General features: G+C 61.7%; 55 protein-coding genes (2 of these 55 only partly in view). 35 read left to right on the forward strand and 20 right to left on the reverse strand.

What is annotated here, in order from left to right:
• The 4 genes from ACWPVA_RS02685 to ACWPVA_RS02700 form a co-directional block, all read right to left on the reverse strand.
• Positions 1-299 carry the 5' portion of a cytosine deaminase gene (locus ACWPVA_RS02685; protein ID WP_454286200.1) on the reverse strand. Its footprint begins 1,018 nt before the window's first position, so 299 of the gene's 1,317 nt are visible here — the first part of the coding sequence; its start codon is at positions 297-299; the stop codon falls past the left edge of the window.
• Complete coding sequence (locus ACWPVA_RS02690) at positions 299-1,132, reverse strand: ABC transporter permease (protein WP_454289510.1); 834 nt, start codon at positions 1,130-1,132, stop codon at positions 299-301. The genes ACWPVA_RS02685 and ACWPVA_RS02690 overlap by 1 nt, the downstream gene beginning before the upstream one ends.
• A 5-nt stretch (positions 1,133-1,137) precedes the next feature.
• Complete coding sequence (locus ACWPVA_RS02695) at positions 1,138-1,959, reverse strand: ABC transporter ATP-binding protein (protein ID WP_454286201.1); 822 nt, start codon at positions 1,957-1,959, stop codon at positions 1,138-1,140.
• A gap of 177 nt (positions 1,960-2,136) precedes the next feature.
• A complete protein-coding gene (locus ACWPVA_RS02700; protein WP_454286202.1) occupies positions 2,137-3,150 on the reverse strand; it encodes an ABC transporter substrate-binding protein in 1,014 nt (337 codons plus the stop codon).
• Between the two features lie 185 nt (positions 3,151-3,335).
• Between ACWPVA_RS02700 and ACWPVA_RS02705 the strand changes: the two genes are divergently transcribed.
• On the forward strand, positions 3,336-4,325 hold the full coding sequence (locus tag ACWPVA_RS02705; RefSeq protein ID WP_454286203.1) for a LysR family transcriptional regulator: 990 nt from the start codon (positions 3,336-3,338) through the stop codon (positions 4,323-4,325).
• Here the strand turns inward: ACWPVA_RS02705 and ACWPVA_RS02710 are convergent.
• Together ACWPVA_RS02710 and ACWPVA_RS02715 are read right to left on the reverse strand one after the other, a co-directional pair.
• Entirely contained in the window at positions 4,313-5,110 is a 798-nt protein-coding gene (locus ACWPVA_RS02710; protein ID WP_454286204.1) for a creatininase family protein, read from the reverse strand. The genes ACWPVA_RS02705 and ACWPVA_RS02710 overlap by 13 nt on opposite strands.
• A gap of 136 nt (positions 5,111-5,246) precedes the next feature.
• Positions 5,247-6,137 (reverse strand): DMT family transporter, encoded by an 891-nt coding sequence (locus ACWPVA_RS02715; RefSeq protein ID WP_454286205.1) that lies wholly within the window; start codon positions 6,135-6,137, stop codon positions 5,247-5,249.
• Positions 6,138-6,332: 195 nt separating this feature from the next.
• Here ACWPVA_RS02715 and ACWPVA_RS02720 point away from each other — a divergent pair, with 195 nt between their 5' ends.
• Positions 6,333-7,631, forward strand: a complete 1,299-nt coding sequence (locus ACWPVA_RS02720; RefSeq protein ID WP_454286206.1) for an adenylosuccinate synthase — start codon at positions 6,333-6,335, stop codon at positions 7,629-7,631.
• Between the two features lie 60 nt (positions 7,632-7,691).
• A complete protein-coding gene (locus tag ACWPVA_RS02725) occupies positions 7,692-10,073 on the forward strand; it encodes a hypothetical protein (protein ID WP_454286207.1) in 2,382 nt (793 codons plus the stop codon).
• A gap of 86 nt (positions 10,074-10,159) precedes the next feature.
• Here ACWPVA_RS02725 and rpoH read toward each other — a convergent pair whose 3' ends face one another.
• The gene (rpoH, locus tag ACWPVA_RS02730; protein WP_454286208.1) at positions 10,160-11,062 is read right to left on the reverse strand and encodes an RNA polymerase sigma factor RpoH; all 903 of its coding nucleotides are present in this window, start codon (positions 11,060-11,062) and stop codon (positions 10,160-10,162) included.
• Positions 11,063-11,369: 307 nt separating this feature from the next.
• Positions 11,370-12,410, reverse strand: a complete 1,041-nt coding sequence (locus ACWPVA_RS02735; RefSeq protein WP_454286209.1) for an RluA family pseudouridine synthase — start codon at positions 12,408-12,410, stop codon at positions 11,370-11,372.
• A gap of 179 nt (positions 12,411-12,589) precedes the next feature.
• Between ACWPVA_RS02735 and ACWPVA_RS02740 the strand changes: the two genes are divergently transcribed.
• Positions 12,590-12,976: a hypothetical protein gene (locus tag ACWPVA_RS02740; RefSeq protein ID WP_454286210.1), complete on the forward strand. Its 387-nt coding sequence runs from the start codon at positions 12,590-12,592 to the stop codon at positions 12,974-12,976.
• Positions 12,977-12,989: 13 nt separating this feature from the next.
• A complete protein-coding gene (locus ACWPVA_RS02745) occupies positions 12,990-13,826 on the forward strand; it encodes a TrmH family RNA methyltransferase (protein ID WP_454286211.1) in 837 nt (278 codons plus the stop codon).
• Positions 13,827-13,873: 47 nt separating this feature from the next.
• On the opposite strand, the gene ACWPVA_RS02750 is transcribed toward ACWPVA_RS02745, so the two are convergent.
• The gene (locus ACWPVA_RS02750) at positions 13,874-15,070 is read right to left on the reverse strand and encodes a hypothetical protein (protein ID WP_454286212.1); all 1,197 of its coding nucleotides are present in this window, start codon (positions 15,068-15,070) and stop codon (positions 13,874-13,876) included.
• Between the two features lie 149 nt (positions 15,071-15,219).
• Positions 15,220-15,756, reverse strand: coding sequence for a DUF1134 domain-containing protein (locus ACWPVA_RS02755; protein ID WP_454289511.1), 537 nt, complete (start codon positions 15,754-15,756; stop codon positions 15,220-15,222).
• A 240-nt stretch (positions 15,757-15,996) separates the two neighbouring features.
• Between ACWPVA_RS02755 and chpT the strand changes: the two genes are divergently transcribed.
• On the forward strand, positions 15,997-16,644 hold the full coding sequence (gene chpT, locus ACWPVA_RS02760) for a histidine phosphotransferase ChpT (protein ID WP_454286213.1): 648 nt from the start codon (positions 15,997-15,999) through the stop codon (positions 16,642-16,644).
• 175 nt (positions 16,645-16,819) lie between these two features.
• Positions 16,820-17,182 carry a response regulator gene (locus ACWPVA_RS02765; RefSeq protein WP_454286214.1) on the forward strand — a complete coding sequence of 121 codons (363 nt, stop codon included), beginning with the start codon at positions 16,820-16,822 and terminating at the stop codon, positions 17,180-17,182.
• 164 nt (positions 17,183-17,346) lie between these two features.
• On the opposite strand, the gene ctrA is transcribed toward ACWPVA_RS02765, so the two are convergent.
• Entirely contained in the window at positions 17,347-18,048 is a 702-nt protein-coding gene (ctrA, locus tag ACWPVA_RS02770) for a response regulator transcription factor CtrA (protein ID WP_454286215.1), read from the reverse strand.
• A gap of 444 nt (positions 18,049-18,492) precedes the next feature.
• Here ctrA and ACWPVA_RS02775 point away from each other — a divergent pair, with 444 nt between their 5' ends.
• Positions 18,493-18,843, forward strand: coding sequence for a flagellar export protein FliJ (locus ACWPVA_RS02775; RefSeq protein WP_454286216.1), 351 nt, complete (start codon positions 18,493-18,495; stop codon positions 18,841-18,843).
• A gap of 116 nt (positions 18,844-18,959) precedes the next feature.
• On the opposite strand, the gene ACWPVA_RS02780 is transcribed toward ACWPVA_RS02775, so the two are convergent.
• On the reverse strand, positions 18,960-19,247 hold the full coding sequence (locus tag ACWPVA_RS02780; protein ID WP_454286217.1) for a GNAT family N-acetyltransferase: 288 nt from the start codon (positions 19,245-19,247) through the stop codon (positions 18,960-18,962).
• Between the two features lie 116 nt (positions 19,248-19,363).
• Between ACWPVA_RS02780 and ACWPVA_RS02785 the strand changes: the two genes are divergently transcribed.
• Positions 19,364-19,825, forward strand: coding sequence for a paraquat-inducible protein A (locus ACWPVA_RS02785; RefSeq protein ID WP_454286218.1), 462 nt, complete (start codon positions 19,364-19,366; stop codon positions 19,823-19,825).
• A gap of 81 nt (positions 19,826-19,906) precedes the next feature.
• Here ACWPVA_RS02785 and sciP read toward each other — a convergent pair whose 3' ends face one another.
• Positions 19,907-20,182 (reverse strand): CtrA inhibitor SciP, encoded by a 276-nt coding sequence (gene sciP, locus ACWPVA_RS02790; RefSeq protein ID WP_006725852.1) that lies wholly within the window; start codon positions 20,180-20,182, stop codon positions 19,907-19,909.
• Positions 20,183-20,590: 408 nt separating this feature from the next.
• Between sciP and ACWPVA_RS02795 the strand changes: the two genes are divergently transcribed.
• Positions 20,591-21,331 (forward strand): helix-turn-helix transcriptional regulator, encoded by a 741-nt coding sequence (locus ACWPVA_RS02795; RefSeq protein ID WP_454286219.1) that lies wholly within the window; start codon positions 20,591-20,593, stop codon positions 21,329-21,331.
• A 76-nt stretch (positions 21,332-21,407) separates the two neighbouring features.
• Here ACWPVA_RS02795 and ACWPVA_RS02800 read toward each other — a convergent pair whose 3' ends face one another.
• A complete protein-coding gene (locus ACWPVA_RS02800; protein WP_454286220.1) occupies positions 21,408-22,433 on the reverse strand; it encodes a DUF2793 domain-containing protein in 1,026 nt (341 codons plus the stop codon).
• 594 nt (positions 22,434-23,027) lie between these two features.
• Here ACWPVA_RS02800 and ACWPVA_RS02805 point away from each other — a divergent pair.
• The 6 genes from ACWPVA_RS02805 to ACWPVA_RS02830 all read left to right on the forward strand — a co-directional run bounded on the left by ACWPVA_RS02805 (position 23,028) and on the right by ACWPVA_RS02830 (position 28,555).
• Entirely contained in the window at positions 23,028-23,930 is a 903-nt protein-coding gene (locus ACWPVA_RS02805) for a branched-chain amino acid ABC transporter permease (protein WP_454286221.1), read from the forward strand.
• Between the two features lie 4 nt (positions 23,931-23,934).
• Complete coding sequence (gene livM / locus ACWPVA_RS02810; protein WP_454286222.1) at positions 23,935-25,326, forward strand: high-affinity branched-chain amino acid ABC transporter permease LivM; 1,392 nt, start codon at positions 23,935-23,937, stop codon at positions 25,324-25,326.
• On the forward strand, positions 25,326-26,198 hold the full coding sequence (locus ACWPVA_RS02815; RefSeq protein ID WP_454286223.1) for an ABC transporter ATP-binding protein: 873 nt from the start codon (positions 25,326-25,328) through the stop codon (positions 26,196-26,198). The genes livM and ACWPVA_RS02815 overlap by 1 nt, the downstream gene beginning before the upstream one ends.
• Entirely contained in the window at positions 26,198-26,926 is a 729-nt protein-coding gene (locus tag ACWPVA_RS02820; RefSeq protein WP_454286224.1) for an ABC transporter ATP-binding protein, read from the forward strand. The genes ACWPVA_RS02815 and ACWPVA_RS02820 overlap by 1 nt, the downstream gene beginning before the upstream one ends.
• Before the next feature lie 19 nt (positions 26,927-26,945).
• Positions 26,946-27,299 carry a DUF6867 family protein gene (locus tag ACWPVA_RS02825; protein ID WP_454286225.1) on the forward strand — a complete coding sequence of 118 codons (354 nt, stop codon included), beginning with the start codon at positions 26,946-26,948 and terminating at the stop codon, positions 27,297-27,299.
• A 140-nt stretch (positions 27,300-27,439) separates the two neighbouring features.
• A complete protein-coding gene (locus ACWPVA_RS02830; RefSeq protein ID WP_454286226.1) occupies positions 27,440-28,555 on the forward strand; it encodes a branched-chain amino acid ABC transporter substrate-binding protein in 1,116 nt (371 codons plus the stop codon).
• Between the two features lie 222 nt (positions 28,556-28,777).
• On the opposite strand, the gene ACWPVA_RS02835 is transcribed toward ACWPVA_RS02830, so the two are convergent.
• The 3 genes from ACWPVA_RS02835 to ACWPVA_RS02845 all read right to left on the reverse strand — a co-directional run bounded on the left by ACWPVA_RS02835 (position 28,778) and on the right by ACWPVA_RS02845 (position 34,022).
• Positions 28,778-29,701, reverse strand: coding sequence for a response regulator (locus tag ACWPVA_RS02835; RefSeq protein ID WP_454286227.1), 924 nt, complete (start codon positions 29,699-29,701; stop codon positions 28,778-28,780).
• Positions 29,694-33,086, reverse strand: coding sequence for a hybrid sensor histidine kinase/response regulator (locus ACWPVA_RS02840; RefSeq protein WP_454286228.1), 3,393 nt, complete (start codon positions 33,084-33,086; stop codon positions 29,694-29,696). Before ACWPVA_RS02840 ends, ACWPVA_RS02835 begins: the two co-directional genes overlap by 8 nt.
• Before the next feature lie 318 nt (positions 33,087-33,404).
• Positions 33,405-34,022, reverse strand: a complete 618-nt coding sequence (locus ACWPVA_RS02845) for a helix-turn-helix transcriptional regulator (RefSeq protein WP_454286229.1) — start codon at positions 34,020-34,022, stop codon at positions 33,405-33,407.
• Between the two features lie 275 nt (positions 34,023-34,297).
• Here ACWPVA_RS02845 and ACWPVA_RS02850 point away from each other — a divergent pair, with 275 nt between their 5' ends.
• The 19 genes from ACWPVA_RS02850 (at position 34,298) to ureG (ending at position 51,574) form a co-directional block, all read left to right on the forward strand.
• Positions 34,298-35,107 carry a c-type cytochrome gene (locus ACWPVA_RS02850; protein ID WP_454286230.1) on the forward strand — a complete coding sequence of 270 codons (810 nt, stop codon included), beginning with the start codon at positions 34,298-34,300 and terminating at the stop codon, positions 35,105-35,107.
• A 316-nt stretch (positions 35,108-35,423) separates the two neighbouring features.
• Complete coding sequence (gene urtA, locus ACWPVA_RS02855) at positions 35,424-36,713, forward strand: urea ABC transporter substrate-binding protein (protein WP_454286231.1); 1,290 nt, start codon at positions 35,424-35,426, stop codon at positions 36,711-36,713.
• A 219-nt stretch (positions 36,714-36,932) separates the two neighbouring features.
• The gene (urtB, locus tag ACWPVA_RS02860) at positions 36,933-38,537 is read left to right on the forward strand and encodes an urea ABC transporter permease subunit UrtB (protein ID WP_454286232.1); all 1,605 of its coding nucleotides are present in this window, start codon (positions 36,933-36,935) and stop codon (positions 38,535-38,537) included.
• Complete coding sequence (gene urtC, locus ACWPVA_RS02865) at positions 38,534-39,706, forward strand: urea ABC transporter permease subunit UrtC (RefSeq protein WP_454286233.1); 1,173 nt, start codon at positions 38,534-38,536, stop codon at positions 39,704-39,706. The genes urtB and urtC overlap by 4 nt, the downstream gene beginning before the upstream one ends.
• A 5-nt stretch (positions 39,707-39,711) precedes the next feature.
• Positions 39,712-40,464: an urea ABC transporter ATP-binding protein UrtD gene (gene urtD, locus ACWPVA_RS02870; RefSeq protein ID WP_454286234.1), complete on the forward strand. Its 753-nt coding sequence runs from the start codon at positions 39,712-39,714 to the stop codon at positions 40,462-40,464.
• A gap of 2 nt (positions 40,465-40,466) precedes the next feature.
• Positions 40,467-41,537, forward strand: a complete 1,071-nt coding sequence (locus ACWPVA_RS02875) for an alpha/beta fold hydrolase (protein WP_454286235.1) — start codon at positions 40,467-40,469, stop codon at positions 41,535-41,537.
• A complete protein-coding gene (gene urtE, locus ACWPVA_RS02880) occupies positions 41,534-42,235 on the forward strand; it encodes an urea ABC transporter ATP-binding subunit UrtE (protein ID WP_454286236.1) in 702 nt (233 codons plus the stop codon). Before ACWPVA_RS02875 ends, urtE begins: the two co-directional genes overlap by 4 nt.
• Before the next feature lie 96 nt (positions 42,236-42,331).
• Positions 42,332-43,477: an alpha/beta hydrolase family esterase gene (locus tag ACWPVA_RS02885; protein ID WP_454286237.1), complete on the forward strand. Its 1,146-nt coding sequence runs from the start codon at positions 42,332-42,334 to the stop codon at positions 43,475-43,477.
• Positions 43,420-44,238, forward strand: coding sequence for an urease accessory protein UreD (locus tag ACWPVA_RS02890; protein WP_454286238.1), 819 nt, complete (start codon positions 43,420-43,422; stop codon positions 44,236-44,238). Before ACWPVA_RS02885 ends, ACWPVA_RS02890 begins: the two co-directional genes overlap by 58 nt.
• A gap of 25 nt (positions 44,239-44,263) precedes the next feature.
• Positions 44,264-44,566, forward strand: a complete 303-nt coding sequence (locus ACWPVA_RS02895; protein ID WP_115669576.1) for an urease subunit gamma — start codon at positions 44,264-44,266, stop codon at positions 44,564-44,566.
• A 17-nt stretch (positions 44,567-44,583) separates the two neighbouring features.
• Positions 44,584-44,889: an urease subunit beta gene (locus tag ACWPVA_RS02900; protein ID WP_454286239.1), complete on the forward strand. Its 306-nt coding sequence runs from the start codon at positions 44,584-44,586 to the stop codon at positions 44,887-44,889.
• A gap of 17 nt (positions 44,890-44,906) precedes the next feature.
• Positions 44,907-45,320: a lysozyme inhibitor LprI family protein gene (locus ACWPVA_RS02905; protein WP_454286240.1), complete on the forward strand. Its 414-nt coding sequence runs from the start codon at positions 44,907-44,909 to the stop codon at positions 45,318-45,320.
• A gap of 13 nt (positions 45,321-45,333) precedes the next feature.
• Complete coding sequence (locus ACWPVA_RS02910) at positions 45,334-45,987, forward strand: Urease operon accessory protein (RefSeq protein WP_454286241.1); 654 nt, start codon at positions 45,334-45,336, stop codon at positions 45,985-45,987.
• A gap of 5 nt (positions 45,988-45,992) precedes the next feature.
• Positions 45,993-47,705 (forward strand): urease subunit alpha, encoded by a 1,713-nt coding sequence (ureC, locus tag ACWPVA_RS02915; protein WP_454286242.1) that lies wholly within the window; start codon positions 45,993-45,995, stop codon positions 47,703-47,705.
• 212 nt (positions 47,706-47,917) lie between these two features.
• The gene (locus tag ACWPVA_RS02920; RefSeq protein ID WP_454289512.1) at positions 47,918-48,454 is read left to right on the forward strand and encodes a redoxin family protein; all 537 of its coding nucleotides are present in this window, start codon (positions 47,918-47,920) and stop codon (positions 48,452-48,454) included.
• A gap of 391 nt (positions 48,455-48,845) precedes the next feature.
• A complete protein-coding gene (locus ACWPVA_RS02925) occupies positions 48,846-49,715 on the forward strand; it encodes a GGDEF domain-containing protein (protein WP_454286243.1) in 870 nt (289 codons plus the stop codon).
• 65 nt (positions 49,716-49,780) lie between these two features.
• The gene (gene ureE, locus ACWPVA_RS02930) at positions 49,781-50,251 is read left to right on the forward strand and encodes an urease accessory protein UreE (protein ID WP_454286244.1); all 471 of its coding nucleotides are present in this window, start codon (positions 49,781-49,783) and stop codon (positions 50,249-50,251) included.
• Positions 50,244-50,927, forward strand: coding sequence for an urease accessory protein UreF (locus ACWPVA_RS02935; protein WP_454289513.1), 684 nt, complete (start codon positions 50,244-50,246; stop codon positions 50,925-50,927). The genes ureE and ACWPVA_RS02935 overlap by 8 nt, the downstream gene beginning before the upstream one ends.
• Positions 50,928-50,962: 35 nt before the next feature.
• Entirely contained in the window at positions 50,963-51,574 is a 612-nt protein-coding gene (ureG, locus tag ACWPVA_RS02940) for an urease accessory protein UreG (protein ID WP_454286245.1), read from the forward strand.
• 39 nt (positions 51,575-51,613) lie between these two features.
• Here ureG and ACWPVA_RS02945 read toward each other — a convergent pair whose 3' ends face one another.
• The 3 genes from ACWPVA_RS02945 to ACWPVA_RS02955 all read right to left on the reverse strand — a co-directional run.
• The gene (locus tag ACWPVA_RS02945) at positions 51,614-52,237 is read right to left on the reverse strand and encodes a Crp/Fnr family transcriptional regulator (protein ID WP_454289514.1); all 624 of its coding nucleotides are present in this window, start codon (positions 52,235-52,237) and stop codon (positions 51,614-51,616) included.
• Between the two features lie 445 nt (positions 52,238-52,682).
• Entirely contained in the window at positions 52,683-56,009 is a 3,327-nt protein-coding gene (locus ACWPVA_RS02950) for an efflux RND transporter permease subunit (RefSeq protein WP_454286246.1), read from the reverse strand.
• 13 nt (positions 56,010-56,022) lie between these two features.
• Positions 56,023-56,042 carry the 3' portion of an efflux RND transporter periplasmic adaptor subunit gene (locus tag ACWPVA_RS02955; protein ID WP_454286247.1) on the reverse strand. The gene runs 1,168 nt beyond the window's last position, so the window shows 20 of its 1,188 coding nt (coding positions 1,169-1,188); its start codon lies beyond the right edge, outside the window; its stop codon occupies positions 56,023-56,025.

A 56,042-nucleotide genomic window follows, 5' to 3' on the forward strand; every position in this document is an offset into this window, starting at 1 on the left:
AAATCGCCGGTCGGGTTGGGTCGGCGGTCCCAGATATGGCCCTTGTCGAGATGGGTGTGCATGTCGGCGAAGCACGGCCAGACCATGCCGCCGTCGAGGTCGGCGACCGGCAGATCCTTCGGGGCGGTGCCGGCGGGCAGGACGGCTTCGATCGTGCCGCGGGCGATGACGATATCCGCATCGATCAGCCCCTCGCGCCCGTTCGGTCCGGCGAAACCATCGACAGCGATCGCCGGGAGAGTGGCGTTCGTCAGAACATAACGGTCGGCGGCGGGAAGGGAGACGGCGGGAGCGGGCATCAGTTTTCTCTCTTGAGGCTGCTTTCATGCCAGCGATGCAGGGCGAGCCATGACAGGAAGGAGGTAATCGCAAAGATCAAGACGCCGAGGCAGGACAGCAGGAAGAGGGCGGCGAAGAGGCGGGGGATGTTCAGACGATATTGTGCCTCAAGCAGGCGGAAGGCGAGGCCCGAGCCGGCGCCAGCCGAGCCCGCGGCAAATTCGGCGACCACGGCAGCGATCAAGGCAAGACCGCCGCCGATGCGAAGCCCTGTCATGAAATAGGGAAGCGAAGCGGGAAGCTTCAGGTAAAGCAGTGTCTGGAGCCGCGTCGCGCCGTAGAGGTCGAAGAGGTTCAAGAGGTTGTGGTCGACGCTCTTGAGGCCCTGTACCATGTTCGACAGGATGGGGAAGAACGCGACGAGGAAGGCGCAGATCAGGAGCGCGACCTGGGTGGATGGCGCGTAGATCAGGATCAGCGGAGCGATCGCGACGATCGGCGTCACCTGCAGGATGACGGTGATGGGATAGAAGGCGAGTTCGATCCAGCGTGACTGGACGAGGAAGATGGCGATGCCCACGCCGCCGATCAGCGCCAGCGCCAGCGAGGCAAGCGTGATCTTGGTGGTCACCCAGAGTGCCGGCGCCAGTGTTCCCCAGTCATTGATCAGGGCGGCGCCCGCGGCAATCGGGCTGGGCAGGATATATTGCGGAACGCCGGACAGAACGACGCCGATCTGCCAGGCGGACAGAAGCGTGAAGACCACGATAATCGGCACGATGATCTTCAACAGCGTGTCGCGCGAATGGGAGGCTGTGACGGGTTTGGCGGCGGTCGGGGAGGAGGGGCTCATGACCATCAGTGTGCGTCCTCCCCGTCCATAGCTTCCAGCAGTGTTTCTGACACAGTCTCGCAGGCCTGGCGATATTCTTCCGAGGTACGGTAGTGTGCGTCCCGCTCCAGGCTGGTGCGCAACGCAAAGTCGGCATGAACCCGGCCGGGCCGCGACTTCATTACGACGATTCGGCTCGACAGATAGGCGCTTTCGAAGACGGAATGGGTGACGAAGACGACGGTAATGCCGGTCGCCTTCCACAGGCGCAGGACGTCGTCGTTGAGCTTCTGCCGGGTGATTTCGTCAAGCGCCGCGAAGGGTTCGTCCATCAGAAGCAGCTTCGGTTTGGTGACCAGCGCGCGGGCGATCGAGACGCGCATCTTCATGCCGCCGGAGAGTTCCCGCGGATAAGCGTCGGCGAAATCCTCAAGACCGACGGTCGCAAGCGTCGCCATGATCTCGTCGCGGGCGGCGGCCTTGGAAATGCCCTTGAGCTTGAGGGGCAGGTGGACATTGCCGAACACCGTCTGCCACGGCATCAGGGTCGGTTCCTGGAAGACGAAAGAAATGTCGCCCTCCGGCAGGCCCTTGGAATTGATGCGCGAACTCGGCCAGTCGATCATCCCGGTCGACACATCGCCGAGCCCGGCGATGATCCGGAGCGCGGTCGACTTGCCGCAACCGGAGGGCCCGAGCAGGCTGACGAACTCGCCGCCGTTGACGGTGAGCGACATGTCGGAGAGGGCCACCGTGCCGCTGGAGAACACTTTCGTCACCTGGTCCATGACGACGAGCGGCCGGCGCTGTTCGCGGGGAGACAGGGCGGCGGAGTTGGGCAAAGTCATTCGACACTCGAATTAAAGGGGACACTTCCGGCAAATCACTGCAGGGGGACAAGGCCCCCTCTGGCCTGCCGGCCATCTCCCCCACAAGGGAGGAGAGACCATGTGGCGTCGCCGGCAGCCCGACGTTAAGCCCCTCCCCCTTGTGGGGCGGGGTTGGGGAGGAGTGTCCTGCCCCTGCTACTTCTTCAGCGCCATCCCGACGCCCTTGCAGACGTACTGGGTGGTGAAGGCCTTGGTGTAGTCGAGGTCGGCGGTCTGCACGCCGATCGAGACCATGTCGTCGAAGAACATCTTATAGCGCTCCTCGGTCATGCAGCCGATGCCCTTGTCGAGCGCTTCGCCGGATTCGACGATGCCGTATTCCTTCATCTTGGCGACGGAGTATTCGAGCTGGCCATCCGTCATTTCCGGATTGTCTTTCTTGATCAGATCGTTGGCGGGCTTGTTGTCGCCGTGGAGATAATTGTACCAACCCTCGATCGAGGCATCGACGAAGCGTTGGACGACGTCGGACTTGGTCTCGACCATGGTGGCGGTGGTGGTGATCATCGTTGAATAGGGATTGTAGCCGTTGTCGGCGAGCAGGAATACCTTCGGCGCCCAGCCGGCCTGCTTCTCGATCTCATAGGGCTCCGAGGTCAGATAGCCCTGCTGGGCCGACTTCGGATCGGCGATGAACGGAGCCGGGTTGAAGGTGTAGGGCTTGTACTGCTCGTCCTTGAAGCCCGGATAGTTCTTCTTCATCCACTCGAAATAGGTGACATAGCCATCCTTGCCCATGAAGATCGCATCAAGCTTGGCGAGGTCGGCGAAGGTTTCGGTCCCCTGGTCGGGATGGGCGAGCAGAACCTGCGGATCCTTCTGGAAGATCGCGGCGACATCGACCAGCGGAATGCCCTGCTTGACGGCATCCATCTCGCCGAGCGGGCTGCCCATGTAGAAATCGACCTTGCCGGCAATCAGCAGCGCGCGATTGGCGGCGTTTGGGCCGCCCTGGACGATGGTGACCTTGAGGCCGTACTTTTCATAGGTGCCGTCGGCAACGGCCTGATAGAAACCACCATGCTCGGCCTGGGCGAGCCAGTTGGTGCCGTAGCTGACCTCGTCGAGGGCATAGGCCTGCGAGGCCGAAAGCGCCGTTCCGAGCCCGAGAAGGGCGAGGAAGGTGGTCTTGCTGAGAGTGTCGCGCATGTCGATCGAGTTCCCCTGTCCATTCGCCGAAGCTCCGCCATTGGGCTCCGTTTTCCACATTTGAGCGGTTGCCTTGCGCTTTGAAAAGCATCAAAATTCGTCCGCATTGATGCCTTTTTTGCACCGCTGTGCAGGTCGGTGCCCAATTGATGCTGTTCGATTAAAAATTATGCAATGGTGACCCGGTGCTCCACTCTCGAAAGCTGCAATACATCAACGAAATCGTCCGTTGCGGCTCGATCCGCAAGGCGGCGGCGCGACTCAACGTCGCCTCCTCGGCGGTCAACCGGCAGATCCTGGCGCTTGAAGAGGAACTGGGCGCGCCGATCTTCGAGCGGCTGCCGCGTGGCCTTCGCCTGACGGCTGCCGGCGAGCTTTGTGTCGAGCATATTCGCGACGTGCTGAAAAACTACGAAAAGCTCGAGTCCCGCATTCGCGGCCTGAAAATGCCCCAGGCCGGCAAGGTGACACTGGTGACGACGGTGGGGCTTGCCTCAGGACCACTGCCGGTGATCCTGGCGCGCTTTCTCGAAGCCCATCCGCGTGTCCGCATCCAGTTGCGCAACGACGGCGGTTCGACCACCATCAACCCGGTGCTGACCGGCGAGGTGGACATCGGCCTCGGCTTCAACATTCCCGCAACCCCCGGCATCCGGACGCTCGCCAATTTCGACGTGCCGGTCGGCGTGGTGCTGCCGCCCGGCCATCCGCTGTCGCACGAGGTGGGTCCGATCGATCTTGCCGATGTGGTGCAGGAAAAGCTGGTGCTGGCGCAGTCTGGCACCAGTCTTCGCAACATCATCGACCTGGCGCTTGCACCGGTTCCGCTGCCGGTCGAGCCGGTGCTAGAGACCAACTCGTCGGAACTCATGAAGCAACTGGTGAAATGCGGCGCGGGGCTGACATTGCTCAATCCGCTCGACGTGATTAGCGAGTGCCGTGCCGGGGAACTGGTCTTCCGGCCGCTGCTTGAAGCGCAGTTGCGCCATCAGTCGATGAAGCTCTTTGGCCGCGCACGTGCGCCGCTTGATGCGACGACCAGCCTGTTCGTCGAATACCTGATGCAGGAACTGCTGACGCTTATCGTTGAACTGCAGGGCAAGGGCCATATTCCGACCAGTGAAAAGCCGGGAGAGAAGGCCTATGCGATGCGTGACGATGATCAGCGCGAATAGAGATTCTCAAGCGGATAGCGCGTGAGGTCGCGCAACAGTTCGACGAAGCCTGCGACCTGATGCTTGCAGATCGCCTCGCCTTTTTCTGCTGTACCTCTGGAGGCATCGCCGACGACGCCATTGGGGTTGAGATCGTGCGCGATCCAAGCGAGCGAATGCGGCGGTAGCGGGGTCAGGTATTTAGAGTTGGCCTTCATTTCTTCGGCGCGCGAGACGAAGTTCTCTGCCCTGTCCATGCGCACCAGGTCGGGGCGGAAATGGAGCATCAGCGAAGTCTCGACCTCGCCGCCATGGATGCCGTATTTGGTCTCGTGCTCGGAGATCATGCCGTCCGGATTGCCGAAGCGGCCCCATTGGGTGGACACCACGGCCATCTGGTGGCGCACTCTAAGTTCGCGGGCGACGATGCTCATGACGTCGACATTACCGCCGTGCGAATTGACGATGACCATCTTGCGGATGCCGGCCTCCGCGACCTTGGCGCCGATGGCGGTCCAGGCGGGAATGAGGATCTCCGGGCTGAAAGACAGCGTGCCAGGCCCGTAGATGTGTTCGTTGGCTTTGCCAATCTCCTGGGTCGGGAGAACGAGGAAATCGAGATCGTCCGGCCGCTGATTCTTCAGTTCGGCGAGCATGCCGTTGGCGATCGCGACATCGGTAGCGATCGGCAGATGGGGCCCGTGCTGCTCGGTCGAGGCGATCGGCAGGATGGCGATGGTCGTGTCGGGGGAAAGCCCGGCGAAGTCGGCGGTGTTGAGTTCGTTCCAGAAGAATGGCTTGGCCATGGTCGGTTCCCTCGCAAGTGTCCAGGGAATCGATAGGACAATTGGGTGGGCTTGGAAAAGCACCATATTGCGTGCAGGGTGCTGCCTTAAAGCGAGCGGTTGCCGGCGGTCGGCACGAGTCCTTGCGCAAGGCGCGTCAGGTGGCCGGTCTGGGCTTGCCCCATTCGGCAATGGCGATGCCGCCGAGAACCAGCGAAAGCGCGATCAGGTGCAGCGGTTGAAGGGCCTCCCCGATCACCGCGAGCGACAGAAGCGTGCCGAAGACGGGGACTAGATTGATGAACAGACCGGCCCGGTTGGCGCCGATGCCCTCGACGCCCAGCACATAGAAAACCTGCGAAATGAGCGAGGGGAACAGCGCGGCATAGGCGATCATGCCGAGGCCCGCGACGTCCGGCAGGATCATCGTGCCATTGGCTTTTTCCCAGAGGACGAGCGGCAGGCCGGTGATTGCGCCGCCGAGTGCGGAGGCCGCCATCAGACTTTTCCAGTGGATCACCGGTTTCCAGCGCAGTGCGATCGTGTAAATGGCGTAGGCAGCAACGGCAAGCAGCAGCAACGCATCTCCGAAATTGAGCGCCAGTGACAGGAGGACATCCAGGTCGCCGCGCGTTGCCGTGATCGCCACGCCGACGAAACTGATGACGAAGCCGAGGATCTGGATTGCGGAAACCGGGATACGGAAAAGCAGGAAGTTGAGGATGAAGATCAGAACCGGAATGCCGCCCTGCTCGATCGCGCCGTTGACAGCGGTCGTGTATTTGAGCGCGGTATAGAGAAAGCCGTTGAAGGCAGTATAGCCGATCGCGCCATAGCCGAGCAGCAGCAGCCAGTGGCGCTTGAGTTGGGGCCAGTCCTTTTTCAGTTGCGGCACCGAGATCGAACAGATGATAATCAGCGCGATCGTCCAGCGGGAAAAATTGAGCACCATCGGGCTGACATGGCCGACGGCAAGCTTGCCGACCACGGTGTTGCCGCCCCAGAAAAGCGTTGCGACAGTCAGAAAGAAATAGGCTCTGAGAAGCAAGGGAGTGCACCGGGAGTTGGTCGGGAGGGCGCCGTAAGGCTTTGATCTTGCGGATGAGATAGGCGAGGGGCCGCGCTTTGTCACGCAAAAAGCCGATTTCGCCCGCATAACGAGTCGATTTCACAAAAACAACACAGTATAGATGCGCGGGTTTGGATAAGGCGCAGTCTGTTGCGCGATAGACAGGATTTCGAAATGACGAATGTCGTGGTTGTGGGTTCGCAGTGGGGTGACGAGGGCAAGGGCAAGATTGTCGACTGGCTCTCCGAGCGGGCGGATATCGTCGTCCGGTTCCAGGGCGGCCACAATGCCGGTCATACGCTGGTCATCGACGGCATCAGCTACAAGCTGTCGCTGCTGCCCTCGGGCGTCGTTCGCCCCGGCAAGAGCGCCGTGATCGGCAATGGCGTCGTCGTCGATCCGCATGCGCTGATTGCCGAAATCGGCCGCCTCAAGGATCAGGGCGTCGAGGTGACGCCGGACAACCTGCGAATCGCTGAAAACGCCACCCTGATCCTGTCGCTGCACCGTGAGCTTGACGGCATGCGCGAAGACGCTGCCTCCAACAGCGGCACCAAGATCGGCACGACCCGCCGCGGCATCGGTCCGGCCTATGAGGACAAGGTCGGCCGTCGCGCGATTCGCGTGATGGACCTTGCTGACCTCGATGCCCTCGAAGGCAAGGTTGAGCGCATCCTGACGCATCACAATGCCCTTCGTCGCGGCTTTGGCGTCGCGGAGGTCGAGCACAAGACGATCATGGATGAACTGACCTCGATCGCCGATCGCGTGCTGCCGTTCATGGACAGTGTTTGGCGCCTGCTCGACAAGGAGCGTCGCAAGGGTTCGCGCATCCTGTTCGAGGGCGCTCAAGGCTCGCTGCTCGACATCGACCACGGCACCTATCCCTTCGTCACCTCGTCCAACACGGTCGCCGGTCAGGCCGCCGCCGGTTCCGGCATGGGCCCCGGGTCGCTGGGCTATATCCTCGGGATCACCAAGGCTTACACGACTCGCGTTGGCGAAGGTCCGTTTCCGACCGAGCTGACCGATGAGATCGGCCAGTTCCTCGGCGAGAAGGGTCATGAGTTCGGCACCGTCACAGGCCGCAAGCGTCGCTGCGGCTGGTTCGATGCGGCGCTGGTGCGCCAGTCGGTCGCGACCAACGGCATAACCGGCATTGCGCTGACCAAGCTCGACGTGCTGGACGGCCTTGACGAACTCAAGATCTGCGTTGGCTACAATCTCGACGGCCAGGAGATCGACTATTTGCCGGCCGCTCAGGCAGCACAGGCCCGCGTCGAGCCGATCTACATCACCCTCGAAGGCTGGAAGGAATCCACCGTGGGCGCCCGCAAATGGGCTGATCTTCCGGCTCAGGCGATCAAATATGTTCGCCAGGTCGAGGAACTGATCGGGGCGCCGGTGGCGCTGCTTTCGACCAGCCCCGAGCGGGACGACACCATACTTGTGACTGATCCATTTGAAGACTAAGCTTGGATTTCGTTAAGCTTTTGCCAGCCGGCGCGCGCCGGCGCCAACGAGAAAGTGCTGATGGCTGACTTCATTGCGGTTATCCGGCGTGCCGTGGACGGCCTGTCGAACAATACACCCGAAATGCGTGCCAAGGTCTATGACAAGGCACGCAGCGCCGTGCTGCGGCAGCTGGAGAACATGAACCCCCGGCCGCCGGAGCAGATGCTGCAGCGGCAGCTGGCGAAACTGGATGCCGCGATCCTCGAGGTCGAGGCCGAGCATGCCGAGGCCCTGCCGGACGAGGAAGCCGCCGCTGCCTTCGAGGATGCGATGGCAGTCCCTGCCGTCGAGGAGGAGTTGCGGGAGCAGGCGCCAGCCGTGGCTCAAGTGACAGCTGCCGAGCCTGAGCGGCATGCCGCAACAGCGCCCGGGGACTGGGCAGCAGAAGCCGCGCCCGAAGATTGGGCGGCAGAAGAGGCCGCGGCCGAGCCCGGTCATTGGGTGGCACCAGCCGAATCGGAAGGTCAGGCGGAATCCGAGCCTCGCGTCGAGGCGGAAGCCGAAAAGCCGTCCGCGGAAGAATCCGATGTGACGCCTCAGCCTGTGGCCGTGGTCGCACACGAAGAGCCGCTTCAATGGGCCGAAGAGCCGGTGGAAACCGCCGAGGAGCAGGCCGCCACATTCCCGGCGTATGCGGATGTCGACCGCTACGCCGTTCCGAGTGTCGAGCCGGAAGAATTCTATGCCGAGCCTGGCGCCGGGGAAGAACCGGAAGAACATCAAGAAAGCGTAAGGGCCGCCGAAGCCGAGGCTGAGGTTCTGGAGGCGGAGACAGCGGCAGAGGCAGGGGTTGTCGAGCCTGGCCCGATCGCTCCAGCCTACAACCGACTGGTCGAAATTCCATTGACCAGCGAAGATGACTGGGCAGCCAAGCCGACTGCGGATGCCGGCGCCGATCAGGAATTGGCTACCGCGCCGGAAGCGGCTGAGCCGGCGGCCTACGAGGCATGGGAAATTCCGGCAGAGGCGCCACGCTGGCCCGAGGAACCGGTCCAGCCGCCGGCTGCGACTGGCAACTATGCTGCGGCAGCCGAAGTGGCGCCGCCGGCGCAATCCGGGCCCGCCGTTCCGGGCGCGCTCGATATTCCGGATTGGGACGGTACGACCTATGGTCAACCTGCCATAGTGGAAGCGGACGGCCAGTCGCGCGATATGCCGGTGGCCAGCGACGATTTTTCCGACTGGTTCGCCGAGTATGACAAGCCGAAGGCGGCTGCAGTTGATGAAGCCGAGGTTGCCGACGCCCCGGTCGAGGGGACGGTCGCTCCGCCGCGAGCTGGAGAGCCGGGCGAAGCCGTCGCGGCGAAGGGCGCGGAGGACGTCGATTCCTTCCTCGCCGACTCTCAGCAGCGGGCCTATCGCATTGAGCCGACCCAGGGGCGCAACTACGCTCCGGTCGTGCTTGGCCTCCTGGGTGTCGCTCTCGTCGGCGCCGGCGGCTTTGCTGCCTGGAACTACCGGGACCAGATCACGCAATTCGTCAGCGGCTCTACCGCTACGCCGCCGACGGCGGTCACCGAAGGAACTGCGCCGGAAGCTGGCACCGACACGGAGACCGCAGCCGGTCAGCAGACGCCGGCCGGCGCGCCGGCAAACGGCGCGCTCGATGACGGGTCCGTCGCCGGAGAGAAATTCACCCAGCGCCTGATGCCGGACGGAACGGAAGTCGACGAGGGCGCCGGCGCGACGGCGGCTGGCGGTCCTGCGACTGAAGGCAAATCGGTTGCCGAGCAGAATGTCGCGTCGACCGGTCAGCCGACCGACCAGCCGGCCGTTGGAACCAATGCTGGCGGTGCGCAGACGGCTAGCCCGCCGGCTTTGAGCGACAGTGTCGCACCCGCGGCGAACGGCGAACGGGTGTTCCTCTATGAAGAACGGCTGGGCCAGACCTCGCCGACGGCCGTGCCCGGGACGGTTGCCTGGACGGCGTTGCGCGAGACCGGTGGGGACGGCAAGCCCAATCCCGAGATCCAGGGCCGGATTACCATTCCGGACCGCGGCCTTACCGCGCTGATGACCATCAAGCGCAACACCGACAGTTCTCTACCGGCCAGCCATCTGATCGAGGTGGTGTTCTCCGTGCCGCCGGATTTCGAAGGTGGCGCCGTCGACAAGCTGGAGCGTATCGCCATGAAGCGGACGGAGCAGGATCGAGGCGATCCGCTCGTGGCTGTTTCCGCCAAGGTCACGGACGACACTTATCTGGTGGCGCTCAACGACTTCGAAGACGTCATGAAGGCCAATCTCGACCTTCTGGCGACCCGCGGCTGGATCGATATCCCGATCAGCTATCGCAACGGTCGTCGTGCCTTGCTGACGCTTGACAAGGGGGCTGCCGGTGCTGCGGTCTTCGACCAGGTCATGAAGGAGTGGACGGCTTTGGGTCCGCCCGCCAACTGATCGGTCGGTCCACCGTCACGGCAAACAAAAACCCGGGTCGCGAAACCCGGGTTTTTTGTCGTCTGCAATGACGTCGCTCGAAACTCTCAGGCTTCGACGACCCGAAGGGCGGCGGCGCGTTCCAGCGCCTCCTTCTGCACTGCTTCCTGCACCTTTTCGAAGGCGCGGACTTCGATCTGGCGGACGCGTTCGCGGCTGATGTCGAACTCGGTAGACAGTTCCTCGAGTGTCACTGCTTCTTCCGCCAGACGTCGCGCCTGGAAGATGCGGCGTTCGCGGTCGTTGAGCACGCTCATGGCCTTGGCCAGCATCCGCCGGCGGGTTTCGAGTTCATCCTGCTCGATGAGCACCGTTTCCTGGCTTTCATGGTCATCGACCAGCCAGTCCTGCCATTGGCCGGATTCGCCTTCGGCAGCACGGATCGGGGCATTGAGAGAGGCGTCGCCGGAGAGGCGACGGTTCATCGACACGACCTCTTCCTCGGACACCTTGAGCGTGGTGGCGATCTCCGTCACCTGTTCCGGCTTTAGGTCACCTTCCTCGATTGCCTGGATCTTGCCCTTGAGGCGACGCAGGTTGAAGAACAGGCGCTTCTGATTGGCGGTCGTGCCCATCTTCACGAGCGACCACGAACGAAGGATATATTCCTGAATGGAGGCCTTGATCCACCACATGGCATAGGTGGCGAGGCGGAAACCGCGTTCCGGGTCGAATTTCTTGACTGCCTGCATCAGCCCGACATTGCCCTCGGAGACAACTTCCCCGATCGGCAGGCCGTAGCCGCGATAGCCCATGGCAATCTTGGCGACGAGACGCAGATGGCTGGTGACGAGTCTGTGAGCCGCGTCGCGGTCGCCATGCTCCGCGTAGCGTTTTGCGAGCATGTATTCTTCCTGCGGTTCCAGCATGGGGAACTTGCGGATCTCGTCGAGGTAACGATTGAGACCGGCCTCGCCGGCGGTAATGGTAGGCAGATTATTGCGGGCCATAGAGCACCCCCTTCTTTCTTCGGCCCCCCGTCGAATGGGCGAGCCTGATTCCCGTGGATTTCTCAAAATCCCACAGAAACCCACTTAACAGATAAGTGTGGCGAAACCCGGATACAAGGCCGTCGAAGCATCACGAGGCCGTGAGGTGCACTGACTTGGCACGGCTCTCCTCGGGGAGCGGTAAAGGTCATCTTCCTTTGTCTGGCCGTATCGCGGCGGGCTTCAGCCTGGCGACGTCCATCCGCAAGGTTCCCGATCACCGGTGTGAGAAGGTCAACGCGGACGGCGCAGTGGAATTCCGACGGCGCTATTTCGAGTCTGGCTGGATGGCCCGCAGCGCGCCGATGATTTCCTGCATGTCGGCGGGGATCGGCGCGGTGAAATGCATGGTCTCGCCGGTGGCCGGATGCTCGAAGGCGAGCAAGTAGGCGTGCAGGGCCTGCCGGGGAAAGGCCTTCACCTTCGTCTGGGCGGGCTCCGGCAGCAGGTTGGCCTTGGTCTTGAAGGCCATGCCGTAGTCCTGGTCGCCGATCAACGGATGGCCGATATGGGCCATGTGGACGCGGATCTGGTGGGTGCGGCCGGTTTCCAATCGACACTCGACCAGCGAGGCGAGGCAGGTGGCATCCGGCTTCTCGCCATAGCGTTCGAGCACCTGGTAATGGGTGATCGCCTCGCGGGCATCGTCGGTGTCTTCCTTCTTGACCGTGCGCTTGGTGCGGTCGCCGGCGCGCCCCAGCGGGGCGTCGATCGTGCCGGTGAGGCCGCGCGGGCGACCCCAGACGATCGCCTGGTAGGCGCGCTCCAGCGGTCCGGTGCGGCCATGATCGGCGAACTGGTCGGCGAGGTGGCGGTGGGCGAGGTCGTTCTTGGCCACCACCATGACGCCGGACGTGTCCTTGTCGAGCCGGTGGACGATGCCGGGGCGCTTGACTCCGCCGATGCCGGACAGGCTGTCCCCGCAGTGGTGGATCAGCGCATTGACCAGCGTGCCCGTCCAGTTGCCGGCGCCGGGATGGACGACGAGGCCCGGGGGCTTGGCGATGACGATCAGGTCGGCATCCTCGTAGAGCACTTCGAGCGGGATGTCCTCGCCCTTCGGCTCGGGATCCTCCGGCTCGGGCAGGACGATCGACAGGCGGTCGCCCGGGCGCACCTTGCGCTTCGGCTCGGTGACGGCCACGTCGTTGATTTTGACCGCACCCTGCTCGATCAGCGCCTTGACGCGATTGCGCGAGAATTCGCCTTCGAGCGCTGCCGCCAGCCAGGCGTCGAGCCGTCCTTCGGCGTCTTCTCCGGCAATCAGGTCTTTTCTTGCCGGCTCGGCTTCGTTAAAGGGGTCTGTCATTCTGTCATCCCGCGTGTAGAACCACCGGCGTTGCGGCTCATAGGTTTCGCTGCCACTTGGCACAGACTGCGGCCTTCGACAATCGCCAGCCATGTTTCATGGCTGCTTTTCCCTGAACAATGGTTCGCATCGGGGACAAAGACCAGACTTTGCGGACTTCAGGAACAGAGATACCGGCCATGGCGCACCTTGACGACGACGAACAGGAAGACAAGCCGCTCGATCCGGCGATGGAAAATGTCCGCCGCAAGATGGTCAAGCTGCAGCTCGTCTCCGGCGGCATCATGCTGCTGATGTTCATGGCCGTTCTCGCCGCAATCGTCTACAAGGTCACCCGGCCGGACGGCGTGGAAAAGCCCTTGGCTTCCACGGGCCTCGCCATTCCCGCCGATCAGCCGCTGAGCCTCTCTGCCGCATTGCCGGCAGGCTTCACCGTCACCTCGACCGACCTGTCGAACAACCAGATCCTGTTCTACGGCACGATGGCCGACGGCACCAGGAAGGCGCTGATCTTCGACCTGTCGGTCGGCCGGATCATCGCCGACGTCACCGTTACCGGCAACTGATCGCGAATTGGCGATGATCGAGCGCAAGCTGATTGCCATCGAGGACCCGGCCGATCCGCGGATCGCCGAGTTCTCGCAGATCCGCGAGCGTGACCTGACCGGGCGGGCCGGCGGGTTCATCGCCGAAGGCACCGTGGTCTTGCGAATGCTCGCCGCTGCGCATGGCGCGGGGCGAGGCATTCGTGCGGAAAAACTGCTGCTGCTGCGCAACCGGGTCGAGGGGGGCGCCGATCTGCTGGCCGCCTTTCCCGAAGATGTGCCGATCTACGTGGCCGAAGCCGCAGTGCTCGATGCGATTGCCGGTTTCCATCTTCATCGCGGCGTGCTGGCGCTCGGCCGGCGCGAGGGTGGCGAGACCATCGACGCACTGATCGGAGCCTTGCCGCAGGACGCCTTGGTGCTGGTCGGCTGCGGCATTTCCAATCATGACAATATCGGCGCCTTGTTCCGCAATGCCGCCGCGTTCGGTGCCGATGCCGTGCTCCTCGACGAAACCTGCTGTGATCCGCTCTATCGCAAGGCACTACGCGTCTCGGTCGGCTCGGTGCTGACCATGCCGTATGCGCGCGAAGGCTCGAGCGAGGCGCTGCTGGGTCGCCTGGCCGCGGCAGGGTTCGCGATCTGGGCGCTTTCTCCGGCGGGGGAGGCCGAGATCGGCCAGATCAAACCGGCACGCCGCATGGCTCTGGTCATGGGGACCGAGGGCGAGGGGCTGCCGAAGGCTATTCTCGAGCGGTTCCATACGGCGCGCATCGCTCAAATGCCCGGCCTCGACAGCCTGAATGTCGGAACGGCGAGCGGCATCGCTCTCTATGCGATGGCGAAATCCATGAGGCGCCTGCCCGGGTAGTCAGGTATTTCGCGTGTCAATGCGCTTGCTGGAGGTGACGTGCGGCATCATTCAGCGGGCGAGGGTTGAGAAGCCGCTGGCCGGGCCAGCGACGGCTCGATCGCCAGCACCCGTCCGGCCAGCGTCAAGGGCTTGCCGGGTTCTTTGGTCGTTTCCGTCCGCAGAAGTTCGGGGATGGGCGATGTCTCACCCTCGTGAACGGCCGTCAGCACGATCATCTTGGCGGCGATGTCGGCAATTTCCTCGCGCAGGGCCTCGTCGTTCGTGGCCGTCTTGGCCTTGATCAGGCGTTCGGTCAGGGCTGTGTGACTGTGGCGCAGTTCTTCCGCCAAATCTGCGGCTTCCGCGGCGCTTCTGCTTGCCGGAATGATTGCTGGGCTCGCTTCCTCGTCCTCAACGATCGCGATTTTCTTGAAGTCGGGTACCGGAAGGTTTGCGGCGCGTAGCGCCTTGGCCGCGGCGCGTACCTGAGCATTTGTCGACTTGATGCTCTCTCTCAATCGGGCGATTTCCTTCGAGCGCCGTTGGAGGAGGGCTTCCTTGTCGGCATTCTCGGCCATTTCGCGGGCGAGCCGGTCATCGAGCCGCAGGAGCTTGTGCTCCTCATGTGCGAGCCTGCTCTCCGCATCCTTGGCGCGCTTGGTCACGAGATTGGCTTCTCGGCGCAGTTCCTCGCGTTCGTCGCGCAACGCCTGAACCCGCATCTTGAGGTTCTCGATCTCGGTCTCGCGCGTCGTCCGTTCGATCTTCAGGTTGTCCATGTCGAACACCATTCGCTCGATCCGCCCGACAAGCGCTGAAATCTCGAGGTCCTTAGCGACGGTAGCCTCTTCCGTGCGGCGCAGGGCCTCCTTCAAATGGTCCACTTCGACTTCCGCACGACGCACTTTCGAGCGGAGGTCCGCTGCCTCGACGCTCATGTCGTTGATCTGCACCCTCAGATCCTGATTGTCCGCCACGAGGTGACTGGCCTCCTTGGCGAGCCTCTCATTGGCAAGCTTCAGGGAAACGGAGCCTTCCCGCTCGCGCAGCAATTCATGCGCCGTCCTGGCGTTCTCCGCCGCGTAGACGGCGCGCACCATGTCCTTCTGGGCGCGGATCTCCTGCGGACTGAGCGGCATCGTGGCCTTCAGCCGGTTCTCGGTATAGAGCACGATGCGTTTGTGAATGGCCGGTGCGACCAGCATTACGAGCAACGCGGCAGCCAGGAACCCCAATCCAAAAAGCAGGACATATTCGATCACGGCGTGCCACTTTTGTGCTTATTCAAACATCCGCGACTAATAACCACGCGCCGCCTGTCAGGACAAGCGCGCTTGAATTGGGTTGTCAGGAATTTTTCATGCCGAGAAGAAATGCTGCAGGAGCCTGAGTGGACCGGCTGGCTGCAACCTCAGAACGGGTTCCACGTTGGCTGGCGAGTAAGCTTCAGGTACCCGACGTTGACGCCGAGCCGGGCCCCGATGCCGGTCCGGATCGGCACGAGAACAACATCGCGGCTCTTCAGCACCGTCATTCCGACGCCGGCGACGACATAGGCCGATCCGCTAACCCCACCATACCGGGCAAACAGGGTGTCGATCGACGGCAGATCGTAGACCAGCATCATCACGCGTGTACCACTGCCGCCGTAATCGATCCCGAGCGAGGGGCCTTGCCAGAAAACCTCATGCTGGCCGGCGTTCTTGGTGTTGAGCTGGCCTTCGCCATAGGTGAGCCCGGCGACGAAGGCGCCGGAGCCTTCCTGGCCGAGGATGTAGCCGTTCGGCAAGCCGTAATTCTCAAAAGCCTGTTCGATCACCTTTGCAAGCGCTCCGCTCGTCGAACCAAAGAAACCATGTCCAGCATCGACGATTTCCTGAGCGGTGTATTCTCCCTCGGCCTTGGCTTCGCTAAGAGCCAAGCCGTAGACGGCGAGCGAGAGAAGCATGGCCACCAGGAGCGTCCGGCGGGCAGCAAAATTGCGGGTCTTCATCTGGCGCATGGGGTCTCCTCCATCCGGAATCGGTGCAATTGGTATCACCAATGCGGGTAAAGCTATTTAGCGAGCATCCTATTAATAATCGGTTTACCAAATATGGTGTCATTATGACCGAAAGGAATCCGATCACACCGGGCGCCCTGTCTTGCGCATCGGGGCCCTCCATGGGATTGATCTTCAGGAGCGACGATGCCGAAAAACCAGATTTTGACCCTTGCCGGTCCCGACCTCGCGGCCCTGCTTTGCAGCCGCGTCTGCCATGACGTCATCTCGCCGGTCGGCGCCATTAACAACGGCCTTGAACTGCTCGATGAGGGCGGCGCGGATGCCGATGCCATGGATCTGATTCGGACCAGTGCGCTCAATGCCTCGGTTCGTCTGAAATTCGCCCGGCTGGCCTTCGGCGCTTCCGGTTCCGTCGGCGCGTCGATCGACACAGGCGAGGCCGAGAAGGCCGCCAAGGATTTTGCCGCCGCCGAGAAGAAGACCGAGGTGAGCTGGAACGGCCCGCGCGCCATCATTGCCAAGAACCGGGTCAAGCTTCTGCTCAATCTCTTTCTCGTCGCTTATAGCGCGATCCCGCGAGGTGGGCAGCTCGACATCACGCTGGAAAACCCGGAATACGATGCCAAGTTCAAGATCGTCGCCAAGGGGCGAATGATGCGTGTGCCTGCGAAATTCGCCGAGATATGCAGCGGCACCATCGAGGAAGCGATCGATGCCCATTCGATCCAGCCCTACTACACTGTCCTGCTTGCCAGCGAAAGCGGCATGGAACTGAACTATATCGCCACCGAGGACGAGATAGTGTTCACAGCAGAGAGTGTGGCGGCCTGAACGGTTGCCCCTTCCGTCCCCTGCAATCCAGGAAACAGGCGCGCCGCTGGCGCGTCTTTTCGCTTGGTGATCTTGCCAGGGACAACGGTAACCTTTCATTAGTTGAAAGCGCCTATCGTCACAGTCATGGACCGCTCTTTCCACAATGGGAAAGGGCGTGGCGCGGGAGTTGACGATGCAGCGTTTGATGATTGCCGACAGTTCCGATGTGGTTCGCAAGGTCGGCAAGAAGATCCTGTCGGAAATCGGATTCCTAGTGCTGGAGGCCGCCAATGCCCGCGAAGCGCTGATGCGCTGTGAGACGGAACTGCCCAACATCATCATCGTCGATGCCGGCCTGGACGGGGCACTGGATTTGATCGCCAATGTGCGCGCGTTGCCGGAAGGCAAGGGTGTGCTGATCTACTATTGCGTGGTCGAGGCGGACCTGAGGACGATGATGGCGGGCAAACGGGCCGGCGCAAACGACTTCCTGCTGAAGCCCTTCGATCGAAAGATCCTCACCCAGATGTTTACCGATAAGGCGATCGCCGCCTGACGCTGTCTTCAGATAGGAACTGAGTTTTATGCCCCGAGCTGTCGTCGGGGCGCTTTTGGTTTCGGCGCCGGGTGGGGCAGGGGCAAGCGTCCGGCTGCAACAACAAAAAACCTGCCCGGTGAGGGGCAGGTCGAATGCAGCGCGGGGATGCGCTAATGCGGATGTCAGGCGGTTTCCATATATTCGGTGCTGTCAGGCTCGCGCAGCACATAGCCGCGGCCCCAGACGGTTTCGATATAGTTGGTGCCGTCTGCGGCGTTCGCAAGCTTCTTGCGCAGCTTGCAGATGAAGACGTCGATGATCTTCAGTTCTGGTTCATCCATGCCACCATAGAGGTGGTTGAGGAACATTTCCTTGGTCAGCGTCGTACCCTTGCGGAGCGAAAGGAGCTCCAACATCTGGTATTCCTTGCCGGTCAGGTGAACGCGCTGGCCGCCGACTTCGACGGTCTTGGCGTCGAGGTTCACGATCAGTTCGCCGGTGATGATGATCGACTGCGCATGGCCCTTCGAGCGGCGGACGATGGCATGGATACGTGCAACCAGTTCGTCCTTGTGGAACGGCTTGGTCATGTAGTCGTCGGCGCCGAAGCCGAGACCGCGGACCTTGTCCTCAATGCCGGCCATGCCGGAAAGGATGAGGATCGGTGTCTTGACCTTCGAAAGCCGCAGCGTGCGCAGCACCTCGTAGCCGGACATGTCCGGAAGGTTCAGGTCGAGCAAAATGATGTCGTAGTCGTAAAGCTTTCCAAGATCCACGCCTTCTTCGCCGAGATCGGTCGTGTAGACGTTGAAACTTTCCGATTTAAGCATCAGTTCGATGCTCTGCGCCGTAGCGCTATCGTCTTCGATGAGTAGAACCCGCATATTTATCCCCTTTACCGCCGCCGAAAGGTCGAACTTGGCCCCCTACGCGATACGGATCCAGTCGTTGCCTGATTTGAAGGCTGCCACCAAATGGTTAACAAATTCTAATTCCCTTTAGCAAGGTGTATCGAAATTATTAAGCAAAGATAGCAGTCCACTGATTTTTCATCTGTTTCCGGCATCGCCACACCTGAATCGGAATGCGAGAAATCCACGCTAACCAATTCATTTGACTCATCATTGTCATGGGCTTTTTAAGGCCCTGGCATTTACTGACCCTTAAATGATCTCACCTATCATTAACGATGCCCGTAAACGAAAGGTTACCAGCGGTAGCTTTTTGTTAACGCCGCCGTTCTTTTTCGAGAATGATTCGTCGAAAAAGCGGCTTGGCATTTTGTCAGTATGTGTGGCGGGGGGTCTCGCATCACGGGAGTATTGCGTATGAAGTCGCGTGAGAGCCTAGTGCGCCTGAAAGGATTTCAGGTCACCGAAAAGCGTCGGCAATTGCAGCAGTTGCAGTCAATGATGGCGGAGTTCGAGCGGATGGCGAAGGAACTGGAAAACCAGATCGCCATCGAGGAGAAGAAGTCCGGGATCACCGATCCGAACCATTTTGCCTATCCAACCTTTGCCAAGGCGGCCCGCCAGCGGGCCGACAATCTCCAGGGGTCTATCCGTGAACTGAAAGTTCAGCAGGAGGCTGCCGAACTTGCCCTGGAAGAGGCCGAGGCGGAACACGCCAAAGCCGCGGCGCTCGAAGAGCGTGACGGTCAAATGCGCATCCGGGCCTAGCGCTCGGGATCGCTTGAAACACGATGCGATCCGGTGGCGGAGCGGAGAGATCCGCGGCCGCTGTCGGGCCGTTTTCGTCGATATTTGTCCGGGCGGCAAACGCCGGCCGGACACAATCAAAACTTGATAACGTCGCGCCAATCCGGGTGGCGCTGCGCCTGGGCACGGAAAAACGGGCAGAGCGGGATGATCTTCCAGCCGCCGCTACGCGCCTGCTCAACCGCGTGGAGCGCCAAGGCCTGACCGGCCCCCTTGCCGCGCATGCTGTCGGGAACCTCCGTATGATCGACAATGATCAGGCTCGGCGAAGCGCGGGAATAGGTCATGACCGCCGGTGCCTCTCCCTCGACGAAATTCCCGACATACCGGCCGCCCGACCCGGCTTCCTCGTTTTTGATATGCATCGCTTCCCCCATTGTCGACAGAGATGCCGACCGGCTTAACATCGGCCACTTTTCCCGGCAATGATGTCTAAGCGTGCGAACGGGCCGTGCGGTGATCTGGGCGGGGGGCTGCAGCAATGATCTGGGTGAAGGCCGTGATGCTGGTGCTGGCATCGATGTTGCTGGCGCTCGGCATCGTATTGCCCCTTGCTCGCTTCGAGAAGCTCTACTTTTTCGTCGACAAGCCTTCGCTCTTTGAGATCGTCGTCGCGCTATGGCGGGACGGTAATGCCGGGCTTGCATTGCTCGTGGGCCTGCTGTCGATAGCCTTTACAATTGTAAAATTGGTCGGTCTGGGAGCAGAGGCCTTCATGGTCCCGGGCACCGATACGCGCAGTGGTATCCTGCATGCACTGGTGCCGCTCCTGTCGAAGTGGTCGATGATGGACGTATTGCTGGTGGCAATCGTCATATTCGCGGCCAAATCCAGCGGCCTGGCTGAGGCCTTCACGCAGCCGGGCCTGTGGTTCTACGCGGCTTCGTCCGTGCTTGCCGGATTGCTCCACCATGTGGTTCAGCGCCAAGCGCGGGCACAATAGACAACGTGCGCGCATGGAGGGTGTCCTGCGCGCACGATGGGTCTATGGGGGGCAGGCGGCTTTCGCCGGCCAAGGCCCGAGTTAATGGCGATACTGCTGGATCCGCGTGGTGCGCAGGCCGGGCAGGCCGTGGTCGTTGATGGAGGACTGCCAGGAAAGGAATTCCTCGACCGTCAGGGTATAGCGCTCGCAGGCTTCTTCCAGGCTCAGCAGGCCGCCGCGCACCGCGGCGACAACCTCTGCTTTCCGGCGTATCACCCAACGGCGCGTATTGGCCGGCGGAAGATCGGCAATGGTCAGCGGGCTGCCATCGGGGCCGATGACATATTTCACTCGGGGGCGGATCATTTCGGTCATTGGACTCTCTATACAAACTCAAGACCACACCCGTGCATCCTAGCCGCCCACCTTTAAAATTTGCCTAAGCGCCTTGTAAGCATTTGATAATAATTTTCACGACTGGCGGCTGAGGAAAAAAGCATCCGTCGAAGCCGATTCTTGCTTGCCGTTGCGTAAACTTGCGTCAACCGCATAGGAGTTATGCTGAATTAGAAGTATCTTAGATTTGAATCTGTAGTAGAAGCTTCGAACAATGACGGAGGGTATGGTTCGCTATTCACCGCCGTGAACTCCGGGTGCGCGATGAAATCCCGCACCGAGCCAGAACCGAAAGATCGGCGCCAGCTCCGTTCTCTACCGTTCCAGCCATGTTCGTTCGATTGATATCCAGGATGCGACTGAATAGCTTCGGTCGAAAGGAGCGCAATGTTTAGGCTGTCCGACTCGATCTGTCGTGAGGAAGAGGGTAGTGCCGTTTCGGCGATCCCGGTCGATGATGCGGGCCTTTGTCCTCTCGGCCGGCAGTTTGCAGCGCTGGGGCGCAGCTACGGGTTCGCATACTTTTTCGTCAGCAGCTTTCCCAAGGCCGACAAGCCGGAGTTCGCCGCGAATGCGCTGTTCTGCAATTGGCCGCTCGAGTTGAAGGAGCGGTACCGGGTCGGCGACCATTTCTCGGCGAGCCGGATGGTGGCCCATTTGAAGCAGAGCGTCTTGCCGTTCCAGTCCGCTGAATGCGTCTTCGTCGAAGGCAGGGATGAGGAGGCGGAGCGTAGCCTCGCCGGCGCTTTTGCCGATTGCGGCTTGGGCTTCAGTCTGGCCTTTTCCATCCACGATTCGGGGCTTGCCCACTATCTTTTCGTCTTTTCGGGCGAGAGGGACAAACTGGACCGGCACGAGGTCGCGAATCTCTATTTCGACTGCCTCGAACTGCTCGACAACTGCTCAAGCCGGATCACCCAGAAGGATGGACCGCGCGAGAAGCTATCGGCCCGCGAGATCGAGTGCTTGCGCTGGTCGGCCGCTGGCAAAAGTAGCGATGAGATCGCTATCATCCTGTCGATCTCGAGCCACACCGTGGTCAGCTATCTCAAGAGTGCCATGCGCAAGCTGGATTCCGTCAACCGGATGCAGGCGGTTGCCAGAGCCTGCCGTTTCCGGCTTCTCTGAGCGTCCGCTTCACCCGTCCGTGAGGACGGGCGAACGACGGAACCCCCCGGCGGAAGCGCGCCCGGCGGTGCCAAGCCTAAAGCATGTGTGCCGAGATTTCCGTGTGAGCATAGCCGAATAGCAATTGTGCGCTTCCCGCATGCAACAGGGTGAAAACGTCGCCCGCCTGCAGCGAGACGAGCACCGTAGATGACTGCGAACCCACCCCTCCTGCCACTGAGGCAAGATTGCCTGTGCCGTTGACGCGCAGTGTCACGGCATGGCCAAACGAGGCCTGTGCCTCCACGTTGAGGGTGACGAGATAGGTGCCTGTCGCCGGCACGACCAATTCCTTGCCGTGGCCTGAAGCCAGTGCTGCGCCAAGCGCGAATCCCCCCGCAACGAGGTGAAGATCGTCGAAGCCGGTCATTGTGCCCGCAGAGGGTGAAAGGCTGGCGGCGGCAAGCGCGGCGCGCACCAGCGGCCGCTGTTGCGTGCGGACCACGCCCTCCGGGGAAATCGTCAGTGCGGTCGTCCATGCCGCCCCGTCGCCGCTGACCTTGATGGCGAACTTGTCGTCACCCGCAAGCCCCATTTCCGCCTTGCCCTGCCAGCCGGATTGGAACAGCAGGGATGCCGTATCCGCGGTCGAAGCCTTATTGATTTTCAGGCGATGGTCGCTGCCGGCATGGTTCAAGAGGCTGGCCGGTCCGGATACCGCCAGGCGGTTGGTGGCGTCAGGCGCAGCGCTGATCCCGAGCGCCGAAATCTGCGCTTCGGCGGGCAGGGGAATGTCGCGCCAGTCCGTTCCGGTGAAGACTTTCAGCCGTTCCTCCGTGAGATCATAGCAGCACCATCCGGTGCGCGGCGCGATGAAGGTCCATGCGCCATCCTGGCGGAAGGCGAGGCGTCCCGATTCGCCGGCCCAGTCGCCCGTTGCTCCCGGCAACACCCAGAAGCACTCCCCCTCTGGCGGTGAGGCCGGCGGACTGGCCAGGTGCGCCTTGATCACAAGCTGTACGACCGCGTCGAGTGCCTGCAGTGCTTCATTGTGGGTGACGTGCTTCTGGGCTTGTGCGGGTTTGATATAGGGAAGAGCAAGGTTTGCAGTTGCGTCCGACATGAATGCGTTCTCCGTTTCGGTATGTTCGATGCGAAACAGCTTGAAACGGTTTCAGGCCAGGGGGACGAACGAGGTCGCGCTGCATTGAAAAGGCTTATTTTTCCGGCCCGTGTTTCCCCCTTTTCGCAGCGGCGCGCTATCGCCAAGTGTTGATGGCTGGGTTGAGGACGGGCTCCAGCGCCGATGGCCGCGCATACAGCGCTGCTTGTTGTCGCTTTGTGATTGGCCCGCGCGAGATTTCGCAGCTATGCTAATATGAGAATTGGAGCTTGTTGCGTGCCGACCGATACCGGTCGATCACGAAAAGTTCGCTCATTCCGTCAATTTTGGCCATGCTTGCGGCTGATTGAAGGCAAAATTCCAACAGTGAAAAAGGCGGCATAAGCTACTTTGTCGGCATTTTGTGCCGCTTTTTTGGTGGATTTGGCGATAAAATCACCAAATTGTAGCAAATTGCCGGTAAAATGCGCGCCGCCTAGTTTTTGGACTTCACATTTTTGCCGAAAACGCTATCAAATCCGAGCATGTTAAGAACCCCGATAGGGGACAACATAAAAAGGGACGCGCTAAAAGGCCGCGTCCGGGGGATTGGTAATGGAGTATTTCATCCAGCAGCTCATAAACGGGCTGACTCTTGGATCTATCTATGGCCTCGTGGCTATCGGCTATACGATGGTTTACGGCATCATCGGCATGATCAACTTCGCCCATGGCGACATCTTCATGCTTGGCGGCTTCGCTGCCCTCATTGTGTTTCTCATCCTGACATCGTTCTTTGCCGGCATTCCGGTCGCGCTTGCGCTGCTGATCATGCTGGTCGTTGCGATGCTGATGACGGGACTGTGGAACTGGACGATCGAGCGGGTTGCTTACCGGCCGTTGCGCGGTTCTTTCCGGTTGGCGCCGCTGATCACCGCGATCGGCATGTCAATCGCCCTGTCGAACTTCATCCAGGTGACGCAGGGGCCGCGCAACAAGCCGATTCCGGCGCTGGTCAATGATGTCTACCACTTTGGTGCCATCACGATTTCGCTCAAGCAGTTGCTCATCGTCGTCATCACGTCGGTGCTGCTCGCCGCATTCTGGTACATCGTCAACAAGACGCCGCTCGGCCGCGCCCAGCGCGCCACGGAGCAGGATCGCAAGATGGCGGCTCTTCTCGGTGTCGATGTCGACAAGACCGTGTCGATCACCTTCGTCATGGGTGCCGCACTCGCCGCGGTCGCGGGTTCGATGTACCTGATGTATTATGGTGTCGCGTCGTTCAACGACGGCTTTATTCCGGGGGTCAAGGCGTTCACCGCCGCCGTTCTGGGTGGCATCGGCTCGCTGCCGGGTGCTGTGCTCGGAGGTCTGTTGATCGGCCTCATCGAATCGCTCTGGTCGGCATATTTCAGCATCGCCTACAAGGACGTCGCCACCTTCGGTATCCTGGCCTTTGTGCTGATCTTCAAGCCAACCGGCATCCTTGGTCGACCAGAAGTCGAAAAGGTCTGATCCCATGGCAAATCCTGTAAACGTGGCCGGCACGTCTCAATCCGGCAACCTTGCGCGCGCGCTCAAGGAAGGTCTCTTCGCGGGCGTTCTCGCACTCGGCCTGTTCAGCCTGTATGTCGGCATCAAGACCGATCAGGACATCAACAATGCGCTGGTATGGTATCCGCGCTGGGGCCTTCTGGCCATCTTCGTCGCGGTTGCGGCCATCGGCCGTTTCCTGATTGTCGCCTTCATCCAGCCGTGGAACCGGTCCCGCAAGGATCGGCTTTCGCAAATGCCGGTTCATGAGATCGAGGCAAAGCCCTCCTTCTTCCACCAGCATTTTCTCAAGATTGCCCTTCTCGCCCTCGTGCTTTATCCGCCGGTCATCGTCTGGCTGATGGGCATCCAGGGTTCGCTGAAGTTCGTCGACAATTTCGGCATCCAGATCCTGATCTACGTGATGCTGGCCTGGGGTCTCAATATCGTCGTCGGTCTCGCCGGCCTGCTCGACCTCGGCTATGTCGCCTTCTACGCGGTCGGTGCCTATTCCTATGCGCTGCTGTCACAGCATTTCGGCCTGTCCTTCTGGGTCCTGCTGCCGCTGTCGGGCATTCTCGCCGCCTTCTGGGGCATCATCCTCGGCTTCCCGGTTCTCCGGCTACGGGGTGACTACCTGGCGATCGTGACGCTCGCCTTCGGTGAGATCATTCGCCTCGTGCTGATCAACTGGACGGACGTCACCAGGGGCACGTTTGGTGTGTCCGGCATTCCGAAGGCCACGCTGTTCGGCATCAACTTCGATGCCTCGCCGACCGGCTTCGCCAAGATGTTCGATCTGCCGATGTCGTCGGCCTACTACAAGATCTTCCTCTTCTATCTCATTCTGGCTCTGTGCATGCTGACCGCCTATGTGACGATCAGGCTTCGTCGCATGCCGATCGGCCGCGCCTGGGAAGCTCTGCGTGAAGACGAGATTGCCTGCCGTTCGCTCGGCATCAATACGGTGACGACCAAGCTTACAGCCTTCGCTATCGGCGCAATGTTCGGCGGTTTCGCGGGGTCGTTCTTTGCTGCCCGACAAGGCTTCGTTTCTCCGGAAAGCTTCGTTTTCCTCGAGTTGGCCGTGATCCTCGCCATCGTCGTTCTCGGCGGCATGGGTTCGCTGACCGGCATCGCTGTTGCCGCGATCGTCATGGTCGGCGGCACGGAACTGCTGCGCGAGATGGAGTTCCTCAAGCACGTGTTTGGCCCTGACTTCACGCCGGAACTCTACCGCATGCTGCTATTCGGCCTGGCGATGGTCATCGTCATGTTGTTCAAGCCGCGTGGTTTCGTCGGCTCGCGTCAACCGACCGCCTTCCTCAAGGAGAGCAGGGCTGTCTCTGGAAGCTTTACCAAGGAAGGTCACGGCTGATGACTTCCGGAACGAATACGATGACCAAAGACACGCTCCTCAATGTCGAGCACCTTTCGATGAAGTTCGGCGGCCTGATGGCTATCGATGACTTTTCGTTCGAAGTCAGGCGCGGTGAAATCACCGCACTGATCGGGCCGAACGGTGCCGGCAAGACCACGGTGTTCAACTGCATCACCGGATTTTACAAGCCGACGATGGGCATGATCACTATGACCCATAGTGACGGCAGCCAGTACCTGTTGGAGCGTCTTCCCGACTTCGAGATCACCAAGAAGGCAAAGGTCGCCCGCACCTTCCAGAACATCAGGCTGTTTTCGGGCCTGACGGTTCTGGAGAACCTCCTGGTCGCGCAGCATAACGCGCTGATGAAGGCGTCCGGCTACACGGTCCTTGGTCTGCTGGGCCTGCCTGCCTACAAACATGCGGCTGCCGCGGCGATCGAAAAGGCGAAGTATTGGCTCGAAAAGGCCGATCTTGTTGATCGCGCCGACGATCCGGCCGGCGACCTTCCCTACGGCGCACAGCGCCGTCTGGAGATCGCCCGTGCCATGTGCACCGGACCGGAGCTTCTTTGCCTCGATGAACCTGCAGCTGGCCTGAACCCGAAGGAATCCCTCGTGCTCAATGCGTTGCTGCGCAGCATTCGCGACGAGGGCACTTCGTTGCTGCTGATCGAACACGACATGTCAGTCGTCATGGAGATTTCCGACCACGTTGTCGTGCTCGAATACGGGCAGAAGATTTCTGACGGCACGCCGAACCACGTGCAGAACGACCCGAAGGTCATTGCGGCCTATTTGGGTGTCGAGGATGAAGAATTGGATGAAGCAATCCACGAAGTCGAAGCCGTTGCAGGAGAACAGAACTGATGTCTTCTGAGCCGCTTCTCAAAGTACAGGGCGTCGAGACCTATTACGGCAACATCCGGGCGCTGGACGGCGTGGACGTCGAGGTTCGCCAGGGTGAGATCGTCAGCCTGATCGGTGCGAATGGCGCCGGCAAGTCGACGCTGATGATGACCATCTGTGGCAGTCCGCAGGCGCGCGCCGGCACGATCACCTTCGACGGCACCGACATCACCAAGATGCCGACCCATCTGATTGCGCGCCGTCGTATCGCCCAGTCGCCGGAGGGTCGCCGCATCTTTCCGCGGATGACCGTGTTCGAAAACCTTCAGATGGGTGCCGGTCTCGACAACCTGAAATATTTCGACGAGGACGTCGAGAAGATCTTCACGCTCTTCCCGCGCCTCAAGGAACGTCAATCGCAGCGCGGTGGGACCTTGTCCGGGGGCGAGCAGCAGATGCTCTCTATCGGTCGCGCACTCATGGCCCGTCCAAAGCTGCTGCTGCTCGACGAGCCATCGCTTGGTCTCGCACCGTTGATCGTCAAAGGCATTTTCGCGGCAATCAAGAAGCTTAACCAGGAGGAAGGCCTTACCGTCTTTCTCGTCGAGCAGAATGCGTTCGCGGCGTTGAAGCTCTCCGACCGCGCCTATGTCATGGTCAACGGCAAGGTCACCATGAGCGGGACGGGCAGGCAACTGCTCGCCGATCCTTCGGTCCGCGCGGCCTACCTCGAAGGCGGCCACCACTGAGGGTGCAGGGAGAATAGATATGCAAGGCTTGTTTTTCGAGAGCGATACCGGCGTCCGCATGGTTCTGCGCTTCCTGGTGCTACTGCTCGGGTTCTGGACCGCGTGGCGGACCGGAAGGGCTGTGGCCGAGGGCTGGCAGGGTTATGCGACCGTCGTTATCTACACCCTCCTGCTCGGCGTGGTGATGCGTTTCCTGCATTACTCGCTGTTTCAGGGGCCGTTTATCAGCCCGCTGCTCTACGGTGTAGACGTGTTGATTTTGCTTGTGTTTTCCACCGCCGGTTACCGTACGCGGCGCACGACCCAGATGGTGGACAACTATTATTGGCTATACGAGAGGACATCGCCCTTTTCGTGGAAGAAGAAAGATTGACAGCCGCGTTTTTCTTGTCTCACATGGGCAAGAAGAGCGTGAGCTTTCATAAGAGTGGAACAGCTTTTCCGGCGCAGTCATGGTGGGTATTGCGCAGGGTTTTTGAAACCTAACCCGCCTAAAAAATTGGGAGTAACAAAATGAAGAAGTCTCTTCTGTCAGCCGTAGCGCTGACGGCCATGGTTGCCTTCTCCGGCAATGCCTGGGCTGAAATTCTGGTCGGTGTCGGTGGCCCGATGACCGGTCCGAACGCTGCCTTCGGCGCACAGCTCCAGAAAGGTGCGGAGCAGGCTGCCGCTGACATCAATGCTGCCGGTGGTATCAACGGCGAAATGGTCAAGATCGTTCTGGGCGATGACGTTTCTGACGCCAAGCAGGGCGTTTCGGTCGCCAACAAGTTTGCAGCTGACGGCGTGAAGTTCGTCGTGGGTCACTTCAACTCGGGCGTTTCGATCCCGGCTTCGGAAGTTTATGCCGAAAACGGCATCCTCGAAGTTTCTCCGGCCGCCACCAACCCGGTCTATACCGAGCGCGGCATGTGGAACACCTTCCGCACCTGCGGCCGTGACGACCAGCAGGGCGCGGTTGCCGGCCAGTATATCGCCGACAGCTTCAAGGACGTGAAGGTTGCCGTCGTCCATGACAAGACCCCCTATGGTCAGGGCCTTGCCGACGAAACCAAGAAGGCGATGAACGGCCTTGGCATCACCGAAGTCATGTACGAAGGCATCACTGCCGGCGAAAAGGACTATTCGGCTCTGATCTCCAAGATGAAGGAAGCCGGCGTCGGTCTCGTCTACTGGGGCGGTCTGCACACGGAAGCTGGCCTGATCATGCGCCAGATGGCTGATGGCGGCCTCAAGGCTAAGTTCATGTCGGGCGACGGTATCGTCTCGAACGAACTGGCTTCGATCGCCGGCGACGCCGTCGCAGGCACCCTCAACACCTTCGCTCCGGACCCGCGCAAGCGTGAAGAAGCCAAGGAAATCGTCGAGAAGTTCCGCGCCTCTGGCTTCGAGCCGGAAGCCTACACGCTCTATTCCTATGCGGCTATGCAGGTCATCGCGGAAGGTGCCAAGGCTGCCGGTTCGAACGATCCGGAAGCCGTTGCAGCGGCCCTGAAGGAAAAGGGCCCGTTCAAGACCGCTCTCGGCGAACTCAGCTTTGACGAGAAGGGCGATATCACTCGTCCCGACTACGTCATGTATGAGTGGAAGAAGGGCGAAGACGGCAAGTACAGCTACTTCGAAATGTAAGAATTTCGGTCCTGCCGGATCGAAGTGGAAAGCCCGGCCTCGTGCCGGGCTTTTTCCGTTCCGGCTTGCCCCGTGCGATCCGGTCATACTGAATGGCAGTCATCCGCAAGCGAAGGTACGAGCCTTGCCGGTGATCAAGTGCGGCTCTATCGCTTTCGGGGAAGGAATGATGCTGCAGGATGCGTGCTCCACGCGCGTGAGGAAAGGCGGTTGCGGCCTTCCTCAATCCACGTGCAGCACACGAGTGGCCTTAACGGCCGCCGAAGCGCGGTTTTCGACGCCGAGCTTCACATAGATCTGCTCGAGGTGCTTGTTCACGGTTCGGGACGAAAGGCCAAGGATGTCGGCGATGTCGCGGTTCGCCTTGCCCTTGGCGATCCACAACAGCACCTCGGCCTCGCGCTGCGTCAGCCCGAACTGGCCGCGCAGGGCCTCGTCTTCGCTGCGCCGGTTGGCGACCGTCAGGCGGAACAGGTACTCGTCCGGGCCGAGGCCGCCGAGAAAGCCGAGCTGCAGCTCGGTGCCGCCCGCATGGGTGAAGCAGAAGGCGGTTTCGCCGCCATGGGCGAGCGCGCCGCGCCGCGCCATCCAGCCGGCAATGGCGCCAGCGACCAGATCGAGGCCGCTGGCGCTTCCGGTGGCGCTGTCGGCCAGCCGGGTCGCCTGCGGCGTCGACCAGTGGATCGTGCCGTCTGCGCGGACCGCCAGCAGATGCCGTCCGGCGGCATCGAGCGCGACGCGGGCGCTCTGGGCCGAACGGGCATTCGACAGATGGACACGAATGCGGGCACGCAATTCGTCGATGTTGATCGGTTTGGTCAGGTAGTCGACGCCGCCGGAATCGAGTGCGTGGACCACATGCTCGGTCTCGGTCAGCCCGGTCATGAAGATCACCGGCACCTGGGCGGCGACCGGATCGGCCTTGAGCCTGCGGCAGGTCTCGAAACCGTCCATGCCCGGCATCACCGCATCGAGCAGGATGAGGTCCGGACTGATCTTGTCGACGATCGACAGCGCGGCCTGGCCCGATGTGGCGATCAGCACCGAGAAGCCGGACTGTTCCAGCGCATCGGTCAGGAAGCCGAGCGCCTCGGGACTGTCGTCGACCAGCAACACGATGTCGCGGGGACGGTCTGCCTCAGCCATGGCTCTTTTCCTCCCGAGCGTCGATGTCCTTCAGGAAGGCGGCGAAGCCGGCCAGGTCGAAGGCCTGGACGAAACCGCGCGAGGCGTCGACGAAGGCGCTGTTCTTCCCGATTTTCGCCAGGTCCGCAAGCTTCGCCTCGATGCCGCGGACATAGCCGATTTCGCTCAGACGGGTGAGTTCGGCGATGTGCGCCTGACCCGGCGAGCCGGGTGGCTGGTTGAGTGGGTGGACGGTCGCTGCCGCCGTGCCCAGCTGCTCATCGGCATAGATCCAGTCGAGGCCGAGATACATGGCGAGTTTGTCGCGCAGGCGGCGCACGTCGACCGGCTTGGCGATGGCATCGTCGTGGCCCTCGCCACCGGGACCGGGCGCGTCGCCGATATTGGCCGATAACATGATGATCGGCGCCCGCTGCCCGGCGTCACGCAGCTTCTCGACCAGTTGCCAGCCGTTCATGCCCGGCATCTGGATGTCGACGAGGAAGAGATCCGGCCTGACGCCCTCGATCAGTGTCAGGCACTCAGGTCCGCCGGCCGCCGTGAGCACGACGAAGTCGAGCGGTGCCAGCACCTCGCGCATCAGGTCGCGATGGTCTTCATTGTCGTCGACGACAACGATGGTCCGGCGCGGACCGGTGTAGGAAACGATCCTGCGCTCGATGGCGGGAGCCGTGCTCGGGCGGTCGATGGCCGACAGCATCAGCCGGACCTTGAAGGTCGAACCCTTGTCCTTTTCGCTGTCGACGGCGATTTCGCCGCCCAGCGTGTTGGTCAGGAGCTTGGTAATCGTCAGCCCGAGACCGAGCCCCGGCATGGGGCGGATATTGTCAGCCTCGCCCCGCTGGAAGGGCTCGTAGATCCGCGTCAGGTCGCGCTCGGAAATACCGCGCCCGGTGTCGGAGATCGTGAAGGTCGCCACCTGGCTGCGGTAGCCAACCTCGAAGCGCACCGTGCCCCCGTCGGTAAACTTGATGGCATTGGAGAGCAGATTGACGAGGATCTGGCGCAGACGCTTCTCGTCGGTGCGGACGTAGAGCGGCAAGGCGCCCGACCGCTCGTGCTCGAAGGTCAGGCCCTTGGCGGCTGCCTGGGGGGCGAACATGTCCACCAACTGGTCGAGGAAATCCTGGATATTCAGCTCGTTGGAGAAGACTTGTAGACGGCCTGCTTCGATCTTGGAAATGTCCAGCAGCCCGTCGATCAGCCCGGATAGATGGTCGGCCGAGCGGCGGATGACCCTGATCGCGGACTGGCGGGCGGGCGGGATCGTTTCGTCGCGCTCGAGGATCTGGGCATAGCCGAGAACAGCGTTAAGCGGCGTCCTCAGTTCATGGGACAGGCCGACGACATAGCGGCTCTTCGCCCGGTTGGCGGCCTCTGCCGTGTCCTTGGCGGTCTGCAGCGCCGCATCTGTCTTGCGGTGGGCGGCGATTTCCTTGAGCAGCAGTGTGTTCTGGCGCGAGGATTCCTCTTCCGCCACGACCCGGCTATCATGGGCGAGAACGTAGAACCAGCTGGCGACCCCGGAAATGACCGCGGAGACGAAAAAGACGATCAGCACTGTGCGGTTGACGACGTCCGCCGTCTCCGGCGAGGCGGTGGAGACCTGATGGGCGATGAGGGCGAGGATCGCGCCGATGAGCGAGACGGCGACGAGCGCGGTGACCGCATAGCGGCCGAGGCGGGTGGACAGCCAGGCCAGCGCCGGTTCGGGCAGAAAGCGCGCCGCGACGAAGGTCGCCTGGGCGTTGAGCTTGGCGTGCGGTTTGCACATGTCGTGGCAGCGGCTGTCGAGCGAGCAGCACAGCGAACAGATCGGCGCGGCATAGGCCGGGCACCAGGCCATGTCCTCCGGCTCGAACGGGTGTTCGCAGATCGAGCAGGTGATCGAGGTGAGGTTCTTCCAGCTGTGGCGCGGCTTTCGGGCGAGATAGTACTCGCCCTTCGTGCCCCAGGCGATCAGCGGCGAGATCACGAAGGCGATCAGCGTCACATAGGTGGAAAGCGATGCCATCAGCGGCCCGAAAAGGCCGAAATGGGCGGCAAGCGCAATGCCGGCCGAAAGCACGAGCGTGCCGCAGCCGACCGGGTTTATGTCGTAGAGATGGGCGCGCTTGAACTCGATGCCGGGCGGTGCCAGCCCCAGCGGCTTGTTGACGAAAAGGTCGGCGGAGATGGCGCAAAGCCAGCTCATGGCGATAATCGAGAATATGCCCAGCGTTTCCTCAAGCAGCCGATAGATGCCGAGCTCCATCAGCAGGAGCGCGATCGCCACGTTGAACACCAGCCAGACGACCCGGCCCGGATGGCTGTGGGTCAGCCGCGAGAAGAAGTTCGACCAGGCGAGCGAACCGGCATAGGCGTTCATCACGTTGATCTTGAGCTGTGAGATCACCACGAAGCACGCCATCAGCAGCATGGCCGCCGTGTCGTTCGGGATCATGTAGCCGAAGGCGGCGAGATACATATGCGCGGGGTCGGCCGCCTCGCTGGCCGGTGCGCCGGTCGAAAGTGTGAGCACTGCGAGAAAGGAGCCGGCAAGAAGCTTGGGCACGCCGAGCACGACCCAGCCGGAGCCGGCGAGGAAGACGGCAATGCGATGGTGGAGCTTTCGCCCGCCCTCAGGCGGCAGGAAGCGCAGGAAGTCGACCTGTTCGCCGATCTGCGGCATCAACGCCAGGATGACGGCGGAGGCCGCGCCGAATTCGATCAGGTCGAAGGGGGCGGTTGAGCCGATCTGGGCATTGGAGTGGCCGATGCCGGCGAAGGAGCGCCAGAGGTCGATCTTTTCCCAGTCGAGAAACGCGATGAAGATGAAGGGCAGGATATTGAGGACGATCCAGAAGGGCTGAGTCCACAATTGGAATTTCGAGATCAGCCGCACGCCGTAGGTGACCAGCGGGATCACCACCATGGCTGAGATGATGTAGCCGATCCACAGCGGAATACCGAAGGCGAGCTTGAGCGCGCCGGTCATGATCGAGGCTTCGATCGCAAACAGCATGAAGGTGAAGCTCGCATAGATCAGCGAGGTCACCGTAGAGCCGATATAGCCGAAGCCGGCGCCGCGGGTCAGAAGGTCGATGTCGACTCCGTAGCGGATGGCATAGCGGCTGATCGGCAGGCCGACGAGCAGCATCAGGACAGCGGCGGCGATGATGGCGAAAAAGGCATTGGTCGTGCCGTAGGACAGCGTGATCGTGCCGCCGATGGCCTCCAGCGCCAGAAAGGAGATAGCTCCGATCGCCGTCTGAGAAATCCGGCTCGAGGAGAATTGCCGGGCACTCTTGGCGGTAAAGCGCAACGCATAGTCTTCCAGCGTCTGGTTAGCGACCCAGCGATTGTACTCGCGCCGGACCGGGATGATGCGTTGGCGTGCGGCCATGCTTAAAAACTAGCGCCTTAATAAAATTGACTTAAGATTGAGCATTTTGCCGGAAACACGGGGAATTGCAAGGGGAGGGATGGTGCCGTGCGAGAATGCCGTCTGCCATGCCAGTTGTTTGATCTGAGGATTTGAACAACTACGGCAAACCTGACGGTAGCGATCTCCATTCACGCCCGATTTGTCGGACCAATTCTGGCCTTCAATCGCGGTCTGGGCGAGACGGCCTGGAAAGGTATTTCACCCGAGAGAACCTGATGAGCGTTACGTGTAGATAATTCGGCTCGTCCAAGCTTGTGCAGCGCGTTGGCCGTGGATTCACCGGCGGAAGCCTTTGCGGACGCCTGGGTGGATGTTGCCTGGCGCCTCAATCGGATGGGCTATTGTCCGTCCCGACGCTGCTTCTCTTTCCTGCGATGCACCGAAATCGAGGAACTCGTCCATGAAGATTCCAAGAAGCTCCGCTCTCGTGCCGACGCCGGCCTTGCGGAAGATTGCGCTCAATTGTGCCTTGATGGTTCCTTCCTTTGTCGCCCGGAGTTTGGCAATTTCGGAGATCCTCAGACCGCGCAGCGACAGAAGGGCTATGTCGCTTTCGGCCTTCGACAGTTCCCAGGCGGCAAATTGCCTTACCAGTATGTCGTCGAAGTGCCCCCGAAGCGACTGGAGTTGGTCGGCCTGTGCCGTCCCGGCACTTCGCAGCCTGCGCATATGCCGCCGTGACAGTACGAAGCCCAACCAGAGGAGCGCCACGGCCAGACTTTCGACAACAAGATGGAGCGATTGCGGCCAGGTCAGTGGAGTGGCCTTGACGAGGTCCCGGTGCAATTCATACGCGATGTCGATAGCGAACAGCAGCCCGCACAGCAGTTGGATCAGGGCAATCAGTCCCAGCGTGCGGTCTGCCGACCAAGGAAAGCGTAGAAACTGTTTCATTCGTTCTGGCTCAATCGGATGGCAAAAACTCATCTAGCGTGTTTTTCCGGAAAACAGCGATAAACGGCTTTATGACTTGAGTGACGTTTACATAAGCCAAAGTCTAAAGAGCGGTCCTGTGGCAAGGCAAGTGCACCGATGGTCATTGCTCTATCTTGGCCATGCGTGCTTACTTTTTTGGGCGGATTCCGTCATCTCGGGCGGCCGCAAAGGGAGGCGGTGGCAATGACGCCTTGAATCCGGGTGTCGGTCCACCGATTGGGGAGGAATGAACCATGCAGCGAACCGTCTTTGCCGTTGCGGCAGCACTGGCTCTTGCGTTACCGGGCGTGAGTTCGGCCGATGAACACCAAAACCGGGACTACGATCATAAACCCGAGGCGCAGGACTTCATCCACGGAGCGCCCGAAGTGCCGTCAGAGGCTTGGACGCTGGCGGCGGGTGGACGTATCTACGACAACTGGTGGGACGCCCTCGACCGTGAAAAGCCCGAAGGCACCAATCCGGCCTATCCGGTTTCCGTGAACAAAGAACAATCCGGCCCAGGAACCTGGCGGTGTAAGGAATGTCATGGCTGGGACTACCTGGGCAAGGACGGCATCTATTCTAAGGGGGGGCATTTCACCGGTATCAAGGGTATCAATGGTGCGATCGGAAAGCCCGTGGAAGCGATCGGCAAGACGCTGCGCGATGCGAACCATCCCTATACGACCGAGATGATCACCGACGAGGAAATACAGCGCGTCGCGGCATTTGTCAGCCGTGGACAGGTCGATATGCGGTCCTTCATCGACTACGAGACCAGGACCGTGAATACGGGGGACAAGGAGCGGGGACGGGCGATTTTCCAAACGACCTGCGCGGCTTGTCACGGGTTTGATGGGCGGCTGATCGACTGGGGCGAAGACGGTGCCCACAACTACGTCGGCACCGAGGCGGCCGAATTGCCGGACGAAGTGATGAACAAGATCCTCAACGCCCATACCGGGGTGCAGATGATCAACCTTCGGGCCTTCCCGTTATCGGATGCGATCGATGTGCTGGCCTATGCTGCAACTCTGCCGCTTGAGCCGCCAACAGAGTAAGTGGGGATACAGCGATAGGGGGATTGCGGCTCTGTCCGCACTCTCCCTTTCCGGCGTCCCTCGGCACAATCGGATCACCGCGTGCGCTGTGTCATAAATTGCGCCGCCGTCATTCGGCAGCATTCCGCTTGCGTCTTCGGCCTTCTTGTCTGGACGGGCGCCTTCGGCGCAGTGCCTGTCCCATATCCCGCACTTCACCCCCGCGCCTACGTCATATGACGTATAACGTTTTGCAGTGCAGCGTCGGATAGTCCCTCCAGCAACGGTTAAATTTCATTAACCGACCGGTTGCGAACAAGAAGAGGGGTTCACGACAATGGCATTGAAGATGAAACTCACCGGCGCGCTTGTGGGCGCCATGCTGTCGACGACAGCATTCAACGGCGCGCTTGCTCAGGAAGAGACGATCAAGATCGGCGTTCTGCATTCGCTCTCCGGCACCATGGCGATCTCTGAGACGACGCTGAAGGACGCCATGCTGATGCTCGTCGAAGAGCAGAACAAGAAGGGCGGCGTGCTGGGCAAGAAGCTCGAGGCCGTCGTCGTCGACCCGGCCTCCGACTGGCCGCTGTTTGCCGAAAAGGCCCGCCAGCTGATTTCCCAGGACAAGGTCGCTGCCGTGTTCGGCTGCTGGACATCGTCGTCGCGCAAGTCGGTCCTGCCGGTGTTCGAGGAGTTGAATTCGATCCTGTTCTACCCGGTCCAGTACGAGGGTGAGGAATCCTCGCGCAACATCTTCTACACCGGTGCCGCGCCAAACCAGCAGGCGATCCCGGCCGTCGACTACCTGGCTGCCGAAGAAGGCGTCGAACGCTGGGTTCTCGCCGGCACCGACTACGTCTATCCGCAGACGACCAACAAGATCCTCAAGGCCTACCTGATGTCCAAGGGCGTCGCCGAAGAGGACATCATGATCAACTATACGCCGTTCGGTCATTCCGATTGGCAGACCATCGTCTCCGACATCAAGAAGTTCGGTTCGGCCGGCAAGAAGACCGCCGTCGTCTCGACCATCAATGGCGATGCCAACGTTCCGTTCTACAAGGAGCTCGGCAACCAGGGCATCAAGGCCGAGGACATTCCGGTCGTCGCCTTCTCGGTCGGTGAAGAGGAGCTTGCCGGTCTCGACACCACGCCGCTGGTCGGCCACCTCGCTGCCTGGAACTACTTCCAGTCCGTCGACGCCGACGTCAATGCCGAGTTCATCGAGACCTGGCACGCCTTCACCAAGAACGACAAGCGTGTGACCAACGACCCGATGGAAGCCGCCTATATCGGCTTCAACGCCTGGGTGAAGGCGGTCGAGGCCGCCGGCACGACAGACACTGACGCGGTGCTCGACAGCATCATCGGCGTTGCCGTGCCGAACCTGTCGGGTGGTTATTCCACCGTCATGCCGAACCACCACATCACCAAGCCTGTGTTGATCGGGGAAATCCAGGCCGACGGCCAGTTCGAAATCGTCCAGCAGACGCCGGCCGTCGTCGGCGACGAATGGTCCGACTACCTGCCCGATTCCAAGGACCTGATCTCCGATTGGCGCAAGCCGATGGAATGCGGCAACTTCAACGTCGCCACGGGGAAATGCGGCGGCAAGGGTAGCTGATCGGCGAACCTGAATGGATTGCAGGGGCAAGATTTGCCCCTCACCCTAACCCTCTCCCCGTGAACGGGGAGAGGGGGCGTACCCCGCGCTTCGCTCGACGATCATGGAGGCGAAGAGGGTGCCACATCCTCCTTCTCCCCGCCCGCGGGGAGAAGGTGCCGGCAGGCGGATGAGAGGCCTCTTAGGCTCCGCCGCCCCGCCATCTCGGGGGACAAGAAAGTGCTAATTCGTTTCATCACACTGCTCATCCTTTTCCTCTCCCTCGCCGCACCGTCCTTCGCGCAGAGCGATCCGAAGGACCTGATCAACGCGCTGGGCACTGCGAGTTTCAAGCAGGCCGAAGTGTTGTTGACGCAGATTGCCGCGACCGGCGATGCTCGTGTCGTTCCGGCGCTCGAGGCCCTTGCCGAGGGCGATCTCCATGTCCGCAAGTCGGACGGCGCCGTGGTTGTCACCAGGGCCGCCGGTTCCAATCTGTCGGCCATCGATCCTCTGACCGGCGAGGTGGTCGGCGAGGATCCGAAGGGCGCTTTCACCAAGATCAAGGTCAACAACACGCTCCGCCGCGCGATCCGTTCCGCACTTGGCGGGCTGACGCTCCTCAGCCCGGATCGCGGTGTAAGGCTACAGGCGGCCCGGCAGGTCCTGCAATCCCCAAGCGCCGAAAACCTCGACCTCGTCGAGACCGCGCTTGCCAGGGAAACCGACAGCGAAGTCAAGGCCCGTATGGAAGAGGCGCGCGCCGTGTCGCTGCTGGCCTCCGACCGTTCCGTCGAGGAAAAGCGCGCCGCGATCAACATGGTCGCCTCGCTTGGCGGGCGTGGGGCGATCGGTATCCTGATGACCGTCTCCTCGTCGATCGACGAGAGCTTGAAACCGGATCTCGACAAGGCGATCGCCGGCATCGAGGGCGACCTGGCATTCTGGGATGCGGCCCAAAACATCTGGTACGGCATTTCGCTCGGTTCGGTCCTGCTGCTCGCGGCAATAGGCCTTGCCATCACCTTCGGCGTGATGGGCATCATCAACATGGCGCATGGCGAGATGGTGATGATCGGCGCCTATTCGACCTTCATGGTCCAGCAGGTAATCCGTACCGGCTATCCGCAGCTGTTCGACTGGTCGCTGGCGATCGCGCTGCCGGTCGCCTTCCTCGTCACCGCCGTGATCGGCCTCGTGATCGAGCGCGGCGTCATCCGCTTCCTCTACGGCCGGCCGCTCGAAACCCTGCTCGCCACCTGGGGCATTTCGCTGATCCTGCAGCAGTCGATCCGCACGATCTTCGGCCCGACCAACCAGGAGGTCGGCAGTCCGTCGTGGATGTCCGGCTCGTTTGCGCTCGGCGGGCTTACGATCACCTGGAACCGCATGTGGATCGTGCTGTTCTCGGTGACTGTCTTCTTTGCCCTTCTGACGCTGATGAAGCGCTCGGCCTTCGGCCTGCAGATGCGCGCCGTCACGCAAAACCGCCGCATGGCCTCGTCCATGGGCATCCGCACCCCCTGGGTCGACGCCTTCACATTCGCGCTCGGCTCCGGCATCGCCGGGATCGCCGGGGTGGCGCTCAGCCAGATCGACAATGTCTCTCCCAATCTCGGCCAGGCCTACATTATCGACAGCTTCATGGTCGTCGTCTTCGGGGGGGTCGGCAATCTCTGGGGCACCTTGGTCGGCGCGCTGTCGCTCGGCATTCTCAACAAGTTCCTCGAACCTTCGGTCGGCGCGGTGCTGGGCAAGATCCTCGTGCTGGTGCTGATCATTCTCTTCATCCAGAAACGGCCGCGCGGGCTTTTTGCGCTCAAGGGAAGGGCGGTGGAAGCATGATCACGGGCTTCATCTTCAGGGCACTCGAAGGCAAGATCGTCGTCGCTGTCGCCATTCTTCTCGGTGTGGCGATCCTCGTGCCGGCCCTCAACCTGCTCACCCCGCCGGACAGCGTCTTCCACATCCCGACCTATGCCGTGTCGCTGATGGGCAAGTATCTCTGCTACGCGCTGCTGGCGCTGGCCCTCGACCTGGTCTGGGGCTATTGCGGCATCCTTTCGCTCGGCCACGGCGCTTTCTTCGCGCTCGGCGGCTATGCCATGGGCATGTACCTGATGCGGCAGATCGGCAGCCGCGGCGTCTACGGCAATCCGATCCTGCCGGACTTCATGGTCTTCCTCAACTGGAAGGAACTGCCGTGGTTCTGGCATGGCATGGACATGTTCTGGTTGGCCATGATCATGGTGCTGGTCGTACCGGGCCTGCTCGCCTTCGTGTTCGGCTGGTTCGCCTTCCGCTCCCGGGTCAACGGCGTCTATCTGTCGATCATCACCCAGGCGATGACCTATGCACTGCTGCTCGCCTTCTTCCGCAACGACATGGGCTTTGGTGGCAATAACGGCCTCACCGACTTCAAGGAAATCATCGGCTTCAACGTCCAGGCGGATGGAACCCGCGCGGTGCTGTTCGCCCTGTCGGCGATCATGCTGTCGCTCTGCCTGGTGATCTCGTCGGCGATCGTGCGCTCCAAGTGCGGCAAGGTTCTGGTTGGCGTGCGCGATGCCGAAAGCCGCGTGCGCTTCCTCGGTTACCGGGTGGAGAACATCAAGCTCTTCACCTTCGTCGTCTCGGCGATGATGGCGGGCATTGCCGGCGCGTTGTTCGTGCCGCAGGTCGGCATCATCAATCCGGGCGAATTCGCCCCGGCAAATTCGATCGAAGTGGTGGTGTGGACCGCCGTCGGCGGGCGCGGCACGCTGATCGGGCCGATTATCGGCGCGCTGATGGTCAATGCCGGCAAGAGCTATTTCACCGGCGCCTTCCCCGAGCTCTGGCTGTTCGCGCTGGGCGCGCTGTTCATCGGCGTCACCCTGTTCCTGCCCAAGGGCGTGGTCGGTACAATTCAGCAGCGCTTGGCAGTGCGCCGGGAGCGCAAGGCGGCGGACGCTGCCGCCAATAGTGACAAGGCATCGGACGCGGCGTTGCCGCTCGGACAGGCGGCGGAGTGAAGGCCATGAACGACAAGAAACCGACGAGCATTCTTTATCTCGACGGCGTCTCCGTCTCCTTCGACGGCTTCAAGGCGCTGAACTCGCTGTCCTTCGTCGTCGAACCCGGCGAGCTTCGCGCTATCATCGGCCCGAACGGCGCCGGCAAGACGACGATGATGGACATCATCACCGGCAAGACCCGGCCCGACAGCGGCGAGGTCTTCTTCAACGGCGAGGTGGACCTGACGAAGAAGGACGAGGCCGAGATCGCCCAGCTCGGCATCGGCCGCAAGTTCCAGAAGCCGACTGTGTTCGAGAGCCATACCGTGTGGGACAATCTCGAGCTGGCGCTTAACCGCGACCGCGGCGTGTTCGGCACGCTGTTCTACCGCCTGACGGCGGAGGACAGGCTGCGCATCGAGGAAATCCTCGAAACGGTGCGGCTAACGGCACGCGCCCAGGACCTCGCCGCCAATCTCAGCCACGGCCAGAAACAATGGCTGGAGATCGGCATGCTGCTTGCGCAGGAGCCCAAGCTTCTGCTGGTCGATGAGCCGGTGGCCGGCATGACGGATGCGGAGACGTCAGAGACGGCGATCCTGTTGAAGGAGATCGCCAAGACCCGTTCTGTCGTTGTCGTCGAACACGACATGGGCTTCATCCGCGATCTCGGCGTCAAGGTGACCTGCCTTGCCGAAGGTTCGGTGCTGGCCGAAGGCTCGATCGATTTCGTCTCGGCCGATCCGAAGGTGATCGAGAACTATCTGGGGCGATAAAATTGATCACGGTCAATGTTGCCACCCGCCCCGCTGGTAGTCTGGTCTTGCTCTCTGCGGGGCGGTCGGGCGTCGTGGATGTGGTTGCGGAGATCGGGACGATGTTGACGCGCAGGACGCTTTTCGCCTTGGCTGCGGGTGGCACAGTGGCCGCGCTTGCGGCCGGCTGGCTGCACCGCCGCTATTCACGGGCTCTCGACGCTGCTCGGGCGCGCATCGCCGGCTATCGCGCCACGACGATCAACAGCCGCTTCGGCCCGCTTCAATATGCCGAGGCCGGCACCGGTGTGCCGGTGCTGATGATCCATGGCAGCGGCGGGGGATTCGATCAGGGTTTGCTGTTTGCCGCGCCTCTGGTCGAACTTGGCATGCGGGTGATTTCCCCGTCGCGGTTCGGCTATCTCGGCTCGGCTTTTCCGGCCGATGCCTCGTCGGAAAACCAGGCGGACGCGTTTGTCGATCTGCTCGATGCGCTCGACGTCGACAGGATCGCGGTCATCGGCGGGTCGGCCGGGGCGCTCTCGGCCATCGCTTTCGCCATCCGCCACCCGGATCGCTGTTCGGCGCTGATCCCGGTCGTACCGGCCACCTATGTCCCGGACCGACCGTCGGCGCGCCCGTGGTCGCCGGGCCAGCAACACGTGGTCGAAGTGGCCCTCGGGTCGGATTTTCTTTTCTGGGCAGCGATTTCGGCGATGCCCGAGATGGTGATCGGTTCGGTCCTGGCGACGGATCCGGCGCTGTTGGCCGCCGCCAGCGCAGATGAGCGTAGCCGCGTGCAGGCGGTTCTCGATTCCATCCTGCCGGTCAGCGAGCGGACGCAAGGGCTTCTCAACGACATGCGGCTGGCTGGCGATCCCCAGCCGATGCCGCTCAAGCGGATCACCGCCCCGACGCTTGCCATTTCGGTCGAAGACGACCGCTACCTGACCGCCGACGCGGCGCGCCACATCGCCGCCAGCGTGGCGGGCGCAAGACTGCTTCTCTACCCGACCGGCGGCCATGTCTGGATCGGACACAATGCGGAAATGTTCTCCGCAATCAGGGACTTCCTAAAGGAGACAGCATCATGAGCGCTCTCGTCGTCAACAACATCAACCTCCACTACGGCGCAGCCCAGGCCTTGCGGGGCGTCTCCATCAAGGCGGAGATGGGCAAGATCACCTGCGTGCTGGGGCGAAACGGCGTCGGCAAGTCGTCGCTGCTGCGTGCCGTCACCGGCCAGCACGGCGTCTCGGCCGGAACGATCGCCTTTGATGGGGTGACGCTGAACGGCATGGCGCCGTTCAACCGGGCGCGCAGCGGCATCGGCTACGTGCCGCAGGGCCGAGAGATCTTTCCGCTGCTGACCGTCAGGGAGAACCTCGAGACCGGCTATGCGCCGCTACCGCGCAAGGAGCGGTTTATCCCCGACGAGATCTTCAGCCTCTTTCCCGTTCTGAACACCATGCTGTCGCGGCGTGGCGGCGACCTGTCGGGCGGGCAGCAGCAGCAACTCGCCATCGGACGGGCCATGGTGACGCGGCCAAAAATCCTCGTGCTCGACGAGCCGACCGAGGGCATCCAGCCGTCGATCATCAAGGACATCGGCCGGGCGATCCAATATCTGCGGGATTCCACCGGTATGGCGATCCTGCTGGTCGAGCAGTATCTCGATTTCTGCCGCGAGCTTGCCGACCACGTCTACATCATGGATCGCGGTGAAATCGTGCATCAGGGCGCCGCCGATACCCTGGATACCGCCGAGGCACGCCGCCACCTGACCGTATGATATTGCAGGGCAGGGTTGATGAATTATTAGTGAAATATGGTTGATGCTTTGGATCAGAGTGATATGGACTCGCGTCTGCTAACAGAAGGCATAGCCATGACAACCAGCACGGCCTTGCGCCGTCCGCGGGGCGGCAAATCCGTTGGCCTGCTCGCGACGGTTTCTTTCTTCCTCGCCGGCATGGCCGGAAGCGCGGTGGCTTCGGGCTGCGGCGCGGCGCTGCCGGCCGGCCGGCACGATCTCGACATCCGGTCCGGCGGGGTCGATCGTTCGGCCGTCTATTTCATCCCCTCGAGCTATGACGGCAAGCGCAAGCTGCCACTGGTCTTTGACTTCCATGGCTCAAACAGCCATCCCCGCGGCCAGCTCAACCGCAGCCATTGGGATGAAGTTGCCGAACGGGAAGGCTTTGTCGTCGTCGCCCTGCAGGGCAGTCTGGATGGCGGTTTCCCAGGCACGCATGCCTGGAACGTGCCCGGTGTGACGCCACTGCCCGGGGTAAGTCGCGACAACGGTCTGGATGAGGAAGGATTCATCCGTGACGCGGTCGGGAAGGCCAAGGAGATGTTCTGCATCGACCCGGGCCGCATCTATGCGTCGGGTTATTCCGGCGGCGGTCGCATGCTGTCCCAGTATGTCTGCGACGGGCATGGCGATTTCACTGCAGCCGGCTTCGTCATGGGGTTGCGCGCCGGTTCTCCGGAACAGGAAGACGGTGTCTGGCGTCCGCGAAAGGCAAGCTGCCAGCCGGCCAAGCCGATTTCCATCATCGCGTTTTCCGGTTTGAAGGATCACGTCAACCCGTTCGCCGGCGGAGGCAGACCCTATTGGCAATATGGCGGCGAAGTCGCGGTGAAACGCTGGGCCGAACTGAACGGCTGCGACAGTCGCCCAATCACCGACGAGGGGGAGACGGTCACAGTGACGACCTATCCCGGCTGCCGCGCCGGAGCGAGCGTCATGTCATACGTGATCGCCGATGCCTCCCATGACTGGCCGGGTGCGAATGTCCGATTTCGGGTCTCGGCAGGGGGCGATACAATACGGGAGCTTGATGCGACGGGCAGAATGTGGGAATTCTTTCGCAGTGCGGGAGGAGAGCTGATGGCCGCATCGAGCGCCAAGGCGACCTGCACCGACACGACAACAACCGCCACAAACAACAAGGGCGGGCAGGGAACAGCGTGCAGACAGCCAGTGCAACCAGACCTCAGCGCGCCCGGGGCGTCGGAAGGCTTGTGACCAAGCCGCTCGGGGGGCGCACGCGTCTCGCCGAGCTCTATCAGGAGGGGGCGGCCAAGATCCGGCTGCCCGAAACCTTCACAGCCGAGATGGAGGCGGTGATCATCAACACCGCCGGGGGGCTGACCGGCGGCGACCGCATGGACTGGTCGTTTTTCGCCGGTCCCGATACGTTCCTGACCGCCACCACCCAGGCCTGCGAGAAGGTCTACAAGGCGTCCGCGGGTGCGGCCGAGGTCGTCACCCGCATCGAGGCCGCAGCTGGCGCAAAAGTTCACTGGCTGCCGCAGGAATCCATTCTGTTCGACAATGCCGCCCTGTCGCGCCGGCTCGAGGTCGATCTCGACGAGAGCGCCGAATTCGTCGCCGTCGAAGCGATCCTACTCGGGCGCAAGGCGATGGGCGAGACCATGGCGCACGGCACGCTGCGCGACCGCTGGCGAATTCGGCGCGGCGGCCGGTTGATCCATGCCGAGGACCTGCGCATGGAGGGCGACGTGGGCGGACTGACGGCGTCGGGGGCCGTGCTCGCCGGCAAGGTCGCCTTCGCCACCGTCCTCTACACCGGGCCGCTGTGCGAGGCATTGCTGCCTAAGGTCCGCGCCGCGCTCGGCGATAACCCGGGCGGCGCCAGCCAGTGGAACGGAAAGCTGGTAGCCCGGCTTGCGGCCGAAGATGGGTACACTTTGAGAAAAAGCCTGATCCCGGTGATTTCCGTCTTGCGCGGCGGAGCGTCAGTGCCGAAAGTCTGGAATCTATGACAGTGATCAAGAACGTGGAGCGGTCATGAACCTGAGCCCGAGGGAAAAAGACAAACTGCTGATCGCCATGGCGGCCATGGTGGCGCGGCGCCGGCTGGAGCGGGGCGTCAAGCTCAACTACCCGGAAGCCATTGCCCTGATCAGCGATTTCGTCGTCGAGGGCGCACGCGACGGTCGTCCGGTCGCCGAACTGATGGAAGCCGGCGCTCATGTGATCACCCGCGACCAGGTCATGGAGGGCATCGCCGAGATGATCCACGACGTGCAGGTCGAGGCAACCTTTCCCGACGGCACCAAGCTGGTGACCGTCCACGAACCGATCCGCTGAGCTGAGGAGAGCCGCCGATGATCCCCGGTGAAATCATTGCCGCAGAAGGCGAGATCGAACTCAATGCCGGCCTGCCGACCGTGACGATCGAAGTGTCCAATACCGGCGACCGGCCCGTGCAGGTCGGCAGCCACTATCATTTCTTCGAGACCAATGCCGGCCTTTCCTTCGATCGCGACACGGCGCGCGGCATGCGGCTCGACATTCCGGCCGGCACCGCCGTGCGCTTCGAGCCCGGCCAGACACGGCAGGTGACGCTCATCCCGCTTTCCGGCAAGCGTGAGGTTTACGGTTTCCGGCAGAAGGTCATGGGTGCGCTATGATGCGGCTGGTGAAGACGATGAAGAGACTGCTGGCAGTCGGCTGCCTTGCGACGCTGATGGCCCTACCGGCCTTGGCCGAGGACGAGCCGATCATCAAATGTGAAGATGCGGTCACCCAGTCGGACATGACCCTCTGCGCCGTGCAGGAGCATGCGGCGGAAGACAAAAAGCTGAACGAACAATGGGCGAAGACCAAGACGGCGGTGGCCGATTGGGATGCCGCGCTGGACGCCGACCAGAGGGGGGCGGTCGATGCCTTGCTGAAGGCGCAGCGTGCCTGGATCCAGTATCGCGACGGCCAATGCGACGTCGAGGGCTTTTCGGTGCGCGGCGGCAGCCTCGAGCCGGCAATCATCGAGCTCTGCCTGGCCGAACTGACGCGCAAGCGGACGGCGGAGCTGGAAGACCTCGTCAACGGCTTCGGCAACTGACGATCGGAGTAAGATGGGAAAGCGCATCATGATCGTCGGGAACGGAGATGTACCGGAAGGGGCGGCGGCCAGCATCGATGCCGCCGACCGGGTCATCCGTTTCAACGAGTGCCGCAACTTCGGGGCTGCCGGCAGCCGCACCGACGTCGTGGCCGTATGCAATACCGGCAGGCCGGCGCGGGCCATGCTGTCCGGCGCCTGGCGCGACAGCCCTGCAGTCCGCCGGTGCTCGGAGATCTGGTCGGTGCGCGATCCGCAAAAATTCGGGGAGATGCGCCACGCCCTGCTTGTCAGCCATCCTGAGCTCTACGACTTCTGCGACGACTACACGGCGGGTTTCGCAGCCGTTGCCGAAGCGGGCGCCAAGCGGCACCGCGTGGTATCGCGCGATGTGCACGAGGCGGTCGAACGGGCGTTGCTGGCGTTTGATCCTGCGCCCTATGTCGTGCCGAGCAGCGGCATGGTGGTCGTCGCGCAGGTTCTTGCCGATGTGCTGGCCGATCCGGATCATGACCGGGACCAGATCTTTGTCGCCGGTTTCAGCCATCAGGGCTGGGACGGCCATCCCTTTGCCGCCGAGCGCCAGCTGATCGAGGCCCATGTGGCTTCCGGCAAGCTGGTGCGGCTCAATCCAGACACTGCGTCCTCCCTCACCCAAGGAGTCTGATCGTCATGCCCCACAAGATGTCCCGCAAGGCCTATGCCTCGATGTTCGGACCGACAACCGGCGACAAGGTGCGGCTCGCCGATACCGAACTGTTCATCGAGGTCGAGAAGGATTTCACCACCTATGGCGACGAGGTGAAGTTCGGTGGCGGCAAGGTCATCCGCGACGGAATGGGCCAGAGTCAGGTGACGCGGGCCAATGGCGCGGTCGATACCGTCATCACCAATGCGCTGATCGTCGACCACTGGGGTATCGTCAAGGCCGATATCGGCCTGAAGGACGGCCGCATCGTCGCGATCGGCAAGGCGGGAAACCCGGACACGCAGCCGGGCGTCGACATCATCGTCGGACCCGGCACGGAAGCGATCGCCGGCGAAGGCAAGATCGTCACCGCCGGCGGCATGGACAGCCATATTCACTTCATCTGCCCGCAGCAGATCGAGGAAGCGCTGATGAGCGGGCTCACCACCATGCTCGGCGGCGGCACCGGCCCGGCGCATGGCACGCTTGCCACCACCTGCACACCCGGTCCCTGGCATCTCGCCCGGATGATCGAGGCGGCCGATGCCTTTCCGATGAACCTTGCCTTTGCCGGCAAGGGCAATGCCTCGCTACCCGGCGCATTGGAAGAAATGATCCTCGGCGGCGCTTCCTCGCTCAAGCTGCACGAGGACTGGGGCACCACGCCGGCCGCCATCGACTGCTGCCTCACCGTTGCCGACCAGTACGACGTGCAGGTGATGATCCATACCGACACGCTGAACGAATCGGGCTTCGTCGAGGATTCGATCGGCGCGATCCGCGGCCGCACCATCCACGCCTTCCATACAGAAGGAGCGGGCGGTGGTCATGCGCCTGACATCATCAAGATCTGCGGCCAGATGAACGTCATCCCGTCGTCGACCAATCCGACGCGGCCCTACACGGTCAACACGATCGCCGAGCATCTGGACATGTTGATGGTCTGCCATCACCTGTCCGCGTCGATCCCCGAAGATATCGCCTTTGCCGAAAGCCGCATCCGCAAGGAGACGATCGCGGCGGAGGACATCCTGCACGACATCGGCGCGTTTTCGATCATCGCGTCGGACAGCCAGGCCATGGGCCGTGTCGGCGAAGTGGCGATCCGCACCTGGCAGACGGCCGACAAGATGAAGCGCCAGCGCGGGCGGCTGGCTGAGGAAACCGGCGACAACGACAATTTCCGTGTGCGCCGCTACATCGCCAAATATACGATCAATCCGGCAATCGCCCAAGGATTGAGCCATGAGATCGGCTCGGTCGAGGTCGGCAAGCGCGCCGATCTGGTGCTCTGGGATCCCGCCTTCTTCGGCGTGAAGCCGAGCTTGGTGCTCATGGGCGGCGTGATCGCGGCCGCCCCGATGGGCGATCCGAATGCCTCGATCCCAACGCCGCAGCCGGTGCACTACCGGCCAATGTTCGGAGCCTACGGCAAGGCGCGCACCAATTCGTCCGTGACCTTCGTTTCCCAGGCCTCGCTCGATGCCGGTCTCGCCGGCAAGCTCGGGGTCGCCAAGCAACTGGTGGCGGTCAAGAATACGCGCGGCGGCATTTCCAAGAAGTCGATGATCCTCAACGACCTGACGCCGCATATCGAGGTCGATCCGGAGACCTACGAAGTCCGCGCCGACGGCGAATTGCTCACCTGCGAACCGGCAAAGGTCCTGCCGATGGCGCAGCGCTACTTCCTTTTCTGATTGGCGCTAAGAAGCGCAGGGCGGCTTTCACTTGCCTGACGCCGCGAAAGTCACACGGTAGACATGCGCCTATTGCATATCTGCCATGCCGCGGGCTCGCGGAATGGATTTATGCTGCACCGCAAACGATTCTCCTTTAACTCTCATCTCCAGAGCTCAATGCCGCCTTCGCGGCACCGGCGCTCGTTTGATATTCTAAGGAGATTGCCATGTTGATCGGTAAGAAAGTTCCCGATGTCACATTTCGTACCCGTGTTCGCGATAAATCGGTGGGCGGCGCCAATCCGTTTCGCTGGCAGGACATGACGTCGGATGACTACTTCAAGGGCAAGCGGGTCATTCTCTTCTCCCTGCCGGGCGCCTTTACGCCGACCTGTTCGACCTATCAGCTGCCGGACTTCGAAAGGATGTATCCGGAATTCAAGGCTGAAGGCATTGATGAGATCTATTGCATTGCGGTCAACGACGCCTTCGTCATGAACGCCTGGGGCAAGTCGCAGAACCTAGACAACGTCAAGCTGATCCCCGATGGCTCGGGCGAGTTCACCCGCAAGATGGGCATGCTGGTCCATAAGGACAATCTCGGCTTCGGCATGCGCTCCTGGCGCTATGCCGCCATCATCAATGATGGCCAGGTCGAGCAGTGGTTCGAGGAAGAGGGTTATTCGGACAATTGCGACAGCGATCCCTATGGCGTGTCCTCGCCGCAAAACATCATGGAAAAGCTGAAAGCCAAGATCGCCGCCTGAATTTTACAAACAGGCTTTGCACTGAACAGGCCCGGGCGCCCCGGGCCTGACATGTTAATGCGGCGGTGTTGTCATGCAGTCTATGCACGCGCCGGTATTAACAAATGGATATTTGTTCTTATCTCCCGGCGCTTGAATAAAAGTAGCATACAGATCATCGTGACGCTGAGTATATCAACTCAAAGCTTGTCGGTTTTTCTTTTTCCGTTAGTCTCTCAGTAATTTTGCTTCGGGTGAATTATTATGATGCCCTCAATCCATGGTTATTGATTTTCAGCAGTGGGGTAATCTGAAATATTTTGGCTTTATTCGGCTTTTTAATTTTATCATTAAGAATAAGCCAATCGAACGAGCCTAATCGATGAGTGCTGCATGAACAGGGGGCGGCGCGGTGGATGTTCTTAAGAGATGGATGTCGCTTCAGGTCGATCTCGGCAGTTTCGACAGCCGTGCGGCGGTCTATAATTTTGCCCTGAAAATGACGTTTCGAGCGGTTCTGCTTGCCTTCCTGTTCAATCTTGCCTTTCTGCCGCTCGGCTACGCGCTGGGGCTTGTACCCCTGTCGCTGGCTGATGCGGTCAAGTTGTCCGTTGCCTGCTCCTGGCTGTTCGGCGGTGCGGTGTCAGGGGCGCTTGCGCTCATCACCGGCCATGTGATTCGAGATCTGTCCGTGTCGCGCGCGGAATTCGAACGCCTCAGCCGGACGGACATGCTGTCGGGTTTGCTGAACCGGCGTGCCTTCAATGCAGCGCTGGCCGAAACCGCTCCGGGGGCGTCGCTTGCGATCCTTGATCTCGACCGGTTCAAGGCGGTCAATGATGGCCATGGCCATTGCGCCGGCGACGAGGTGATCAAGGCGGTGGCCAGTATCCTGCGGGAGGTGTTCGAAGATCATCACCTGGTTGCACGGCTTGGCGGCGAGGAATTCGGCGTGATCATCCGGGGCGGCGGCCTTGCCCACCGGATCGGTCTGGTCGACCGGGTGCGCCAATTGGTGGAAGCCCGGGCGATCTCCTGCGAAGGCGTGGCCATCCATGCGACGGTTTCGGCCGGTATCGCCGAATTCGCTCCCGATCTTCGCCCTGAAACCGTCTATTCCGCCGCTGATCGCGCGCTCTATCTGGCAAAGGCCAAGGGACGCAACCGCGTTGTCCACGAGACAGAAGAGATTGGCTGGGCCAGGCGCGAAAGCGATGCCGCCGAGGCAAGGCATATCGGCATGATACAGAGCTCTACAGAGGCGCTCCCGGCGGCCGGCTGAAACTTCAGCCTTGCTGTTTGCCTTCTATTTTTGCATGGTTGAAAAATAACCATTTTGGGAAAGCCATGCGTCGCGTCATAACCTATCTTCCTGCCGGAACGTCCGAAGAGACGATAGTCGGCTCCGTCATGCTGGCCCATGACGAGCGGCATTTGAGGCGCAAGCTGTTGCATCTCGACGATGGCGACATGGTCATGCTCGACATGAAGCAGCCTGTCCTGCTCGCCCATGGTGACCTGCTGCTGATGGACGATGGTAATGCCATCGAGGTCCGGGCGTCTGCAGAGAAGCTCTTCGAGATCCGCCCGAGAGATCGTCTGCATCTCGTAGAACTCGCCTGGCATATCGGCAACCGGCATCTGCCGGCGCAGATCGAGGAGGACCGTATCCTTATTCTCCGCGACCACGTGATTCGCGAGATGCTTATCGTGCTGGGGGCTGATGTCGCGGAGGTGACCGAACACTTCCAGCCGATGCGCGGGGCCTATCATGGCCATGACGGCGGGCATTCGAGCCACAATCACGATCATGCCTGAACGCCCGCCCGCCGCCGGCAATCCGCATAGCCTGATCAGGCTGATGACCTGGTTGTCGCCTGCCTTTCCAGTCGGCGGCTTTGCCTACTCCGGCGGGCTGGAGGCGGCGGTGGTCGAAGGCCATGTCTGCGAAGCCGGCGATCTGGCCGTGTGGCTGGACACCCTCCTCGTCGCGGGTCCCTTGCGCAATGATGCAATCCTGCTGGCCGAGGCCCATCGCGCATTCAATGACTCGGGCCGACTGTCGCAGGTCGCGGACCTCGCGGGAGCGCTGGCGGGATCGGCCGAGCGCTACCAGGAGGTCGTGCGGCAGGGGGACGCGTTTCTCGCTGCTGCCTCCGCCTGGCCGCAGCCGCAAATGGCACCGCTGCATGCTGACACGGCCTATGGCGTCGCGGTCGGTGCCGTCTCTGCTGCCAACGGCGTGGCACTCGCCGATGCGCTGGTCGCGTTTTTGCAGGCGCAGTGCGCTCAGCTCGTCTCGGCGGCCATTCGGCTCGGCATCATCGGCCAGACACAGGGTGTCGGTATCCTCGCGGGGCTGGAGCCGGCCGTTTTGCGGCAGGCGGAGGAGACCTGTGGGCTCGGGCTCAACGATCTCGGCTCGGCGACGGTGATCGCCGATGTGCTGTCGATGCGGCACGAAAGCCAGTACTCGCGGCTCTTCCAGTCATGAGGGACATTACAAGCAATGAAGACAGGAAAAGCGGTATGAAATCGGCAAACGGACCCTTGCGGGTTGGCATCGGCGGACCGGTCGGCTCGGGCAAGACGGCGCTCACGGAGAAGCTGTGCAAGGCGATGCGCGATGACTATTCGATCGCGGTCGTCACCAATGACATCTATACGCGCGAGGACGCCGATGCGCTGATCCGCATGCAGGCGCTGTCGTCTGATCGCGTTGTCGGGGTCGAGACCGGCGGCTGTCCGCACACAGCGATCCGTGAGGATGCCTCGATCAATCTGAGGGCCATTGCCGATCTCAACGCCCGCATACCGGACCTCGACGTCGTGTTCATCGAATCTGGCGGCGATAATCTGGCCGCGACCTTCTCGCCTGACCTTGCCGATGTCACCATCTACGTCATCTCGGTGTGCCAGGGCGAGGAAATCCCGCGTAAAGGCGGACCGGGGATCACGCGCTCCGATTTGCTGGTGATCAACAAGAAGGATCTCGCGCCCTATGTCGGCGTCGACCTTGACGTGATGGAGGGCGATGCCGGACGGATGCGTGCCGCGAAGCCCTTCGTGTTCGCCGACATGAAGCGCGGGGAGGGGATCGAGGAGATCGTCCGTTTCCTCAAGGAGACAGGCGGGCTTTGAGGGCTCGCCCGTCCCTGTCGTTCTTTGCGAGGATGTGGATCAGATCTGCTTCAGCGCGCTGATGTCGGCGATCTGGACGATCCGGCCGCGGACCGTCACGCCGGCGCGACGGAGCGAAGAGAAGGCCCGCGACAGCGCTTCCGGTGCAAGACCGAGCTTGCCGGCGAGCAGGCTCTTCTGAAAAGGCAGGCGGATTGAGGCTGAACTGCCCTCCTGCGGGCAATTGTCGAGCAAGTAGTGGGCGACACGCTGCGGGGCTGTCTGCAGCCGGTCGTTGGCAATGCAGTCCATGGTGTTGCGCAGGTGGCTCGACAGGCACTGAATGATGGCCTTGGCCACGTCCTTCTCCTGTTCGGCCAGGGCGCGTACCTTCTGGAGTTCGAAGCGCGCGACCGTGATGGTCTCGGCGGCCTGCGAATTGTAGAGATACTGCTCGCCCATCGCCAGCAGGCATTCAGCGAATGTGTCGCCGGGGCCGCAGATGCGGATATCCGCTTCGCGACCGTCCTTGTTCAGCCGGAACAGCCTGACATAGCCGTTCAGCACGCAGTAAAAATATTCCGCCCCCTCGCCTTCGCGAAAAAGAATGTCCCGCGCCTCGTAATTCATGACCGTTGCGATCTCGAGCATGCGCGTCTGCGCGCTCGCACCGAGCGATGACATGAAGGGCGTCCTGAGCAGAGTGTTCTTGTCGCGTGTGTTCAATTTCAAAATCTTGTTCACGATCTTCGGCTCCAGATTGCGTTCCTGGCGGAGCGCGTTGGCCAGTATCAGCGAAAAACGGTGAAGCAGGCTGGGGCGGACGCCTCGATCTCGCGCGGCCCGACAGATCCCCCATGCCGCGCGCGGCACTCCATCCGTCACGCAACTCGGGCGGTCCCATGGCCGGAAAGGGTGGAACTTGCTACTTAAGTCCCGTCTCGCTCCCTGGCCAAGAAACCAACCTCACTTCACTTGTTCCTCAGCAGATCAACGATAGGCAAGGGCAGGAGCGGGTGAATTGATTTCGATCAATCACTTTGCCGGAAACGTCGATTTTGCGGGAAATCTGCATCGAACCTGCAAGAAAGCCGGGCGAATGCCCGGCTCTGCTTGCCCGTCCCGTGGTCTATTCCGCCGCGAGTGGCGGCAGGGAGATGAGCTTGGCGCTCTCGCCACCCTTGCGCGGCGTCTCCGGCAGACGTTTCTCCACCGAAGCGAGGCGCTCTTCGATGGTCGAGAGCGTTGCGCTGTTTTTCACGGTAATTTCCGTCAGCGTCTCAGGAGAGAGTGCCTGCACTTCCTCCTCCTTCTTGCCGACCAACCTGCCGAACACCCAGCCGAGCAGGCGCGACAGGTCGTCCATGATCAGGAAGAAGGCCGGCACGACCAGCAGGCTCATGACCGTGGAGACGATGATGCCGCCGATCACCGCAGTCGCCATTGGCGAGCGGAACGATCCGCCTTCGCCAACGCCGAGCGCCGACGGCAGCATGCCGGCCGACATGGCGATGGAGGTCATGATGATCGGCCTGGCGCGCTTGCGGCCCGCCTCGACCATGGCCTCGATGCGGGCCATGCCCTGATGGCGCATCTCGATGGCGAAGTCGACGAGCAGGATCGCGTTCTTCGTCACGATGCCCATCAGCATCAGGATACCGATCAGCACGGGCATGGAGAGAGCATTGTTCGTGATAATCAGTGCCACCGCCACACCACCGATGGCGAGCGGCAGGGACAACAGGATGGTGAAGGGCTGAATGACGTCCTTGAACAGCAGGATCAGAACCGTCAGAACGAGCAGCAGACCGAGCAACATGGCATTGACGAAGCTCTCTTGCATTTCGCGCTGGACCTTTGTGTCCCCGCTTTCTACGAGTCTGACAGAGGCGGGGATTTCCGCCTCGTCGACAGCGGCCCTGAAGGCGGCTGTTGCCGTATCGAGCGCCACGCCCTGGGGCAAATCGGAACCTATCGTCACGACACGGCTGCGATTGTTGCGTTTGATCGAGGAAACGCCTTCCGAATAATCGATGTCGGCGACACTGGAGAGCGGCACGGTTGCGCCGCTGGCCGTCTGGACCTTGAGTGCGCGGATCGCAGCGAGGTCGGTCCTGAAGTCGAGCATCGCCTGGACACGGATCGGGATCAGGCGGCCGTCGAGGGCGATCTTGGTCAGGGCGGCATCGACGTCGCCGATTGTAGCAACGCGTACCGTCTCTGCAATCTGCTGCGGCGTGATGCCGAGGCGTGCCGCCTCGTCCTTGCGCGGACGGATCTGCAGTTCGGGGCGGGGCAGGGCGCCATCGGCGCTGACATTGGCCAGTTCCGGCACGGTGCGCAGCTTCGCTTCCAGGATCGCCGCCGCCTCGTTCAGTTCTTCCTCGTTCTTCGACAGGAAGTTGAAGGAGATGTCGCGATCGCCGCGATCGTTGAGCTTCATCACGCGGATGTCGGCAATCGGACGTAGTTTGGCAAATACCTCTTCTTCGATTTCCCACTGTGGACGCGTGCGGCCGGTCTCCTCAATCTTCGGCAGGAACTGGCCGATCAATGGCAAGCCGCCGAAACCCTTGTTGACGATGGTGGTCACGAGAGAATGGTCGATTCTGACCAGATTGAGCGTGACGCTCGCCCGCCGCAGTTCCATGTCGCCTTTCGGCGAGGCACCGCCCAAGACGAAGACGCTTTCCACGCCGTCAAGGTCCTTGACCGCATCGTAGATCGCGTCAGTCCTTCTTTCCGTCTCGGCGAGCGTGGCGTTCGGCGGCAGCTCGATCGACAGCGTAATACGGCCCGCGTCCTCTGGCGGCAGGAAGCTGCCGGGCACCTGGGCCAGCAGCATGACCGAGGCGACGAGGAAGGCGAAGGCGCCGATCAGGGTCGCATAGCGGGCGTACCAATGCGTGGTCGTGGAGCGCACCAGCCGCGTATAGCCCTTCATGAAGGCCGAATCATTGTCGTGGTGGTCGTCCATCCCGTCCTCGGCCCGCATGAGATAGGCGGCCATCAAGGGAGTTATGAGACGCGCAACCATCAGCGAGAAGAACACGGAGAAGGCGACGGTGAGGCCGAACTGGATGAAATATTGACCGGGGATGCCCGGCATGAATGATACCGGCACGAAGACGGCGATGATGGTGAAGGTGGTGGCAATGACGGCAAGGCCGATTTCGTCGGCGGCCTCGATCGCTGCCCGGTAGGGCGTCTTTCCCAGCTTGATGTGGCGGGCGATATTCTCGATTTCGACGATCGCGTCATCGACCAGAATGCCCGTCGCCAGCGTCAGCGCCAGGAAGCTGACGAGATTGAGCGAGAATCCCAGCATATCCATGACCCAGAAGGTCGGGATCGCCGACAAGGGCAGGGCGACTGCGGAAATCAGCGTGGCACGCCAGTTGCGCAGGAACAGGAAGACCACGATAACGGCAAGGATTGCCCCTTCGATCAGGGTGTGCATCGCCGCTTCATAGTTGCCGTAGGTGAAATAGACGGAATCGTTGATCAGTTCGATCTGGACATCCGGATTTTCGGCACGAACCTGATCGAGGCTGGTGGCAACCGTTTCTGCGACGCTCACCTCGCTCGCACCCTTGGCGCGATAGACGGCGAACGTCACCACGGGCTTGCCGTTGAACTCGGAGAAGGATTTCTGTTCCTCGTAAGTGTCCTTCACTGTGCCGAGGTCGGACAATGTGACGAAGCGGCCGCCGCTCAGGGCAATCGTGGTGTTGGCGAGTGATGTCACGTCGCGGGCATCGCCGAGGGTGCGGATCGCCTGCTCGGCGCCAGCCACCTGGCCACGGCCCGAGCCAAGGTCGATATTGGTACCGCGCAGCTGCCGGTTGACGTCAGCGGCGGTGATGCTGAATGCGTCAAGTCTGTCGGGATTGAGTTCGACCCGGATTTCGCGTTCCGCGCCGCCGAACCGGTCGATCCTGCCGATGCCGGGCTGCCCCTGAAGGGCGCGCTTGACGGTGTCGTCCACGAACCAGGACAGTTCCTCGATCGCCATATTGGGCGACGTGACCGCGAAGGTCTGGATTGCCGCGCCTTCGACATCGATCTTGGAGACGATCGGCTCGTCGACCGAGGCGGGCAGATCACCGCGGATCCGGTCGATCGCGTCCTTGACGTCTTGCACGGCTTGCTCGGTCGGCACTTCCATGCGGAACATCACCGTTGTCTGCGAACGGCCATCCGTGACGGTGGACCCCAATTCATCGACGCCGGTGATCGAGGCGACCGCGTCCTCAATCTCCTTGGTGACCTGGGTTTCTAGCTCGGCCGGCGACGCGCCACTCTGGGTCACCGTGATCGCGACGATCGGCACGTCGATGTTTGGAAAGCGGGTGATCGGAAGCGCGAAAAAGGATTGCAGCCCGACCACCATCAGCAGGATGAAGGCCAGGATCGGCGCAACCGGATTGCGGATGGACCAGGCGGAAAAGTTCATGCTGTCCTCTCGCTCAGTTCGAAACGGCCGTCT

Source organism: Rhizobium arsenicireducens, from assembly GCF_964021225.1.

What these genes read in the sequence shown, in the direction of transcription:
- ACWPVA_RS02690 (WP_454289510.1), bottom strand. Translation starts at nt 1,132, where the DNA reads ATGAGCCCCTCCTCCCCGACCGCCGCCAAACCCGTCACAGCCTCCCAT.
- ACWPVA_RS02695 (WP_454286201.1), bottom strand. Translation starts at nt 1,959, where the DNA reads ATGACTTTGCCCAACTCCGCCGCCCTGTCTCCCCGCGAACAGCGCCGG.
- ACWPVA_RS02700 (WP_454286202.1), bottom strand. Translation starts at nt 3,150, where the DNA reads ATGCGCGACACTCTCAGCAAGACCACCTTCCTCGCCCTTCTCGGGCTC.
- ACWPVA_RS02710 (WP_454286204.1), bottom strand. Translation starts at nt 5,110, where the DNA reads ATGGCCAAGCCATTCTTCTGGAACGAACTCAACACCGCCGACTTCGCC.
- ACWPVA_RS02720 (WP_454286206.1), top strand. Translation starts at nt 6,333, where the DNA reads ATGACGAATGTCGTGGTTGTGGGTTCGCAGTGGGGTGACGAGGGCAAG.
- ACWPVA_RS02725 (WP_454286207.1), top strand. Translation starts at nt 7,692, where the DNA reads ATGGCTGACTTCATTGCGGTTATCCGGCGTGCCGTGGACGGCCTGTCG.
- rpoH (WP_454286208.1), bottom strand. Translation starts at nt 11,062, where the DNA reads ATGGCCCGCAATAATCTGCCTACCATTACCGCCGGCGAGGCCGGTCTC.
- ACWPVA_RS02735 (WP_454286209.1), bottom strand. Translation starts at nt 12,410, where the DNA reads ATGACAGACCCCTTTAACGAAGCCGAGCCGGCAAGAAAAGACCTGATT.
- ACWPVA_RS02740 (WP_454286210.1), top strand. Translation starts at nt 12,590, where the DNA reads ATGGCGCACCTTGACGACGACGAACAGGAAGACAAGCCGCTCGATCCG.
- ACWPVA_RS02745 (WP_454286211.1), top strand. Translation starts at nt 12,990, where the DNA reads ATGATCGAGCGCAAGCTGATTGCCATCGAGGACCCGGCCGATCCGCGG.
- ACWPVA_RS02755 (WP_454289511.1), bottom strand. Translation starts at nt 15,756, where the DNA reads ATGCTTCTCTCGCTCGCCGTCTACGGCTTGGCTCTTAGCGAAGCCAAG.
- chpT (WP_454286213.1), top strand. Translation starts at nt 15,997, where the DNA reads ATGCCGAAAAACCAGATTTTGACCCTTGCCGGTCCCGACCTCGCGGCC.
- ACWPVA_RS02765 (WP_454286214.1), top strand. Translation starts at nt 16,820, where the DNA reads ATGCAGCGTTTGATGATTGCCGACAGTTCCGATGTGGTTCGCAAGGTC.
- ctrA (WP_454286215.1), bottom strand. Translation starts at nt 18,048, where the DNA reads ATGCGGGTTCTACTCATCGAAGACGATAGCGCTACGGCGCAGAGCATC.
- ACWPVA_RS02775 (WP_454286216.1), top strand. Translation starts at nt 18,493, where the DNA reads ATGAAGTCGCGTGAGAGCCTAGTGCGCCTGAAAGGATTTCAGGTCACC.
- ACWPVA_RS02780 (WP_454286217.1), bottom strand. Translation starts at nt 19,247, where the DNA reads ATGCATATCAAAAACGAGGAAGCCGGGTCGGGCGGCCGGTATGTCGGG.
- ACWPVA_RS02785 (WP_454286218.1), top strand. Translation starts at nt 19,364, where the DNA reads ATGATCTGGGTGAAGGCCGTGATGCTGGTGCTGGCATCGATGTTGCTG.
- sciP (WP_006725852.1), bottom strand. Translation starts at nt 20,182, where the DNA reads ATGACCGAAATGATCCGCCCCCGAGTGAAATATGTCATCGGCCCCGAT.
- ACWPVA_RS02795 (WP_454286219.1), top strand. Translation starts at nt 20,591, where the DNA reads ATGTTTAGGCTGTCCGACTCGATCTGTCGTGAGGAAGAGGGTAGTGCC.
- ACWPVA_RS02800 (WP_454286220.1), bottom strand. Translation starts at nt 22,433, where the DNA reads ATGTCGGACGCAACTGCAAACCTTGCTCTTCCCTATATCAAACCCGCA.
- ACWPVA_RS02805 (WP_454286221.1), top strand. Translation starts at nt 23,028, where the DNA reads ATGGAGTATTTCATCCAGCAGCTCATAAACGGGCTGACTCTTGGATCT.
- livM (WP_454286222.1), top strand. Translation starts at nt 23,935, where the DNA reads ATGGCAAATCCTGTAAACGTGGCCGGCACGTCTCAATCCGGCAACCTT.
- ACWPVA_RS02815 (WP_454286223.1), top strand. Translation starts at nt 25,326, where the DNA reads ATGACTTCCGGAACGAATACGATGACCAAAGACACGCTCCTCAATGTC.
- ACWPVA_RS02820 (WP_454286224.1), top strand. Translation starts at nt 26,198, where the DNA reads ATGTCTTCTGAGCCGCTTCTCAAAGTACAGGGCGTCGAGACCTATTAC.
- ACWPVA_RS02825 (WP_454286225.1), top strand. Translation starts at nt 26,946, where the DNA reads ATGCAAGGCTTGTTTTTCGAGAGCGATACCGGCGTCCGCATGGTTCTG.
- ACWPVA_RS02830 (WP_454286226.1), top strand. Translation starts at nt 27,440, where the DNA reads ATGAAGAAGTCTCTTCTGTCAGCCGTAGCGCTGACGGCCATGGTTGCC.
- ACWPVA_RS02835 (WP_454286227.1), bottom strand. Translation starts at nt 29,701, where the DNA reads ATGGCTGAGGCAGACCGTCCCCGCGACATCGTGTTGCTGGTCGACGAC.
- ACWPVA_RS02840 (WP_454286228.1), bottom strand. Translation starts at nt 33,086, where the DNA reads ATGGCCGCACGCCAACGCATCATCCCGGTCCGGCGCGAGTACAATCGC.
- ACWPVA_RS02845 (WP_454286229.1), bottom strand. Translation starts at nt 34,022, where the DNA reads ATGAAACAGTTTCTACGCTTTCCTTGGTCGGCAGACCGCACGCTGGGA.
- ACWPVA_RS02850 (WP_454286230.1), top strand. Translation starts at nt 34,298, where the DNA reads ATGCAGCGAACCGTCTTTGCCGTTGCGGCAGCACTGGCTCTTGCGTTA.
- urtA (WP_454286231.1), top strand. Translation starts at nt 35,424, where the DNA reads ATGGCATTGAAGATGAAACTCACCGGCGCGCTTGTGGGCGCCATGCTG.
- urtC (WP_454286233.1), top strand. Translation starts at nt 38,534, where the DNA reads ATGATCACGGGCTTCATCTTCAGGGCACTCGAAGGCAAGATCGTCGTC.
- urtD (WP_454286234.1), top strand. Translation starts at nt 39,712, where the DNA reads ATGAACGACAAGAAACCGACGAGCATTCTTTATCTCGACGGCGTCTCC.
- urtE (WP_454286236.1), top strand. Translation starts at nt 41,534, where the DNA reads ATGAGCGCTCTCGTCGTCAACAACATCAACCTCCACTACGGCGCAGCC.
- ACWPVA_RS02885 (WP_454286237.1), top strand. Translation starts at nt 42,332, where the DNA reads ATGACAACCAGCACGGCCTTGCGCCGTCCGCGGGGCGGCAAATCCGTT.
- ACWPVA_RS02895 (WP_115669576.1), top strand. Translation starts at nt 44,264, where the DNA reads ATGAACCTGAGCCCGAGGGAAAAAGACAAACTGCTGATCGCCATGGCG.
- ACWPVA_RS02900 (WP_454286239.1), top strand. Translation starts at nt 44,584, where the DNA reads ATGATCCCCGGTGAAATCATTGCCGCAGAAGGCGAGATCGAACTCAAT.
- ACWPVA_RS02905 (WP_454286240.1), top strand. Translation starts at nt 44,907, where the DNA reads ATGAAGAGACTGCTGGCAGTCGGCTGCCTTGCGACGCTGATGGCCCTA.
- ACWPVA_RS02910 (WP_454286241.1), top strand. Translation starts at nt 45,334, where the DNA reads ATGGGAAAGCGCATCATGATCGTCGGGAACGGAGATGTACCGGAAGGG.
- ureC (WP_454286242.1), top strand. Translation starts at nt 45,993, where the DNA reads ATGCCCCACAAGATGTCCCGCAAGGCCTATGCCTCGATGTTCGGACCG.
- ureE (WP_454286244.1), top strand. Translation starts at nt 49,781, where the DNA reads ATGCGTCGCGTCATAACCTATCTTCCTGCCGGAACGTCCGAAGAGACG.
- ACWPVA_RS02935 (WP_454289513.1), top strand. Translation starts at nt 50,244, where the DNA reads ATGCCTGAACGCCCGCCCGCCGCCGGCAATCCGCATAGCCTGATCAGG.
- ureG (WP_454286245.1), top strand. Translation starts at nt 50,963, where the DNA reads ATGAAATCGGCAAACGGACCCTTGCGGGTTGGCATCGGCGGACCGGTC.
- ACWPVA_RS02945 (WP_454289514.1), bottom strand. Translation starts at nt 52,237, where the DNA reads ATGTCATCGCTCGGTGCGAGCGCGCAGACGCGCATGCTCGAGATCGCA.
- ACWPVA_RS02950 (WP_454286246.1), bottom strand. Translation starts at nt 56,009, where the DNA reads ATGAACTTTTCCGCCTGGTCCATCCGCAATCCGGTTGCGCCGATCCTG.